Genomic DNA, 54,298 nt, shown 5'->3' with positions numbered 1-54,298 from the left:
AGCTGCGGCATTCGCTCCCAGAGGCGGGTATTTCTGCCACTATGCGTGGTTAATATCAGGATGACCCCGGCGTCCCTTTCGCCCTTCTGAAGCACCATGCCGAAGCCCCCCGCAGCTTCGACCGCGCGGATAAAGCCGGAAACCTCGACATGGGCGGGTAGGCGAGCGACCACGCGAATCAGGGATTTGCGCGATAGCCGGGCAGGCTCGACAAAGGGATGTGCGAGCGCATGAACGTGCCCGTGCCGCGACCGATCTCATCCCCCTCACCATCGACCAGTCGCGATTCGGCAACGAACACGCGCTTGCGCCCGCTCACCCAGCGGCCCTCGGCCACCACCTCGCCGACCCGCACGGGTTTGGTGAAATGAAGATTGAACGAGGTCGTCAGGAGAAAGCGGTCGGTTACGAAAGTGTTGGCGGCATAGAACCCGGCGTCGTCGAGCATCTTGAAGTAGATCGTGCCGTGCGCCGCGCCTGCCGCGTGGTAGACCTCTTCGGTCACGTCGAACGTGATACGCGCAGCGCCTTCGCCCGTGATTTCAAGCTTAGAGGAAAACAGCGCGTTGACCGGCGCCGATGCATAGAGGCTCTCGAGCGCCCGATAATGGCGCTCCGCCCCGCTGATTGCGGCACCGCTCATCGCTGCCTGGTCTCCTCAGCCCGGTTCGACCCAGCCGATCGACCCGTCATGGCGGCGATAGACCATATTATGGTCTCCGCTGCCCGCATTCTTGAACAACAGGCCGTTGGTATTCTGCAAATCGAGCAGCATGACCGCATCGGCCACGCTGCATTCGGGAATCATCGCCTTGGTCTCGGCAATCACCGGCGGGCTGTCCGAGGCGAGTTCCTCGTCATTGTCGGGCTCCGGCGCCGCCAGGATGGTGTAGGCTGCCTCTTCCTCGCGCACCGCATGCGCCGCCTGCTGGTGGCGATCCTGAATGCGCCGCTTGTAACGGCGCAACTGCTTTTCGATCTTCCCGGCAGCGGCATCGAAGGCCTGATGCACATCATGCGCCTCGGCATGACCTTTGAGGATCAGCCCCTGCATCACATGCGTTACGATATCCGACGTGAAGGAGCCTCCCGGCCCCTTGCCGAAGGTGACATGCGAAGAGATCGCGCGATTAAAGTACTTCTCGACGATGGAGTTCAAACGATCGCCGACATGCTCCTGCAGGGCTGCACCGGTGTCGATCTGGTGGCCGGAAACACGAATATCCATCTTCTCGTCTTCTCCTTTACCGTCCCCCCGACGATTCCAAAGCACCGGCGCCGCGGTCGGTTTCCGATAGTCCACACCCTAACTCCATAGCGGGTTCTCGATCCCGGCCATGAATTCCCTGTGCCGGGCCAGTTCTGCCTCGCTCGGACGATGCGCTCGCGGTTCGCGGCGAGGACCGACTGGCGGCTTGCGCACGGCGGATGTCTGGATTGCCGGCACGGTCTCCGTGGCGCTTGCTTCCGCCGCGAGTTCAAGCCCGATCTGGCGTCCGCCTCTGAGTTCGACATAGACCTGCGCGAGCAGCTCGGCGTCGAGCAGTGCGCCGTGTTTCACGCGGTGGCTGCGATCGATGCCGTAGCGCGAGCAGAGTGCATCGAGCGAGAGCTTCGCCCCCGGATGTCGCTTGCGCGCCAGTGCCACCGTGTCGACCATTCGGCTGGTGCAGACCGGCTCCTGGTCGATGAGCGTCAGTTCGGCATTGAGAAAGCCGAAATCGAAGCCCGCATTATGCGCGACCAGCGGCGAATCGCCCATGAAGGCAAGCAGCTCCGCCGCAAGGTCGCGGAACAGCGGCTTGTCCGAGAGAAACGCCGCGGAAAGCCCGTGTACGGCCTCGGCGCCTGCGGGCATATCGCGCTCGGGATTGAAATAGGCGTGGTAGCTCTCGCCCGTCGGCACGAGATTGACCATCTCTATGCAACCGATCTCGACCATCCGGTCCCCCGTCTTGGGATCGAGGCCGGTGGTTTCGGTGTCGAATACGATTTCGCGCATCGAGTCTCCTATCGGCCTCGCGCACGCAGATTACAAGGGGGTTACAACGCCTGTCGGGCGGCGCTCTCGGCGCGCAGCTCGGCGACGAGCGCGATGACCGCATCCTCGCTCTGTTCAAGCGTCGTTCCGGTATCGATCACATGATCGGCGCGGGCACGCTTCTGTGCGTCGGGTGTCTGTAACTCGAGAATATGCGCAAACTTCTCCTCGGTCATGCCTGGGCGGGCCAATACGCGCTCTCTCTGCGTTTCGGCCGGGGCGGAAACGACCACCACCCGATCGACAGATCCGGCACCTCCCTTTTCGAACAGCAATGGAATGTCGAAGACCACCACCGGTGCCCCGGCGTGTTCGATCAGGAACGCCTCGCGCTTGGCCGCGACGGCCGGGTGGACAATCGCCTCGAGGCGGGCAAGTTCTTCCGGGTCACCGAAAACCAGTGCCCCCAGCTTTTCGCGCGAAACCCCGCCTTCATCGGTACTGCCGGGAAAGGCCGCTTCGATCGCGGGCACAAGTTCGCCATCCGGCCCTTGCATCGCGCGCACTTCGGCGTCGGCATCGAACACCGGCACGCCCGCCGCCTCGAACATCGCCGCAACGGTCGATTTGCCCATGCCGATCGATCCGGTCAGGCCCACGATCAGGGGGCGGCTCATGCCAGAAGCCTTTCGCGCAATTCGCCGTCGTCCCCGCGCGGCGGTTCGACCCCGAAAAAATGGGTAAAGGCTGCGGCGGCCTGGCCAATCAGCATCGCAAGTCCATCAATGGTTTCGAAGCCGGCCGCACGCGCGGACTTCAGGAAGGCGGTGTCGACCGGGTCGGTGACGATATCGTAGGCGATGGAGCCGGGAGGGGCGTGGCTCCAGTGGAAGGTAAGGGGCTGCTGGCCCCGCATTCCGAGCGGCGAGGCGTTGACGACCAGGTCGCAGCAGCCCTCGCGATCGTCGAAGTCGAAATCGGTGGCAGAGGCAAAATGATCGAGCGGAGCCGCATGGTGCTCTCCCACGGGAGCAAGCTCTTCCAGCAGTGCGTGCGCCTTGTCGGGATTGCGCCCAGCCAGAACCAGCGTGAAGCCTTCCTTTACAAGACCGGCCACAATCGCGCGCGCCGCGCCCCCGGTTCCGAGCACGCGGCCCATGCGAAAGTAATGCTGTTCGCGTAGCCGCTCGGCCAGCGGTTCGAGGAACCCGGCGACATCGGTGTTACGCCCGACCAGCTTGCCATCGGGCGCCTTCACCACCGTGTTCACCGCGCCGATGCGTTTTGCGAGCGGCTCCAGCCGGTCGAGCAGCGGTATGATCGCCTGCTTGTGCGGCATGGTGACGTTGCACCCGCACCAGTCGTTATCGCCGCGGCGCGAGGCGAGGTATTCGCCGAGCCCGCCTTCGGGTACAAGGGCCGCGCGATATTCCGCGTCGAGGCCCAGTTTCTCAATCCAGAAGCCGTGGATCACGGGGGATTTGGACTGGCGAATGGGATCGCCGATCACTTCGGCATATTGCGTCACGACGGTAACGCACCTTCCTCGCGTAGCGCGTCGAGAACCTGCAGCAACGGCATTCCGAGTACGGTGAACTGGTCGCCCGCGATGCTCTCGAACAATTGCACGCCCGGACCCTCGATCCGAAACACGCCGACACAATAGGAAACTGCGGGCCATTCGGCATCGAGATAAGCTGCAATGAAATCATCGCTCAACTCGCGCACCCGCAGGCGGGCGAAATCGGAGCCGATCCAGACGATGCGCCCTCCCCGCGCAAGCGCCGCGGCACTGTGCAGGGTCATCACCTTGCCAGAAAATTGACCCAGATGCTCGGCGGCATTCTCGCGGCTGGCGGGTTTGTCGAATCGCTTGCCCTCGACCTCGACCAGCGAGTCCGAACCCAGCGCCAAGGCTTCGGGTCGTGCCTCCGAAACGGCCACTGCCTTGGCCGCGGCAAGTGCCTGTGCGATTTCGGCAGGCACCGCGCCATCCATTTCGGCCTCGAGTGCGCGTTCGTCCACATCCGCACTCTCGGCGGTGAAAGCGATTCCCGCTGCCTCCAGCATCGCCTTGCGCGAGGCGCTGTTCGAAGCAAGCACGATCCCGTTTCCCGAAATCCCGTTCATATCGGCTTGGCTCCCTGGCGCGTCCCGCGCGCTTCGCGCTCGTTGTACAGCCGTATCACGGCGGCAGCCGTTTCTTCGATCGAACGTCGCGTAACGTCGATCACCGCCCAGCCATTGTCGGCGAACATACGCCGGGCAAACTTGACCTCGTCCCTCACCCGATCGTTGTCGACATAATCCGTCTCGCGTTCCTCGTTGAGCGTCAGCAGGCGGTTTCGGCGGATCTGAACCAGGCGCTCGGGTGCCGTCGTTAGGCCGACGACCATCGGATGCTTAAGTTCGAACAGCTTGGGCGGAGGCGGGCTTTCGACCACCAGCGGGATATTGGCGACCTTGTAACCGCGATTGGCAAGGTAGATGCTGGTCGGCGTCTTGGAGCTGCGCGAAACGCCGGCAAGAACGATGTCCGCCTCCTCCCAGTTTTCCCAGCCGATCCCGTCGTCATGCGCGATGGTGAACTGAATCGCCTCGACCCGATTGAAATAGGCTTGATCCATCGCGTGCTGCCGGCCGGGTCGGCCATGCGCTTCCTGCCCGAGAGCCTTTTCAAGCGCCTCGGTCACCCGATCGAGAATCGGCACGGCGGGCAGGCCCAGCTGCGTACAGGCCTCTTCCAACCGGTCGCGGGTTTCCGGATTGACCAGCGTGAACAGGACGAGACCCGGATTGGTCTTGAGCTCGGGCAGGATCCTCTCGAGATGCTGACGGCTGCGCACCATCGGCCAGAAATGGCGCACGACATCGGCATCCTCGAACTGCGCGAGCGCGGCCTTGGCGAGCATTTCGAGCGTTTCGCCGGTGGAATCGGACAGCAGGTGAAGATGGACGCGGTTGGAAATTTCGATGCTCTGCGGCCTGTGGAGAACGCTGGCATAAACCACGGGAGAAAGCTGGCGACAAGTTCGGGATGGAAAACCCTTCCCGCTGCGAGTCCTTCGCGGGGCGATTCCCGCACACCAAATACGAGTTTTGCGCAGGGTGGGGACAATGGGCAAAAGTTCGACTCGACTCATGGCGGCTGGCGAGTCGCAATTCGGTCTCGGGCCTTTGCAGCGCGGGAGAAATCGGGCAGGAGCGGCTTATCCCTGAAATCCACAGGGCCAACAGACTCCTTCAACCCTATTATAAATATCATTATTTATTGGATTGGACTCCTCGATGCCCGGTCTCCTTCTCGATACGCTGAACGGCAAGCGTGCGGATCGCGTCCCACTCTGGCTCATGCGCCAGGCGGGTCGCTACCTGCCCGAATATCGCGCGCTGCGGGAGAAGAAGGGCGGGTTCCTCGCCATGGCCTACGACAGCGAGGCAGCCTGCGAGATTACCTTGCAGCCGATCGACCGTTTCGGCTTCGACGGAGCGATCCTCTTTTCCGACATTCTCATCGTGCCGCATGCGATGGGCCAGCATCTGGAGTTCCTGGCCGGCGAGGGGCCCAAGCTGTCGCCGCCGCTGGTCGATGCTGCGCTCGACGGGCTGACTCCCGACCAATCGCGCTACGATCCGATCTACGAGACCGTGCGACTTTGCCGCCAGCGCCTGCCCGAAGGCGTCACCATGCTTGGCTTTGCCGGCAGCCCCTGGACCGTCGCGACCTATATGGTCGCGGGCGAAGGCAGTCGCGACCAGCATGAGGCGCGCGCTCTGGCCTATCGCGATCCGACCAGGTTGGACGCCATTCTCGAGCGGATCGTCGCCGAGACCATCGAATATCTTTCTGGTCAGATCGAAGCAGGTGCCGAGGCAGTGCAACTGTTCGACAGTTGGGCAGGGAGCCTGGCGCCCGATGAATTCGAACGATTGGTGATAGCGCCCAATGCGCGGATCGTTGCGGCGCTCCGCGAGCGGCATCCCACGACGCCGATCATCGGTTTTCCGAAGGGTGCGGGTGAAAAACTACCTGGCTATGCCCGCGAGACGGGCGTTCAGGCGGTCGGTGTCGACGAGACTCTCGATCCGCAATGGGTGGCGCGCGAATTGCCGGAGAACATGCCGGTGCAGGGCAATTTCGATCCGCTGCTGCTGCTCGCCGGCGGCGACCGTCTGGAAGAGCGTGCGCGCCTCATTCTCGAAGCCTTTGCCGACCGGCCGCACGTCTTCAATCTCGGACACGGGATCGACCGCCGCACACCGATCGCCCATGTGGAGCGGCTGATTAGTGTGGTGCGCTCATTCGAAGGGTGACGTGAGCGTTAGCGGACCCTACATGGATCATCGATGCAGGATGTGCTTGGGATGACGTATTACTGGCTGAAGGCCGGCCACATCATTTTCATGGTGTTCTGGATGGCAGGATTGTTCATGCTGCCGCGCCAGATGATCTATCTCCACCCGGCGACGCCGGACTCGGAGGAATCGGCTCTGTGGGCGAAGCGGATGGGGCTGCTACGCAAGGTCATCCTGACTCCGAGTCTCATCGTCGTGTGGATCCTGGGCCTCCTGCTGTCCATGGCGATCGGTGCATGGGACCAGGGCTGGTTTCACGCCAAACTGCTCGTTGTCGTGCTTCTGACGGCGTTTCACGGCATCATTGTCGCCCGGTCCAAGAAAATGGTCGCGGGCGAACGACCGATGACCGAAAGACAGTTGAGGCTTTGGGGCGAGTTTCCGGGGATAGCGCTTGCCGTCATCGTCGTGCTGGCGGTGGTCAAACCTTTCTGATTGCGGGCCGCGGGCGCAGAGCTGTGCCCGAGGCTTTCCGGAAAACGACACGTCGCTTTGTGAATTGACGCCCATGCCGCGTGGGCGTAACTGCACCTTACCTACCGGCTACGGGCCTCGCATGCTGACGAGGCCGGGTCCGCTTTCTCCAAGCCCATACCGACCTGCCGGCCATCCAAACCGAGAATACCGAGTAAAAACACATGCATCTCAAGGATTTGAAAGAGAAAACCCCGGCAGATCTGGTCGCGATGGCCGAGGAGCTGGGCGTCGAAGGTGCCTCGACCATGCGCCGCCAGGACCTGATGTTCTGCATCCTGCGCGAACTGGCCGAGGATGAGGAATACGAAGAAAAGATCATGGGCATCGGCACCATCGAGGTGCTGCAGGATGGCTTCGGCTTCCTGCGTAGCCCCGAAGCCAACTATCTCGCCGGTCCCGACGATATCTACGTCTCGCCCAACCAGGTCCGCAAATGGGGCCTGCGCACCGGCGATACCGTCGAAGGCGAAATCCGCGCGCCCAAGGAAGGCGAACGCTATTTCGCGCTTACCACGCTCTACAAGGTCAATTTCGACGAGCCGGAAGCAGTCCGCCACCGGACCAATTTCGACAACCTCACCCCGCTCTATCCGGAAGAGAAGCTGTCGCTCGACACGCTCGACCCGACGGTGAAGGACAAGTCGGCGCGCGTGATCGACATCATCAGCCCGCAGGGCAAGGGCCAGCGTGCGCTGATCGTCGCGCCGCCGCGCACCGGTAAGACCGTACTGCTACAGAATATCGCCAAGGCGATCACCGACAACCACCCGGAAGTCTTCTTGCTGGTCCTGCTGGTGGACGAGCGTCCGGAAGAAGTCACGGACATGCAGCGCAGCGTGAAGGGCGAGGTCATCTCCTCGACCTTCGACGAGCCGGCCAACCGCCACGTCCAGGTCGCGGAAATGGTGATCGAGAAAGCCAAGCGTCTCGTGGAGCACAAGCAGGATGTCGTGATCCTGCTCGATTCGATTACGCGTCTGGGCCGTGCCTACAACACGGTCGTTCCGAGCTCGGGCAAGGTGCTGACCGGCGGTGTCGATGCGAACGCGCTGCAGCGCCCGAAACGCTTCTTCGGCGCTGCCCGCAACATCGAGGAAGGCGGTTCGCTCTCGATCATCGCCACCGCGCTGATCGATACCGGCAGCCGTATGGACGAGGTTATCTTCGAAGAATTCAAGGGCACGGGTAACTCGGAAATCGTGCTCGATCGCAAGGTTGCCGACAAGCGCATCTTCCCGGCGCTCGACGTCGGCAAATCCGGCACCCGCAAGGAAGAGCTGCTGGTCGAGAAGGACAAGCTGTCGAAGATGTGGGTCCTGCGCCGTATCCTCATGCAGATGGGCACGATCGACGCGATGGAATTCCTGCTCGACAAGATGAAGGATTCCAAGACCAACGAGGACTTCTTCGCGACGATGAACCAGTAGGTTCCCGGCCTCGCGGCCCGCGGACGACAATTTTCACCACCTGTTACAATTTCTTGTGATAGGGCGCAGTGGTGACATCGCTGCCCGTATTCGATCTTGGCCAGGTTGCATCCACGGTGGTGCTCGACCAGTTGCGCGAAGGCATCATCGTTACCGATGCGGCCGGGGCGATCCGATTTGTTAACGAGGCCGCACGGGCCATGCATGGCGTGGCCGAGCTCGATGTGGAGCCGAAAGACTATTCGGATCGCTATCACCTCTTCACACTGGAAGGTGAGCCGCACCCGTTCGAGGATTTGCCGCTCGCGCGCGCGGTGGGCGGGGAGACGGTAGTCGACGCCCCCTGGGTTATCCGGCGACCCGATGGGACCGAGGTCTATGCCGTTGGTTCGGCCAAGCCGTTGCTGGGCGCCGATGGTGAGCAAATCGGGGCGGTCCTGACGATTCGGGACGAGACCGAGAGTTTCAGGGCACGCAGCGAATTGCGTGAGAGCGAGGAGACGGTCCGCGCCTTCTTCGAGACGGCCGGCGTCTACGCCGCGGTGATCGACCTCATGGCAGAGGACTTCACGCTCGTCATGGGCAACAGCCGGATGGCGAAGGCGTTCGGGCTGGAGGTTCTGACGGGACAGTCAGGCCGGACGATCCTCGGCGATCGACGCGCACAAACCGTGATTGCGGATCTGCGGAGGGCGGCCGTTTCCGACGAGCCGATAATCGTCGAATACCCATGGAATACGGACGGCAACGATCGCTGGTTCGTCACGACTATCACCAAGATGAGCGGAACGCGCGAACGGCTGTTCCTCGCATCTCTCGATATTACCGATCGCAAGCGTGCCGAGCGCGATCTCGCCGCCGCGCTTAAGACGAAGGACGTGCTTCTCCACGAGGTCAATCACCGGGTGAAGAACAGCTTGCACATCATCACGTCGCTGCTGGAACTCCAGGAAAGCTCGGGCGACGATGACCTCACCGCCCATTTGCGCGAGGCAAGGGGGCGGGTGGAGACTGTCGCCAGAGTGCATGAGCGGTTGTACAAGACGAGCGCGCACGACCGGGTCGAGATCGTCGGCTATCTCGAGGATCTGCTTACCCATGTCGTGGCGAGCGTCGGACAGCGCGACGGCATCGATTTCGAGTTTTGCGAGAGGGGCGGCGAGGTCGAACTGGCCGTCGAGTACTCGGTCCCGCTCGGGTTGATTCTGGTCGAGATCGCGATGAATGCGGTCAAATACGGGTTCCCTTCCGGCAGCGGTGGAACCGTGTCGGTCGAAACGGAGATTGCCGACGGTCACTTGTCGCTGACGATCTACGACGATGGCGTGGGTGTGGATGCAGGACCCAAGGATCAGGGCACCGGCCTAGGACGCCAGATCGTTCGTGCGTTGGCCATGCAGCTCAATGCCGAGGTCGGCTATTTGAAACGACCCCGCGGAACGGCCTTCAGCTTGACCATGCCGCTTCCTGACGCAGATGCGAAAAGCTGATCAGGTTTTCATCTTCTCGAGCATGGCGGCCATCTGCTCCCACACCTTGTTAATTGCCTTCAACGGACGCACCATCACCTTGAAGTCGACGATCATGCCGTCTTCGTCGAAGCGGATGAGATCGATTCCGTTGACGTGGATGCCGTCCATCTCGGTGGTGAATTCTAGCATGGCATTCTCGCCGTCGATCAGCTCGCGGACATATTCGAAACTGTCGTTGCCGAGCGTGTTTCCGGCTGCCGCTAGATAGGCGACGACGATCGGACGGCCCTTTTGCGGAGTATGAACGACGGGCGAGTGGAAGACCGCTTCCTCGTGAATGATTGCGGCAAGGTCTTCGGGCGAGCTGCCATTGTCGATAACTCCGTGCCAGCGTTTCAGGCCGATCGTCGCACTCATTGGGTTCTCCGGAACGTGTCGGCCCGCGCGGCGTGCCAGTGCGGGGCATAGGGTGTCGCATCGGGATCTTCGAGCAGCTGGCCCGGCTCGAGGAAGGTGTAAATGCGATCGATGGCATCCGAACGCGCGCCGTTCAAGCGTTCGCGCATATCGTGCGGGGTGATCTCCCACGGGCTGGACAGGCCCATGGCGACGACGATTTCGCGTAGCGAGTGGACGGTCTGACGCTGGAAGCGGGCGACGCGCGGGGCCTTGTCTTCCACCACCAGCCCGCGCTGGCGCCAGGCCTTCTGCGTGGCAACGCCGGTAGGACAGGTGCCCCTGTGACAGTTCATCGACTGGACGCAGCCGAGCGCGAACATGAACGGACGTGCGGCATTGCACCAGTCTGCACCCAGTGCGAAGGCCTTGGCCAGTTGCGCGCCCGAATGCAGCTTACCCGACGCTGCTATCTTGACCTTCTCCTTCAGTGCCAAGCCGATCAACATATTGCGGACCATGATCTGCCCCTCGCGCAGCGGCATGCCCACCGAATTGGACAGTTCGAGCGGCGCGGCACCCGTCCCGCCTTCGGCACCATCCACGGTGATGAAGTCGGGATGCAGCCCCGTCTCCAGCATCGCCTTTCCGATCGCGAAGAGTTCGTGCGGCTGCCCGATGCACAGTTTTAGCCCGACCGGTTTGCCACCCGACAGCTCGCGCAATTCGACGAGCCATTCGAGCATCTCGATGGGTGTTGCAAAGGCGGGGTGGGCGGCCGGCGACGTGACCGTTTCACCCACCGGTACGCCGCGCGCTTCGGCGATTTCCCTGGTCACCTTGGCGCCGGGCAGGACCCCGCCATGGCCTGGCTTGGCGCCCTGGCTGAGCTTGATTTCGACCATCTTGACCTGCGCGTCGCGGGCATTGTCGCGGAACTGGTCGGGATCGAAGTTTCCGTCGGGCCTGCGCGCACCGAAATAGCCGCTGCCCAATTCCCAGATCAGGTCGCCTCCGGGCGAACGGTGATAGCGGCTGATCGCCCCTTCGCCGGTATTATGCGCAAAGCCGCCCAGCGCGGCCCCGGCGTTGAGCGCTTCGATCGCGCGGGCAGAGAGCGACCCGAAGCTCATTGCCGAGATATTGAGCAAGGCACTGGAATAGGGCTGGCTGCAGGTCCCTGCGCCGACAACCACTCGCCAATGCTCGGGAACATCCGGCTTTGGCACAATCGAGTGGCTGAGCCATTCGTACTCGTCCGAATAGACGTCGAGTTCGGTGCCCATGGGGTGCGAATCGAGATCGCCCTTGGCGCGGGCATAGACCAGTGCGCGGGCTTGGTGGCTGAATGGGCGTCCGTCGAGATCGTCCTCGACGATATAGGCCTGAGCAAAAGGGCGCAGATCTTCCATCAGCCAGCGGATGCGCCCAAGCAGTGGGTAATTGCGCCGCAGCGTGTGTTCGTGCTGGATGAAATCCCACAGCGCCAGTGCCGTTAGCGGAACGAGGGCCCACAGCGCCCAATGCGCTGGCTCCCACCACCATGCCAGCCCGATCAATGCCAGCAGTCCGGCGGGTACGATATAGCGGAAGGGGATGTGCTCCACGTGTCAGGCGAGGTGCTGCACGAAGAACTCCGAAGTGCGCTTGTCGGCCAGTTGCGCGGCTTCCTCCGAGCGCCGCTTGCCGAATTCGGTCGCAAATCCGTGGTCGAGGCCTTCATAATCGTGCAGCGTGACCTTGGGATGGTCGTCGAGCCCGTCATGCATGGCTTTCTGCGTATCCTTGTCGACGAAGCCATCCTCGGTCGGGATATGCAGCATCAGCGGATGCGCGATTGCGTGCTTTTCGCCGAGTAGGCCATCGATGCCGACGCCGTAATAGCCGACGCTCGCATTCACATCGGTGCGCGCGGCGGTCATGAAGGCGAGCCGTCCGCCGAGGCAGTAGCCGACGCAGCCGACCTTGGGCACGCTTTCCTCGCGGCGGATATGGTGGATCGTCGCTTCGATATCGCGGATGCCCTGATCCTGGTCGAACTTGCCCATCAGGTCGAGTGCGCGCTGGAACTCGGGTTCGACATCGGGATCGAGTTCGACGCCGGGTTCGAGCCGCCAGAACAGGTCGGGGGCTACCGCCAGATAGCCTTCTTCGGCCAGCTTGTCGCATTTGCGACGGATGCCCGCATTCACGCCGAATATCTCCTGGATGACGAGGATTGCGGCCTTTGGCGCATCTGCCGGTCGCGCGACATAGGCGGTAAAGGTCTCGCTGCCGGACAGGGTGGAAATCGTGACGGTCTCGCTCATGGGCTGGTCGCCTCCCTTGGTTGAATCGGTGTCTTATGCTTGCATGACGCGTGATGCGGACCCAAATAGGGCTTCGCAAGCCATAACGGAGAAAGCGCGATGAAGGTCCATATCGAAATCGACTGTACGCCCGAAGAGGCGCGGACCTTTATGGGCCTTCCCGATGTGGGCAAGGCCAATGCGGTCTATGTCGACATGATGTCGAAGGCGATGAAGGGTGTGAACAACACCGATCAGCTGCAGGAATATGCCAAGCAGCTCGCACCGATGGGGCAGGCGGGATTCAAACTGTTCCAGAGCTTCATGGAAGGTGCCAATGCGGCGCGCTCGGCGCAGCAGGGCAAGTCCACCGACAACGACTGAGGGCGCTGCGGCGCGATGGACGACACAATCTACGCCCTGTCCAGCGGCGCGCCCCCGGCTGGTATCGGAGTGATTCGGATCAGCGGGTTCGATGCAGGCAGGGCGCTGGAGACGCTTGCCGGCAGCCTGCCGCCGGCGCGATCGCCTCGATTGCGCACATTGCACGATGCAGACGGTGACGTGCTCGATGTCGCTCTCGTCCTGTGGTTCCCCGGACCGGCCACTGCCACCGGCGAGGATCTCGCGGAAATCCATTGCCACGGGGGCAGGGCAGTCGTGGCCGCCATTCTGGCCTCACTCGAATGCATCGACGGACTGCGCGAGGCTGAGCCCGGCGAGTTCACAAGGCGGGCGTTTACCAGCGGCCGGATAGATTTGGCTGAGGCTGAAGGTCTCGCCGATTTGCTTGCAGCTGAAACCGAATTGCAGCGCAGGGGCGCCTTGCTTGCTGCAGGTGGCGACGTGTCGCGGCGGATTGAGGATTGGCGGGACTCGATCCTGGGTCTGGCCGCCAGTGTCGAAGCGGTGATCGATTTCGCCGACGAGGACGATGTGGCGAGCCTTCCGCCATCGTTCGATGAGCAGCTCCGCGCCTTGGTGGCTGAAATTCGAAAAGTGGCCGAACGCCCGGCGGCTGAGCGGCTGCGCGATGGTGTCCGGGTGGTCCTCGCGGGGCCGCCGAATGCAGGAAAATCATCACTTTTCAATGCATTGCTGGCAGATGATGCGGCAATCGTGACCGCGGAGGCCGGTACGACGCGGGACGTGCTCGAACGACCTGTTTCGATCGCGGGCGTGCCTTTCGTGCTGATCGATACCGCCGGGGTGCGCGACCAAGGCGCGGGAGCGATCGAGGAAATCGGCATCGAACGGGCGCGCCGGGAGATCGCGGCGGGGCAGATCGTCCTCTGGCTCGGCGATGCACGCGACGCTCCAAAGGGTGCGTTGCTCGTGCAATCCAAATCGGACCTGTCGGACAAGACAGACAGCTCGGTGATAAATGTTTCGGCGGTAACCGGTTCAGGGCTGGAGGCGCTGCTGAAGCGCTTGGTGGAGTTGGGCAGGGCGGCGCTGCCTCCCGTCGATCGTGTGGCTTTCAATCGAAGGCAGAAAGGCCTCGCCCTCGCTGCGGCCGAGCATCTAGAAGCGGTCGATGTTGGGGGTGACCTGCTCGTAGCCGCGGAGAACCTTCGCAGCGCGCGCCAGTCGCTGGACGCACTTGTCGGGCGCGATTCGACTGAGGAAATGCTCGACGCGCTCTTCGGGCGCTTCTGTATCGGCAAGTGATGTTCCACGTGAAACATCGCCCTTTGACGCGAATCCGGGTGGAAGCTAAAGGGCGCGTCCAATGCGCGAATTCGATGTTCTTGTAGTCGGCGGCGGCCATGCCGGAGTCGAGGCGGCCTGCGCGGCCGCCCGCATGGGCGCGCGTACTGGCCTGGTGACCCTCGATCTCGAGACGATCGGCGCGATGAGCTGCAACCCGGCCATCGGCGGATTGGGCAAGGGCCACCTCGTCCGCGAGGTCGATGCGCTCGACGGCGTAATCGGCCGGGCGGCCGATGCTGCGGCGATCCACTACCGGATGCTCAACCGTTCGAAGGGGAGCGCTGTCTGGGGTCCGCGCGTTCAGGCCGATCGTCGCCTCTTTCATCGCGCGGTGCAACAGATGGTCCGCGATCAGGAGTCGCTTACTCTGATCGCGGGTGAAGTGGCCGGTTTGCGTCTTGCGGGCCAGCGTGTGACGGGGCTCGATCTCGCCGATGGAACTGCTCTGCATGCACAAGCCGTGATTCTGTGCACCGGGACATTCCTCGGCGGTGTTCTGTTCCGGGGCGAGGAGCGCTTCACCGGCGGGCGGATCGGTGAGGGCGCGGCACATCGCCTCGCTTCGCAGATGCGCGATGCCGACCTCCCGATGGGGCGGCTCAAGACGGGGACGCCCCCGCGGCTCGACGGGCGTACCATCGACTGGGGAGCGCTGGAAGAACAGCCCTCGGACGACGAACGGTGGACGATGAGTTCGCTGACCGGGTCTCGCGCGAACCCGCTAGTGTTCTGCGCGATCACGCGCACGAATGCGCGTGCCCACGATATCATCCGCGCCAATCTCGACCGTTCGCCGCTGTTCTCCGGTGCGATCGGAGCGGCGGGCCCACGCTACTGCCCCTCGATCGAAGACAAGATCCACCGTTTCGGCGACCGGCAGGGGCACCAGGTCTTCCTTGAGCCGGAAGGCCTCGACACCGAACTCGTTTATCCCAACGGTATTTCGACCTCGCTGCCGACCGACGTCCAGCTCGCAATGCTACGCGAGATGGACGGGCTCGCGCGCGTCGAGATGGTGGTTCCGGGCTATGCGGTCGAATACGATCATATCGATCCACGGGCGCTCGCATCGTCGCTTGAGCTGCATGCGCTTCCGAGCCTTTTCTGTGCCGGCCAGATCAATGGCACCACGGGCTACGAAGAGGCGGCCGCGCAGGGCCTGGTGGCGGGCATGCATGCCGCGGCGCAGGCTCTAGACAAGGAGACGGCTCAGCTCGACCGTGCCAATTCCTACATCGCGGTCATGCTCGACGACCTCACGCTTCAGGGCATCACCGAGCCCTATCGTATGCTGACCTCGCGCGCCGAATATCGCCTGCGGCTGCGCGCGAGCAATGCCGATACGCGCCTGACGCCGTTGGGCATAGAGTGCGGGATCGTCGGTGACGAGCGGGCTACGTGGTATAACCGGCGACAAGAACGGCGTCACGAATATACCCGACAGTTCGATGCGCCGATCCATTCAAAAACGCTGTCTGACGCAGGGTTTCACGTGAAACGCGATGCTGGACCCAAGCCCGCGTCTGAATGGATTGCCGGCGGACATGCGGACGTAACCGCGCTCGCGCCGTGGATGGAGGGTGTCGATCCGACCGACCCGCTGGCCGTGGAGATGGCGGAAGACGCATTTTATGCGCCGTATCTCGCCCGCCAACGCTCTGAACTCGCGGATCTGCGCACGAGCGAGGCGCAGCGCCTCTCGCCCGACTTCCCCTTTGCGCAGGTGCCGGGGCTGTCGAATGAGATGATCGAACGCCTCTCTCTGGCAAAACCTGAGACACTAGCCGCGGCGGGCCGAATCCGCGGGATCACACCCGCCGCGCTGGCGGCCTTGCTCGTCCACGCGCGCAAACTGGATCGCGCGGCGTGATTACATCGGACGCGGAAGCGCGCACCTATGTTGCTTCGCTGTGCGACGCAGCTGCGATGCAGCGGCTCGAACTATTGGCCGATGAACTGAAGCGCGAGAACCAGCTTCAGAACCTGGTCGCAGGGCCCACGCTCGACACGGTCTGGCAGCGACACATCGCCGATTCTGCCCAATTGCTCGAATTCTGCGGGGACGCGCAGGGTCCCTGGCTCGATCTCGGGAGCGGGGCCGGATTTCCAGGCCTCGTAATCGCGGCCATGCGACCTGAGATTGAGGTCGTACTGGTCGAATCGCGCAAGCGCAGGGTGGACTGGCTGACGAGGGCGACCGAGCTCATGGGCCTTGCGAAGTGCCGTATCGAAGGCCGGCGACTCGAATCTGTCGAACGGTTCGATACGGGCGTGATCTCCGCGCGCGCGTTTGCGCCGCTCGAACGTTTGCTCACCTTATCCGCACGCTTCTCCACAAGCACCACCTGCTGGGTGTTGCCGAAGGGGCGTTCGGCATCGCAAGAAGTAACCGGACTGCCGAAGAATCGCCGTTCCATGTTTCACGTGGAACAATCGCGGACGGATCCCGAGGCGGGAATCGTCGTCGGACGCGGCCAGTGGAGCGCACACAGATGATCACGATTGCCATTGCCAATCAGAAGGGTGGGGTGGGCAAGACCACCACCGCGATCAACATCGCCACCGCCATGGCCGCAACGGGCTGGAAGACGCTGCTGATCGATCTCGATCCGCAGGGAAACGCTTCGACTGGCCTCGGTGTCGCGGGGGCGGATCGCGAGAATACGAGCTACGACCTGTTGCTCGACCAAGCGTCGCTGGCGGAATGCGCACAGGCGACCGAAATCCCCGGCCTCGACATTGTCCCGGCGACGCAGGACCTCTCGGGCGCGGAAGTGGAGCTGGTTTCAGTCGATGACCGGACCGCCCGCTTGACCGATGCGCTATCCGAGAAGGCGCGGGGGAGCTTCGCAGGCTACGACGTCTGCTTTATCGACTGCCCGCCGTCGCTCGGCCTGCTCACGCTCAATGCGCTATGCGCGGCCGATACGCTGATGGTGCCGCTGCAATGCGAGTTCTTCGCACTGGAAGGTCTCAGCCAGCTCCTCCAGACAGTCGAACGCGTGCAACAAGGCTTCAACCAGGATCTCGGCATCGTCGGCGTGGTGCTGACCATGTTCGATCGCCGCAACCGCCTCACCGACCAGGTCGCCGACGACGTCCGCGATTGCCTCGGCAATCTGGTGTTCGAAAACGTCATCCCCCGTAACGTCCGCCTGTCCGAGGCGCCCAGCCACGGCATGCCGGCGCTGGTCTACGACCACAATTGCCCCGGTAGCCGCGCCTATATCGGGCTTGCGCGCGAGCTGATCGGCCGACTGCCCGAAAAGAGGAAAGCGGCATGAGCGACAATCCAGGAGCCAAGACGATCGACCGCAAGAAGAAGCTCGGCAAGGGGCTGGGTGCCCTTTTGGGAGAAACGCGTCGCGAAGAGCCGCTGGTGCGATCGGCAAGCGGCGGTGCCGCGCAGTCTGGGGCGGTCGCCCCTCTGCCGCAAGCATCTTCGTCGGAAGGCCTCGCATCGATCCCGGTCGCGGATATCGAACCGTTGCCGGGCCAGCCTCGTAGCCATTTCGACGAGGATTCGCTCGAATCGCTAGCCTCCTCGATCGCGGCGCGCGGTGTAATCCAGCCGATCATCGTGTCGCCACTTGGTCAGGGTCGCTATCGTCTCGTGGCCGGCGAGCGTCGCTGGCGAGCGGCACAGAAAGCGCGGCTGCACGAAATTCCAGCGCTCGTGCGCGATCTCGACCAGCGCGAAGTGGTGGCCCTAGCCCTAATCGAAAATCTCCAGCGCGAGGACCTCAATCCGGTCGAAGAAGCGCGCGCCTACCAGAAACTTGCCGAAGACGAGGGGATGACACAGGCCGAGATCGCCAAGCTGGTCGACAAGTCGCGCAGCCATGTGGCGAATTTCCAGCGCCTGCTGGCGCTCCCTGATACGGTGCTTGCCCTCCTCGCCGACGGCTCGCTTTCCATGGGCCACGCCCGCGCGCTTATCGGCCGGGAGGGTGCCGAAGAGCTTGCGCGTAAAGCGGTTTCCGAAGGGCTGTCGGTCCGCGAGATGGAGGCACTCACGCGCCAGAAGCGTAGCAGTTCACCGTCAGAAAGTGCGCCGCGCGGGCCGACGCCGCAGGAAGACAATGCCGATATCGCCGCGGTCCAAGGTCATCTTGAGGAATTTCTCGGCATGCCGGTAAAGATCACCACCGACACGACGCCGAACACGGGCAGCGTTACCATCCGCTACCGCACGCTCGACCAATTAGACCTTATTTGTCAAAGGCTTACGGGCGGCGATATCTAGGATGGGCTGGCCGCCCCGGCGGCCTATCCGATCATGACTGCCGCACTCGGCCGGGTCAGTTGGCGGGGGTCCCGTCGCGATAGACGGCGCGTTGGGGAACGGCCACCGTTACCGGTACCAGCATATATTGCCCGGGTTGGCTGTATTGTACCGTCCCGGCGCTGGCGGTCGCCTTTTGCATGTAGTCGTCGAGATAGGCCTGGCACTGGCTGTAGCTGTCGGTCCGACGACGGTTGCCGTCCTCGATCGCATCGCCCGCAGCCATCCCGGCCAGCGCGCCCGCGCCTGCGCCAATCAGAGTGCCGGCGGTCCGGTTGCCGCTGCCCGCGATCCGGTTGCCGAGCACGCCGCCCGCAACGCCGCCGATCAATGCCCCGATCACTTCGCCGCGGTCGCTGTCGCTCTCATATGTGTCGAGGCGCGCGCGGCATTCCTCGAGCCAGGCGTTTCGGTCGAAGGCAACGACCTGGGCCCCGGCGGGAAGATAGGCCGGAGCTCCGGCATATCCCGCCTGATAGCCATAGCCGTACTGCACGGGAGGTACCGGAGCCTGGGTCGGCGCATTGGGATAGATCACCCGCGCGGCGCCGGCGGGTGGCTGTGCATAGACCATCGGAGTCGGATAGGCGTAGATCACCTGGGGCGGCTGCCGGACGTAGACATAGGTCGGCTGTACCGGCTGCACCGGAGCCGTGGCGGCGCGGGCCGGGATGGTCCGCGTGGCGGGCGCCGGCTGGGCCGCCAGCGTTTCATAGCTGTAATAGACCGGATTCGAAGGATCGATCGGCTGTATCGTCGGACTGCTGACGAAGACCGGGGCTTGCGGGCGCGGCGGGATGGATCGTGCCGCGCTTACCGTGTCGGTCGTCGAAGTCGCATCGGTCGCCGTTTCGGTGACGACATCGTCGTCAAGTTCGGGGCTGGGCTGCGCGTATTCGTACTGCCCTGTTTCATAGGACATGGTTTCCTGTGCCACGGCAACGCCCGCCTGGAGGGCAAAGCTGGAAGCGGTCAGCGCGAGGGCGGTACGAAAGATCATGGCACGGGCTCCCTGCAAGCGACTCGGCAGAACGCCGGCGCGCAATTACCCGACCAGTGTAGGCATCTGTCGTGCCGAGCGCAAAAACGGTGCCCGCCATGTACCGCTATGGGGCAGGCACGCTTAGATCCGGTCGGACAGCATCCGGGCGAGCGCTTCGATCCCGTCCGCATCTTCGCGGTCGAAGCGTGCCTTGGCCGGGCTGTCGAGATCGATCACCGCAATCGGCTTGCCGCCGCCCAGGATGGGGACGACCAGTTCGGAATTGGTGACCGCGTCGCAGGCGATATGGCCGGGAAAGGCATGCACGTCCTCAACCAGCTGCGTGGTGCCCTCTTTCGCGGCCACGCCGCACACGCCCTGGCCCATCGGGATCCGGATACAGGCAGGCCGGCCCACGAACGGGCCGAGTACCAGCTCGCCCTCCATCACGCGGTAGAATCCCGACCAGTTGAGTTCGGGCAGGAAGTCCCACAGCAAGGCAGCGATGTTGGCCATGTTAGCCACTCCATCGGGTTCGCCCGCCGTCAGCGCTTCGGCCGCGTCGAGCAGCTGGCGATAGGCTTCGGGCTTGGGGGTACCGGGTTCGGGACGAAAATCGAACATGGCGCGCGATGTAGCGCGCGCAAGCCGCTCTTCAAGCCCCATTGCTCGCGGGGCCGGGCTCGCTTATCTCCGCTGCCCATGGGTATTCTCAAGAAGCTGGGCATCGCGCTCCTCGTCATACTGCTGGTGGTCCTCGTCGCCGGCTATTTCCTCACCCGCGGCGATACCGCCGATGTCGCCTTTGAGGAAACGGTCGGGACCGACCCGACGCTCGACGAACCCGCCGAGGAAAGCTTCCCGACGGTCGCGATCGCCGAACCGGTGGGCTGGGCCGAAGGCGAGGTGCCGGTTGCGGCAGAAGGGCTTACCGTGAATCGCTTCGCCGAGGGGCTCGACCATCCGCGTACGCTGCAGGCGCTGCCCAATGGCGATATCCTCGTCGCGCTGACCCAATCGCCCAATATCCAGACCGGCGAAAGCAACTGGCTGCGCGATCTCGTCGCCGGCTTCCTGTTCCGCAAGGCGGGCGCAGGCGGTGACAGCGCCAACCAGATAGTGCTGCTGCGCGATGCGGATGGCGACGGGATCGCGGAGGGCCGCTTCGTGCTGCGCGACGATCTCGACTCGCCCTCGGGCATCGCCTGGGGCGATGACACGCTTTACATCGCCAATCATGACGAAGTGCTGGCCTTCGATTACGAGCTCGGTTCCACCGAGCTGAGCGGCGAGGGGCGCAAGATCGCCGATCTCGCTCACGGCACAGGCCACTGGATGCGCAATCTGGCGCTGCATCCCGATGGCGACCGGCTCTACGCCGCCGTGGGTTCGAAATCGAACATCGGCGAAGACGGCATGGAGATCGAGGAGGGGCGGGCGCTCATCTGGGAGATCGATCTCGAAAGCGGTCGCCAGCGGGTTTTCGGCGCGGGTTTGCGCAATGCCAACGGCATGGATTTCAGCCCCTGGTCGGGCGAGTTGTGGACGACGGTGAACGAGCGCGACATGCTCGGCTCGGACCTCGTGCCCGATTACCTCACCAATGTCCCAGTCGGCGCGCATTACGGCTGGCCCTGGGTCTATTTCGGAGACAATTTCGACCGTCGGGTGGAGTATCCGATCCCGCAATTCATCAACTATGTCCGCACGCCCGAATATGCGCTCGGCCCGCATGTCGCCGCGCTCGGCCTGGTGTTCAGCCGCGAAGGTGCCCGGATGGGCGACCGCTTCTCAAGCGGCGCTTTCATCGCGCAGCACGGCTCGTGGAACCGCAAGCCGCCGTCGGGCTACGACGTGGTCTATGTCGCCTTCGACGAGCGCGGCAATCCGACTGGCAAGCCGCTGCCCGTACTGACCGGCTTCCTCAAGGACGACGGCACGACGCGCGGACGCCCTACCTGGGTCGAATGGGCGGGCGACGGGTCCTTGCTGGTCTCCGACGACACTGCCGGGATCATCTGGCGCGTGGTTGCGCCCGAAGCAGAGGCGCAGGCCGGGATCGACAGAGTGACCGGCAACCGGCTTCCCGCCCGGCGCGAGCTCCGCGGGCAGGAAGCGACTTTCGGCGAAGACGATTACGCGCGTCGCGTGACCGCCGAATAGCCTATCCGATCAGCTGGTCGACCGAGAGCGTGTAGAGCGGTTCGGCCCCGGCCGTGGCCGCAGCCTTCAGCCCAGAGGCTTCGGGAACGATCCGGTCGAGGAAGAAGCGCACGCTGGCCGACTTGCTTCCCGCAAGGCCGGGCGCGTCGCCCGCCTCGATCGCGCGCAATTGGCGCAGCAACTGCCATCCGGCGACCGCGGCAGCGAACATGGTGCAGAACGGCACCGATCCGGCGAGGCGATCGTCGAGGCTCGCCTCCTCGCGCATCCAGTTGGCTACTGCTTCGCAATCGGCGGCAAGTGCGGCGAGCGTGGGCTCGTCACCGGCGTCGCGCGCAATATCGGCGATCAGCGCGCTCAGCGCCTCGCCGCCATCTAGCCCGAGCTTGCGCGTGACGAGGTCGGCGGCCTGGATGCCGTTGGTACCTTCGTAGATTGGGGCGATGCGCGAATCGCGCCAGTGCTGCGCCGCGCCGGTTTCCTCGACGAAGCCCATGCCGCCATGGACCTGCACGCCCAGGCTGGCGACCTCGATCCCGATATCCGTGCCCCAGGCCTTGATCAGAGGGGTGAGCACTTCGCCGCGCGCGCGTGCCGCGGCATCGCCCAGGGTGCCGCGATCGACCTGGCCGGCGGTGTAGTAGAGCAGCGCCCGCGCACCTTCGGTGAGGGCACGCATGCGCAGCAGCATGCGGCGCACGTCGGGGTGCTCGAGGATCGCGACCGGCGCCTTGTCCGGCGAGCCCGCGCGTGCTGACTGGATGCGATCCCTGGCATAAAGCTGCGCCTGCTGCGTCGCGCGTTCGCCAATCTGGACGCCCTGATTGCCGACGTTGATGCGCGCATTGTTCATCATGGTGAACATTGCCATCAGGCCGCGGTTTTCCGCGCCGACCAGTTCGCCGATGCATTCGTCATTGTCGCCATAGCTCATCACGCAGGTCGGCGAGGCATTGATGCCGAGCTTGTGCTCGATGCTAACGCAACGCAGATCGTTGCGCGGGCCGGGAGAGCCATCTTTCTTCACGTGATACTTGGGTACGATGAAGAGCGAGATCCCGCGGCTGCCCTCGGGCGCGTCGGGGAGCCGCGCGAGAACGAGGTGGATGATGTTCTTCGACAGCTCGTGCTCGCCCCAGGTGATGTAGATCTTCTGACCCTTGATGCGGTACTTGCCCGCATGTTCGCCCTCGGCGATCGGCTCTGCCGTGGTGCGCAGCGCGCCGACGTCCGATCCGGCCTGCGGTTCGGTCAGGTTCATCGTCCCCGACCATTCGCCGCTGACCAGTTTGGGAAGGTATTTCTCCTGCAGCTCCTTCGAGCCGTGATGTTCGAGCGACTCGATCGCCCCGACACTCAGCATCGGCAACAGGTTGAAGGCCATGTTCGCGGTGCCGAGGTTTTCGAGCACATTGCACGAGAGCGTGAAGGGCAGGCCCTGGCCGCCGAATTCGACCGGGCCGGAGATCGCATTCCAGCCCTGCTCGACATAATGGGCGTAAGCTTCCGCAAATCCGTCCGGCAGACGCACCAAGCCATTTTTCAGCTTTGCTCCTTCGAGATCGCCGACGCGGTTGAGCGGTGCCCATTCACCTGCGGCGAATTCGCCGATTCCGCCAACGATCGCCTCGACCATGTCGGGTTCGGCGGCGGCGAATTTCTCGCTTCTCGCCAGTTCCTCGATCCCGGCGTTGACGCGGATGGCGAGCAGCTGGTCCTGAGTGGCGGGGGTGTAGGTCACGTCTATTCCTCTTGGCTTTGTGCGCCCCCAGATATAGCGCGCGGGCATGAGCGGCAAATACGCTACGGAAACGCTCGACGTCGATGAAGGTGGCATCGCCCGCGCCGCGCAGATCCTGCGCGACGGCGGCCTTGTGGCCGTGCCGACCGAAACGGTCTACGGCCTTGCCGCCCGCGCCGATAGCGATGCGGCGGTGGCGCGAATCTATCGGGCAAAGGGCCGCCCGAGCTTCAATCCGCTCATCGTGCATGTCGCCTCGCTCGAGCAGGCGCGTAGCCTGGCCGAGATCTCGCCCGAAGCCGAGCAACTGGCTGCCCGGTACTGGCCCGGTCCGCTGACGCTCGTGCTGCCGCGCCGGCGCGATGCCGGGTTGTCGGCTGCCGTGACCGCGGGGCTCGACACGCTGGCGCTGCGGATGCCATCGCACCCGGCGATGCGTTTGCTGCTCGAAAGCACCGGCCTGCCGATCGCCGCGCCTTCCGCTAATCGCAGCGGCTTTATCAGCCCGACCTCGCCCGCCCATGTGCTGGCTTCGCTCGACGGGCGGATCGATGCCGTGCTCGATGGCGGGGAGTGTGAACGGGGGCTCGAATCGACGATTGCTGCGGTGCGCGCCGATGGATCGGTAGAAGTGCTGCGGCCGGGGCCGATTGCGCTCGAAGCGGGTGGAAGCAGCGGCGAGCGGATCGAAGCGCCCGGCCAGCTGGCCAGCCATTACGCCCCGGGCAAGCCGGTGCGCCTCGACGCGACGCAAGTTGCGCCAGACGACTTCATGATCGGGTTCGGCTCAGTGCAGGGGGACTGCACGCTGTCGGCGCGCGGCGATCTCGCCGAAGCCGCGGCGCGCCTATACGCCTGCCTCCACGAAGGGGCGCGGTCGGACAAGCCGCGCATCGCGATTGCGCCGATTCCGGAACGGGGTATCGGCATCGCGATCAACGACCGCCTGCGTCGCGCCGCGACGCCTGCCGATTAGTCTTCGGGCTCTACCGGTATCGACGGAATGATCTGCTGCATCTCGGCATAGGTGTCGCGTGCCTCGTCGCAGGCGCGGCGATTGCCGTCCTCGCACCGGTCGAGCTGCTTTTCATAATCGCGCTCGAGCTTCGCCAGCCGCGCCTCGCGCCGTCGGATCTCGCGACCGCGCTTCTCGTCGGCTTCGGACTGGCTGGTAGTGGCGAGGTCCACGCCCTTGCCGACGACCTTTACGGGTGCCGTGGCGACGTCGACCACCGTCTTGGCAAGGCAGCCGGGCAACATCACGGCTGCGGGAAGGAGAACGAAAATGGCTAGGCGACGCATGCGGGATCCTTTCGCTGCGCCGCCTAGCCCAGATTGTGTGAAACGTCGATGAATTCAGGCTTCGGGAGCCTCGGGGGTCGCCGGTGTCGCCGCCCTGACTTCGCGGCAATTGAGCGTGCCCGATCCCATCGAATTGACGGTGCAGTTCGCGCGACCATTTACGGTGATCGTGCCCGAACCCATGATGCTGGCATCTACGCGGCCGTCGGAGGCGAACTCCGCATCGCCCGAACCGGCCACCGAGATATCGGCGTCACCGACGGCGAGGTCGGGCATTTCTGCCTTGCCAGATCCGGCGATGGTTAGGTCGAGCGTTTCGACCTTGCCGCCGGCCGAGAAATCGCCCGAACCGGCGATCGTGAGATCGAGCGATTCGGCATCGAAAGCGGATACTGCCGCCGTTCCCGACCCGGCAATGGTCACATCCGCCCGGCCGGTCATCGACGGCGCTTCGATATCGCCCGATCCGGCCAGCACCATCGCCCGCAGGCTGGGCATCGTCACGCGCACAGTTGCTTTGCCGCGATCCTTCCAACTGTTCTTTTCGCGGCTGATGCCAAGTGTCTCGTCGTCGAGCGAGAAGCGCAGCGCATCGACTGCGTCGTCATCGCCCGAGACGGCGATATCGAGATCGGAGCCTTCCGTGACGATGACCCTGTCTGGGCCGGCCAGGACCAGTTTCGTCGGCGCGGCGCCGGTCATGTCGAGCTCGGACAGAGGCACGCCTTCGCTGTCGCCGATCTGGATGTTCATTCCGTCGCACCCGGCAACGAGCGCGGCGCCGGCGAGGGCGGCAATGGGGGCGAGCCCCTTGAGAAGTCGGTGGATCATCGCGATGGTATTCCTCTAGCTGCGGCAGTCCGTGTTGCTGATATAATACAGCAGGCATAAATCATCAAGGCTATGCAGCAGGAGGCAGGCTTGCAGGACCCCCAGGGTCGACCCGCGACGGTCGCCGCCCAGACTCAGCGCGAACAGGTCAGGCGGCCGGACCCCATCCGCGTCTGGGTGCAATCGGTCGTGCCCGAAACCACGGCATCGCCACTCCCGACGATGCTCGCCGATACGCTGTCATCGGCGTTGAAGCGCGCATCGCCCGAACCGGCGATCGACACGGTGGCGCGCCCCATGCGCAGCTGCTGGCCGTCGATATCCCCGCTTCCGGCGATCGTGATGGCCCCATCCTCGGCGCGACCGGCAAGCCGTAGATTGCCCGTTCCGGCAACCGTCGCCGCCAGTTGCCTGGTTGCGATGCGACCGACATCGATCGTACCCGAACCGGCCAATGTGGCGCCCACTTCGCTGGCATCCATCCGGTCGATCGACAGATTGCCCGAACCGGCCAGCGTGACGCCGTCGACCGAGGGGGCCGTAACCTGGATGGTTGCGATGCCATTGACCGGGTCCTCGCGCCAGCGGCGGCCGATGACCAATTGCTCGTCCTTTATCTTGAAGCGCAGTTCTGAGAGCACGTCGGGACTGCCGCTGGCCCTCACGCGCCAGCGATCGCCGCGCGTGATCGCGACATTGTCGCGGCTGGCCAGCGTGACCTGGTCGAAGCGACCCGTTGCGGCCCAGGATGCGGAGATACGCTCGCCATCGTCGAGCGAGGACCGCCATTCCTTCTGCGGATGGGCGTGTATGGCGGGCATTGCGGTTGCGGCAGCAAGGCCGAGCGAGCAGGCGGCAAGGATACGAAACATAACGGTTCTCCCGATTGATGGACGCATGCTTCCCATCATGCCGAGCACAAGTCGAGCGCGTTCGTCGACAAGTGTAATCGTTTCATGGAATCGCCGGCACGCACAAAAAAGGGGGCGCCTTGCGGCACCCCCTCCCGTGTCTCGGGAAACGCGAAGCGCTTACGCGTCCTCGGTGTTCTCGTAATATTGCGGCGCGTGTTCGCGCAGCACATCGAGGATCTTTTCCAGCGCGGTCGGCTCGTCGGTCTTCTCCATCGCCGCAAGTTCGCGGGCGAGCCGGCTCGAAGCCGCTTCGAAGATCTGGCGCTCGGAATAGCTCTGTTCGGGCTGGTCGTCCGGGCGGAACAGGTCGCGGGTCACTTCCGCGATCAGGACGATTTCGCCCGAGTTGATCTTTGCCTCGTATTCCTGCGCGCGGCGGCTCCACATGGTCCGCTTGACCTTGGGCTTGCCCTTGAGGGTTTCCATCGCTTCCTTGAGCGTCTTGTCGCTCGACAGCTTGCGCATGCCGATCGATTCGACCTTGTTCACCGGAACGCGCAGCGTCATGCGTTCCTTTTCGAAGCGGAGGACATAGAGGTCGAGCTGCATGCCGGCGATTTCCTCGCTCTGCAGCTCGATGACACGGCCGACGCCGTGCTTGGGGTAAACAACGTAATCGCCAACGTCGAAGGCATCAGCCTTGCTTGCCATGCAATCTATCCTTTCGTCCGGGCCTGGCCGGGGTGGTCAGCAGCGTCACGGAAAGCCTCAGCCGCAATCCCCAACTGGGAGTGCGGTCTGGTACCGAATGTGACGTGTGCTGGTGGCCTGCCCTTTCAATTCTCACACCTGCCCGGGAGCAAACCGGTGCAGTTGTTGCATTATATAACACAGCTGTAAGAAAATTGCGAATCCGCGCGCTCGCGCAAGCAAGCCACTAGCTTGGGCTGTCGCGCAGCGCCGCAATCAATGCGCCGAACAGCAAGAGGAAACCGGTCGCCCAAAACCAGGTGATCAATGCGAGAACAGCGCCCAACGCACCGTAAGTCGCGTTATAGCTGCCGAAATTGGCGGCATAAAAAGCGAAAGCGCCGGTTGCCGCCAACCAGCATACCGCGAAGACGAAAGCCCCAGGCCAGATTGCCGCCCATGGCGGACGAGGTGCATTGGGCGCGAATCGGTACAGCAGGCCCGCGCCCAGAACGGCAATCGCAAAGAGGAAAGCGAGGCTCGCGATTCCCCCGATCGTTCCATCGAGGCTCGCCAGAGCAGCGCTTCCGATGCCTGCCGTGATCAAGCCTGCAAGACCCGCTCCGGTAATCGCCACCGCCACGAGATTTGCCTTGATGAAACCGCGGGGCTCGTCTGCATGAAATACGATGTTCAGCCCGGTCATCAGCGATCGAGCCCCGTTGCGCGCCCCGAAGAGGGCGATCCCCAGCGATGCCGCCAGGCCGAGCCCTTGCGCACCCGCTGCCCCGCTCGCAACGGACTTCAGCTGGCTGGCGATCAGCTCGGCAGCCGAAGGGGGTAGCTTCTCGGCCAGCACTGTCACATGCCCGGCAACGGTCGAAGGTTCTGCGATCAGCCCGTAGGACAGGACCAGCGCAGCGAGCGCGGGGACGAGGGCTAGCAGGGCATAATGCGCGATGCCTGCCGCAACGATGCCGATATTGTCTTCGGCGCCGCGCTGCCACGCTCTCTTGAGATCGGCGACCACCCAGGCGAGCGATCAGTCGCCTTCGCCGGGTTCGGGCGAGAAGAACTTCTCGAACTTGCCCTCTTCGTCCTTGTGCTCGTCCGCGTCTGCGGGCGGTTCCTTGGACTGGGTGATGTTGGGCCATTCGGCGCTGAACTTGGTGTTCAGCTCCAGCCATTTTTCCAGCCCATCCTCAGTATCGGGCAGAATCGCCTCGGCGGGGCATTCGGGTTCGCAAACGCCGCAGTCGATACACTCGCTGGGATTGATGACGAGCATGTTCTCGCCCTCGTAGAAACAGTCGACCGGACAGACCTCGACGCAGTCGGTGTACTTGCACTTGATGCAGGCGTCGGTGACGACATAGGTCATGGGTAGAGTAATCCTCGCGAAGTGTTTCCCTGATCCGCGCTGCTAGGGCGGATTATCCGTTGGGGTCAAGCTCCCGATAGCAGGCTTGTGCCTCGCGCGGCGGACCGCGGCGCTTGGGGAGACGCAGGATTTCGACCAGCTTGACCGAATTGCCGAGCGGCAGGGTGAGGATGTCGCCCTCGGCAATGCCGCGCGAGCAGCGTTTCACGCGCTCGCCATTGCGGCGGATATGGCCCTGTTCGACCAACCTATGGGCCGCGCTGCGGGTGCGCACGAAGCGCAGGTAGCACAGCAGCCGGTCGATCCTCACGCGGGCAACGCCATCAGCGGACCAGGTCGGCGAGGGCCGCAAAGGCGTTGCCCTCGCGCGGGGGAGCGGGTTTGCTGCGTTCCTGCTTGCGGCGCGAAGGGCGCCATTCCCAGCGATCCGGGCGCGGCGGGCCGAACCGGCCCTCTGTTAGCGGCTTTGCCTTCTGCACGCGGAAACCCGCATTACCGAGCAGCCGCGCAATATTGCCTTCCTCGAGCCCGATCGAGATCGGTAGCGAGTAGTCGAGCACAAACTTGCGCTTGCGGTTCTTGGCCTGCGCCTTGGCGCGTGTTTCGTGCGCGGCGCGCAGGATCTTCTCTGCCAGGTCGATGCGGATCGCCTGGCTGCCGGCATGGCGATAGCCCGAGGGCAGTTTCCTTGCATCGGGGATCACCGGTAGCATCGCTTCCTGCAACGGCCGCCGGTCGAGCCCGAGCGCATGCAGCAGCTGGCGCGGTGCGGGTTTGAGCAGCGCGGGCGCGAAAATGTCGAGCGCGCCGAAGGTCACGCCGATCTTGCGCAGGAATGGGCGCATTTCCTTGGGCAAGTGTTCGATGCCCGCTTTTTCCCGCGTCACATAGCCATGTCCCGCAATCAGATTGAGCAGCAGGGCGCGCGCCTGTGACCCGGCATCGGGATTGCTCACGGCGTGATGCATCTTTTCGAGCGGCGCGAGCGGCTCCAGCTTCGTCGCGAGCCATGCTTCCAGCGCTGCCATCAGCTTTGCGCGCGCAGCTTCGGGCAGCGTGGTCACTTCGCGCGTGGGCCTCAAGAGCGGCGTTACGGCGCCATCGCGATGCTCGAGCTTGGCGAGTTCCTGCCCGTTCCAGCGGATGGCGCCGCGCTCAAGCTCGATCTCTTCCATATCCGAGGCTGCCAGTGCCTCCGCCTTTTCACCGAGCAGTTTCGGCAACGCTTTCTCGGCAGCAGCAAGCAGCATACGCCGGTCCTCGTGCCGGGCGGAGGGATCGACCGCAAAGCGGAGCCCTTCGACATGGCCGAGAACTTCGCCCTCCACGCTCACCTCGCCTGAATCGCTCAATTCGATCGGCAACATGCCTGCATCCTGTCCTAGCGACTTCATCAGGATCGCCGTCCTCCGGTTTACGAATCTCTCGGTCAGTCGCGCGTGAAGCGCATCCGACAATTTGGCCTCGACCGCCCGTGCGCGCGATGCCATTTCATCACGCGCCAACACCCAATCGGGGCGCTGGCAGATATAAGCCCAGCTGCGAATCGCCGCGATCCGCCCCTGCAGCGTATCGATGTCTCCGGACATGTTGTCGAGTTCGCTGATCCGCGCCGCGACATAATCCGCGCCGATATAGCCTTCGGCGAGATCCTGCCACAGCCGCGCGACGAAGCGCGCATGCACGTCGGGACCGCGCTGGCGGAAGTCGGGCAGCGAGCAGGCCTCCCAGAACCGGCGCACCGCACCATGCCCCCGGACATCGCCCGCGACGGGTTCCCCGGCGAGGCGCTTGAGCGTCGCCAGGTCGATGGCTTCGGGCGCGAGGCGCAGCGCCGGATCGTCGGGCGGCGCTTCGAGATCGGAGATCAGGACGGGCAGCGAATCGAAGCGCGGCTCGGGCTCGCGCCAGTACAGATGGGTTAGCGGAGCGAAGCGGTGTTCTTCGATTGCATAGACCTCCTCCTCGGTGAGTTCGGGAGGAGTGCCGTGCTTATTCGTCCCGGCCAACGTTCCGAAGGTTCCGTCGTGCTGATGGCGGCCCGCGCGTCCCGCGATCTGCGCCATTTCCGCAGGCAACAGTCGGCGCATCCGCATGCCGTCGAATTTGGTCAGGCCGGCAAAGGCGACATGATTGACGTCAAGGTTCAGCCCCATGCCGATCGCGTCGGTCGCGACGATGTAGTCGACCTCTCCGCTCTGAAACAGCGCGACCTGCTTGTTGCGCGTCTCCGGGCTGAGCGCGCCCATGACCACCGCCGCGCCGCCCCGGAAGCGCCGCAGCATTTCCGCCACCGCATAGACCTGCTCCGCGCTGAAGGCGACGATTGCGCTGCGCGGGGGCAGGCGCGAGAGCTTGCGCGGGCCGATGTAAGTGAGGGTCGAAAAGCGCGGGCGGTCGGAGATCTCGGCTTCGAGCACCAGCTCGCGCACCAGCGGTTCAAGCGTCGCGGAGCCCAGCAGCATGGTTTCCTCGCGGCCGCGCGTGTTCAGCAGGCGGTCGGTGAAGATGTGGCCCCGCTCGCGATCGGCGGCGAGCTGCGCCTCGTCGAGAGCCACGAAGGCAGCGCCCGCCCCGTCGCGCGGCATCGCTTCGACCGTGCAGCACATATAGCGTGCGTTCTTCGGCTCGATGCGTTCTTCGCCGGTGATCAGCGCGACCGCGTCGTCGCCCTTAATCGCACGCACCCGGTCGTAGACCTCGCGCGCCAGCAGGCGCAGCGGGAAGCCCATGCAGCCGCTCGAATGCGCCGCCATGCGCTCGATCGCCAGATGCGTCTTGCCGGTATTGGTGGGTCCGAGGACCGCCTTGATCGCGCTACCCTGCACACTCCTTAATTGGCAGTGCGCGGGCGCCAGGGCAACCGCCCGACCCTATGGCGACTCGATTCACCGCAATCCGGACTCGCATGGCCGCAGATTAAGGCGGCCTTTACTTTGTTTTGGCAGGCAATGCGGGCAGAGGACCCGATACGAGGGTCGAGCCGCATCCATTCGCGCCGGAGCGGCCAATGGGAAGGGACACAGCGTGTATACGTCCCACGCGGACACACAGGATACGGCACAGCCCACGGCGACCGGCGGTTACGGTCAGTCCGCGGCGGCCCTGGCGCATGACCAGATCGTTCCGAATCCGTACGGACCCTCTTTTTCCTGGACCACCTTGCGGGAACAGCTTTCGGGCCGGATCGCCGCACTCGACCTTGCGCCCGACCTCGGCAGCGAGATCGGCAGCAAGCGTTGGCTGCGCGGGGTGGGCACATTCGTCGGCCTGACTGCCACTGCCCTGGCCTTCTGGCCGAGTTTCGCCCCTCTCGAGGCGGCGGCGTCCGCGCATATCGACGATGCGGTGCGCGATGAATACCGCAGCCAGATGATTCTCCCGCTCGCGCTCGGGGCCGACAGTGGCAGGCACATGGGTGCGACCACGCTGGTCGAACCGCTCGCCGCCGCGCCGGAACGGCCGCGGCTCGAAATGGTCGCGACGCTGGCAAGAGGCGACAGCTTCGAACGCATGCTACGCCGCGCCGGCGTAGGGCGTGACGACAGCCAGCGCGTGGCCGAACTGGTCGGCGCGGCGCTGCCGCTGAGCGAAATCGAATCGGGCACAACGTTCGACATTACCCTCGGTCGCCGCCCCGCACCGGGCGCGCCGCGCCCGCTCGAGACGATCGGTTTTCGCGCGCGCTTCGATCTCGAACTCGAGATCGGGCGGTTCGCAGAAGGCTCCGATCTTTCGCTGACAAAGAATGTTATCCGTGTCGATGAAACGCCGCTGCGCATCCGCGGCACCGTCGGTGACAGCCTCTATCGCTCTGCGCGTGCCGCGGGCGCACCGGCCAGTGCGGTCCAGTCCTATCTCAAGACGCTGGGCCAGTATGTGAACCTCGATCGCGACGTTCGTGCGGGTGATACGTTCGATTTCATCCTGGCCCATCGCCGCGCCGCCACGGGCGAACGGCAGGCGGGCCAATTGCTCTATGCCGGGCTCGAGCGGGGAGAAACGCCGCGCGTGCAACTGATGCGCTGGGGCGAGGATGGCGAATTCTACGAGGCCTCGGGAGTGGGCGAACAGCGCGGTGGGCTGATGGCGCCCGTGCCAGGGCGAACGACTTCGGGCTTCGGCATGCGCCGCCACCCGATCCTGGGCTATCGCAGGATGCATTCCGGCCTCGACTTCAAGGCGCGTCACGGGACCCCTATCGTTGCCGTGACCGATGGCCGCGTCACCGGGGCGGGGCGCATGGGCGGCTGCGGCAATGCGGTGCGGTTGCGCCACGATGGCGGGCTCGACACGCGTTACTGCCACATGAGCCGCATTGCGGTGAATCGCGGGCAGAGCGTGCGGCGCGGACAGGTAATCGGCTATGTCGGCTCAACCGGCCTGTCGACCGGCCCGCACCTTCACTACGAAATGTATCGCCACGGCAGGGCGATCAACCCGGCCTCGGTGAAATATGTCACCCGCGCACAGCTGACCGGGGCGGAGCTGCGACGTTTCAAGGAAGCGCTCACCCGGATCAAGACGGTCGAGCCTGGCGCAGCACTGGCCGAATTGCAGCGCACCTCTACCGAGGTTGCCGCGCAGGAACCGATCCGCGAAATCGACAAGCTTTCGCCGCCCGTGAAGGGCTGAGATTGCACCAAGCGCGTGCTTGCGGCACAGCGTCGCCATGACCAATGCAAGCTATCCCGCTACCCGCCTGCGCCGCACCCGCGCGAGCGCGTGGAGCCGCACCATGCATCGCGAGACCGTGCTCACCGCGGCAGACCTCATCTGGCCGCTGTTCGTCACCGATGGATCGGGCGTCGAGGAGCCGGTGGCGAGCCTCCCTGGCGTCTCGCGCTGGTCGGTCGATGGGATCGCGTCTCGCGCCAAAGAGGCCGTCGAACTCGGCATTCCGTGCATCGCCCTGTTTCCCAATACCCAGCCGGAAAAGCGCAGCGACGACGGGGCCGAAGCGCTCAATCCCGACAATCTCATGTGCCGGGCGATCAAGGCGGTTCGCGATGCCTGTGGTAGCGATCTCGGCATCCTCACCGATGTCGCGCTCGATCCCTATACCAGCCACGGCCAAGACGGGCTGCTCGACGAGGCGGGCTATGTCGTCAACGACGATACGGTCGCCGTGCTGGTCGACCAGGCGGTCAACCAAGCAAATGCTGGCGCAGATATTATCGCGCCGTCGGACATGATGGACGGCCGCGTGAAGGCGATCCGCATGGCGCTGGAAATGAACCATCATCCCAATGTCCAGATCATGGCCTATTCGGCGAAATACGCCTCCGCCTTCTACGGCCCGTTCCGCGATGCAGTGGGCTCGGGCGGCCTGCTCAGGGGCGACAAGAAGAGCTATCAGATGGACCCGGCTAATGGCGACGAGGCGCTGCGAGAGATCGCCCTCGATATCGCCGAAGGGGCGGACAGCGTGATGGTCAAGCCGGGGCTTGCTTATCTCGACGTGATCTGGCGCGTGAAACAGGAGTTCTCCGTTCCCGTCTTCGCCTACCAGGTGAGCGGCGAATATGCGCTGATCGAGGCGGGCGCGGCAGCGGGCGTGGGCGACCGCGACGCGTTGCTGATGGAAAAGCTGATGGCCTTCAAGCGCGCCGGGTGCAGCGGCGTGCTGACCTATCACGCACCCCGCGCCGCGCAGCTACTGAATGGCTGATATCATTGCCGAAACCGACCGGCTGATCCTGCGGACCATCGAGGAGGGCGATGCTGCCGAACAGGATCGGCTGCTCAATACGCTAGCGGTGATGGCGCGGCTGGGCGGGGTCAAGGAACTGCACGAGATCGAGGCCAAGCATGCCAAGTCGATGGCGCTCTATGCGCGCGAGGGCTTCAGCTTCCTCTTCATGATCGAAAAGGCGAGCGGCGAGATGGTCGGCCATTGTGGGATAAAGCGCGTCGACAATCCGCTTGCGCCCAATGTCGGCGATCACGAGGTGGGCTGGCTGGTGCGGGAGGATCGCTGGCGGCGCGGATATGCCGAAGAGGCAATGCGCGCCGTGCTCGAATGGGCCTTCACCCGCGTCGGCGCGCCGCATGTCGTCGCGCTGACCAGCGAGGCCAATGCCGGAAGCTGGAAACTGATGGAAAAGCTCGGCATGGTCCGCCGCGAAGACCTTGATTTTTCCGACCCGGCCTATCCGGCCGAGGACAATCCGACGATCCAGTATTCGCTCACGAGAGAGCAATGGGAGAACACCCGATGACCGCGAGCCGCCCCGGCGTCACCATCGTTCCGATCCACGGCCACACGCCGAAAATTCACGATAGCGCCTTCGTCGCGCCGGGCTGCACGATCATCGGCAATGTCGAGATCGGGGCCGACAGCTCGGTCTGGTACAATTGCGTGTTGCGCGCCGATGTCAGCCGCATTGTCATCGGCGAGCGCAGCAATATCCAGGATGGCAGCGTCTGCCATTGCGACCCCGAAAGACCGGGCGATCCCGACGGTTCGCCGTTGATCATTGGCGACGACGTGCTGATCGGCCACATGGCGACGGTCCATGGCTGCACGATCGAGGATCGCGGATTCGTCGGTCTCGGCGCGATCGCGATGAACAAGGCGGTGATCGGCTCGGATGCGATGCTCGCCGCCGGTGCCATGCTGACCGAAGGCAAGGTGATGGGCGCGCGTGAGCTGTGGGGCGGTCGCCCCGCGCGCAAGATGCGCGATCTGGATGACGCGGCAATTGCCGGCATGCGCATCGGCGTCGCGCATTATGCAGAGAATGCCAAGCATCACGGCGAGGCGGTGGCCAAGGCGTTTGGGGACTGACGTCACGCTGTCGCAATGTGCGCGGCGCGACTTTGCTCAATCGCGGATTAGCGCCCTTAGTGCCGCGATCCGGTCCGCCTCGTGCGCCGGCTTGTCCCAGCGTATGCGGTGGATACGCGGAAAGCGCATGGCGAGGCCCGATTTGTGGCGTTTGCTTTCGTGCACGCTGTCGAAGGCGACTTCGAACACCAGTGTCTTCTCGGTCTCGCGCACGGGGCCGAAGCGGTTGATCGTGTTCTGGCGCACGTGACGGTCGATCTTCTTCAGTTCCTCGTCGGTGAAACCCGAATAGGCTTTACCGACCGGTAGCAGGTCCGCGCCCTTGTCCGGATCGCCATTCCAGCAGCCGAAGGTGTAGTCGGAAAAGAAGCTGGAGCGTTTGCCCGAGCCGCGCTGCGCATACATCAGCACGCAGTCGATCAGCAGCGGGTCGCGCTTCCACTTGTACCAGTACCCGACGCGTCGCCCGGCGATATAGGGGCTGTCCTTGCGCTTGAGCATCAGCCCTTCGATCGCGTCTTCGCGGCTTCCTTCGCGAATTTCGGCGAGATGTCCGAAGTCGCGTGCTTCGACAACGGAACTGATGTCGAAATGGCTGTCGGGCAGCCGGGCCATCAACGCCTCGAGCCGCGAGCGGCGCGCGGTCCACGGCTGTTCGCGCACATCTTCGCCTTCGATCAGAAGTGCATCATAGAGCCGGACGAAGGCTGGGAACTCGGTGAGCATTTTCTTGCTCACGGTTTTGCGCCCGAGCCGCTGCTGCAGCGCGTTGAAGCTGGCTGCTCCTCCTTCCTCGCCCCCCTGCGTCGAGCCGCGCACCAGCAATTCCCCATCGAGCACTGCGGGGAAGGGCAGGACATCGAGCAGCTCCGGGAAAGTCGCCGAAATGTCGTCGCCCGAGCGGCTGTAGACTCGAGTCTCCTCTCCTGCGCGTACCAGTTGGACGCGGATTCCGTCCCATTTCCATTCGGCCGCATAGTCGGCGAGGTCGACGACCGTGTCCTCGAGCGGATGCGCGAGCATGAAGGGCCGGAAGGTGGGAAGGTTCTCGATATCGGGCGGAGCCTGGCCATGTGCGGCCCAGGCGAAGAGCGGATCGTAAGGCGGCTCGAGGCCGTGCCAATACTCCTCCACCTGGTCGACCGACACCGCGAAAGCTTGCGCGAAGGCGGTTTTGGCCAGGCGGCTCGACACGCCGATGCGCATCCCGCCCGTCGCGAGCTTGAGCAATGCATAGCGACCCGATGCGTCGAGCCGGTCCAGAAGCTTCGGCAACCCGGTCAGAACGCTCTTGCGGGTCAACGCCGACAGCAGTTCCACGGTTTCGCTCACGCCCGGCGGATCGGGTTCGTTGGCGGGCGCAGGCCACAGTAGGCTCGCGGTTTCCGCCGTGTCGCCGACGAAATCGCGGCTCAGCGTCCACAGTACCGGGTCCACGCGGTCTTTCAGGAGATTGCGGATGGTGGAGCTCTTTACCGCCGGAAAATCGAGCCCTTCGGCGAGCGCCGCCAGCGCCCATCCTCGGTCCGGGTCGGGTGTCGCGCACAGATATTCCGCGATCAGGCGCAGCTTTTCGTTGCGGCTGCGGGTGTAGACCAGAGCATCGATCAGGGCGGCAAACTCGTCCACCCTCAGTCGTCCTCGTCTTCGTAGCCGACAAGAGCCAACGCGCGGGCGCGGCGCTGATGGAGCTGGCACCAGCGTAGCAGCGCGTCCTCCCGCCCGTGGGTGATCCAGTTTTCGCTCGCGTCGACCTCCTCGATCGTACGGGTCAGTTCGCCCCAATCGGCATGGTCGGAGATTACCAGCGGCAATTCGACATTCCGCTGCCGAGCGCGCTGGCGAATGCGCATCCAGCCGCTCGCCATGGCGGTGATCGGATCGGGCAGTCGTCGGCTCCATCGGTCGTTGAGTGCGCTTGGCGGGCAGACAACGATGTGGCCGCGCATTGCGTCCTTGTCGGCATCCGCCACGAGCCGCAGTTCGCCCAGATTCACGCCGAGCTCCTCATAGAGGCGGCACATCTTCTCCATCGCGCCGTGTAAGTAGATCGGATCCGTGTGTCCCGCGCGACGCAGTTCGGCGATCACGCGCTGCGCCTTGCCGAGAGCATAGGCGCCGACCAGCACGCAACGGTCAGGATGCGCAGCGAGCCGGTCGAGCAGTTTCTGCATCTCCTCCTCGATCGGCGGATGGCAGAATACCGGCAGGCCGAAGGTCGCCTCGGTGATGAAGATATCGCAGGGCGTGACTTCGAAGGGCGGGCAGGTGGGGTCGTGACGTCGCTTGTAGTCGCCGGTGACGATCACGCGCTCGCCCGCGTGTTCGAGCAGGATCTGCGCGCTGCCAAGGACATGGCCCGCCGGGATGTAGGTCGCATCGACCCCGCCGGGCAGGCGGATCGTCTCGCCATACTCGACCGGCGTCGCCCCGTCGCGTGTTGCGTAGCGCAACTCCATGATCGCGAGCGTTTCGGGTGTGGCAACGGTCTGGCCGTGCCCCCCGCGCGCATGGTCGGCATGGCCATGCGTGACCAGTGCCTTGTCGACCGGACGGCTGGGATCGACCCAGCAATCGGCGGGGGCGATATGGATACCATGCGGCTCGGGGTTGATCCAGGAGAAGGGGGCAGCAGCCATCGTCGATTCAAACGAAAAGGGCGCCGACCGTTCCCGGTGGCCCCCCCATCGCTGCCGATTCGCAGATCAGCTCTTGGTTTCGTCCTTGCCCTTTTCGGCACCCGCTTCGGGTTTCTTGGGCGTTGGCTTCTTCTTCGCCGCGGGTTTCTTCTTCGGCGCTGCCTTGCGCCTGGTCTTGGGCGGGGCGGGGGTGAGTTCGAAGGCGGGCTTGCCATCCTTCATCGTCACCGACACTTCGCCGCCATCGGCGAGCTTGCCGAAGAGCAATTCTTCAGCCAGCGGCTGCTTGATCCGTTCCTGGATCAGACGGCCCATCGGACGGGCGCCGTAGAGGCGGTCATAGCCCTTGTCGGCCAGCCAGGCGCGCGCATCCTTGTCGAACTGGATGTCGACATTCTGTTCGGCCAGCTGCAGTTCGAGCTGGAGGATGAACTTGTCGACCACGCGGGCGACGGTTTCCTTGCCGAGGTAGCCGAAGGGCACGATCGCATCGAGGCGGTTGCGGAACTCGGGGGTGAACATGCGCTTCACCGCTTCTTCGCTCGCATCTTCCTTGCTCACATCGCCGAAACCGATGCCCTGGCGCGCCATGTCGGCGGCGCCGGCATTGGTCGTCATGATCAGCACGACGTTGCGGAAATCGACCGTCTTGCCGTGGTGGTCGGTCAGGCGGCCATTATCCATCACCTGCAGCAGGATGTTGAACAGGTCGGGATGCGCCTTCTCGATCTCGTCGAGCAGCAGCACGCAATGCGGGTTCTGGTCGACGGCGTCGGTCAGCAAGCCGCCCTGGTCGTAGCCGACATAGCCCGGAGGAGCACCGATCAGGCGCGAGACGCTGTGGCGCTCCATATATTCGGACATATCGAAGCGTTTGAGCTCGATACCCATGATCGAGGCGAGCTGGCGTGCGACCTCGGTCTTGCCGACGCCGGTCGGCCCGGAGAACAGGAACGAGCCGATCGGCTTGTCCGGATCGCGCAGGCCCGCACGGCTTAGCTTCATCGCGGTCGACAGCTTGCGCACCGCCGGGTCCTGGCCGAAGACGACGTGCTTGAGATCGCGTTCGAGGTTCTCGAGCGCCTTCTTGTCGTCCTTCGAGACCGACTTGGGCGGGATGCGCGCCATGGTCGCGATCACGGCTTCGATTTCCTTGGCAGTGATCTTCTTCTTGCGGCGGCTGGGCGGCACCAGCATCTGCATCGCGCCGACTTCGTCGATCACGTCGATCGCCTTGTCGGGCAGTTTGCGGTCGTTGATATAGCGCGCCGAAAGCTCGACCGCCGTCTTGAGCGCATCGATGGTATAGGTCACCTTGTGGTGATCCTGGAACGCGGTCTTCAGACCTTTCAGGATTTTGACCGTATCCTCGATCGTCGGCTCGTTCACGTCGATCTTCTGGAAGCGACGCAGCAGCGCGCGGTCCTTCTCGAAGTGATTGCGGAATTCCTTGTAGGTCGTCGAACCGATGCAGCGGATCGCTCCGCTGGAAAGCGCGGGCTTCAGCAGGTTCGAAGCGTCCATCGCCCCGCCGCTCGTCGCCCCGGCACCAATTACTGTGTGGATCTCGTCGATGAACAGGATTGCATCCGGCATGCCCTCGAGCTCATTGACGACCTGCTTCAGGCGCTCTTCGAAATCGCCGCGATAGCGTGTGCCCGCGAGCAACGCGCCCATATCGAGCGAATAGATGACCGCGTCCTGCAGGACCTCCGGCACCTCGCCCTCGACGATCTTGCGCGCGAGCCCCTCGGCGATGGCGGTCTTCCCGACTCCCGGGTCGCCGACATAGAGCGGATTGTTCTTGCTGCGGCGGCACAGGATCTGGACCGTGCGGTCGACTTCGGGGCCGCGGCCGATCAGGGGATCGATCCGCCCGTCCTCGGCCTTCCGGTTGAGGTTGACCGTGAACTGGTCGAGCGCCGTCTCCTTCTTGCCCTTCTCGCCGGGCTTTTCCTCACCTTGCGCCTCGGCACCTTCGGCACCCTCGGGCGGGCGGCTTTCGATCTGTTTGCCGCCCTTGCCGATGCCGTGGCTGATGAAGCTGACCGCATCCAGTCGGCTCATGTCCTGCTGCTGTAGGAAATAGACCGCATAGCTATCGCGTTCGGAAAACAGCGCAACCAGCACGTTGGCGCCTGTCACGGTATCCTTGCCCGAAGACTGGACATGCAGGATTGCGCGCTGGATCACGCGCTGGAACCCCGCGGTCGGTTGCGGATCGGCGCTCTCGTCCGCCTGGAGCGACTGGTACTCCTGCTCGAGATATTGCTTCACCACCGCAGTCAGCTCGGTCAGGTCGACCCCGCAGGCGGTCATCACCTGCGCCGCATCCTCATCGTCGATCAGGGCGAGGAGCAGGTGCTCCAGCGTCGCATATTCGTGACGCCGTTCGCCCGCATCGGTGAGCGCTGCGTGGAGGGTCTTTTCGAGGTTTGCGGCAAAGCTGGGCATTCAAAGGTCTTTCTCACAGGGACTCGCGCGGGGCGAATACGAAACAGCCTATCGGCCGAAGGTTAGCCAATGCTGTATAGGCGTCGCATATGGTAACAGGGGCGGGATATTTCAGCCCCCGCATCGCCAACTATTCCTTTCGCCCGAACAAAGCCTCGGCCGCGTCACGGTGTGCGGCGGCGGACCGGCGATGCTTTTCGACGCGTAAAATCTCGGCTTCGAGCAGCGCGATCCGCGCAGTCAGTTCGTCTTGCGAATAGGGGCCGAGGTCCTCGCTCGCCAGCATGCTCGCGGCATCGCCTCTCGGGCGTGGACTCTCGTCGTCGTTCATCTTCTCCAATCTCGCAAGTCTGCCCGGTTGCTGTCAACGGGGTCGCGCGGTATTGCCTCGCGGCGTGGCCACGGCGCCACGCAGAACTGGCTTGATACGGGGGTGTGAGTGGCAGCCGAGTTACCCGAGACGATGACCGCGATGGGTTTCGACGACCCGGGCGGTCCCGAAGTCTTGCGGCCGGAGACGCTGCCCGTGCCGAGGCCGGGCGAGAATCAAGTGCTGATCAGGGTTTCTCATGCGGGCATCAACCGCCCCGATGTGATCCAGCGGCAGGGCTTCTACCCACCGCCGCCGGGAGCCTCGCCGATTCCGGGGCTCGAGGTCGCTGGAACCGTCGCCGCCGTTGGCGAGGGGGTCCTGCCCGAGATGGCGGGGCAGCGCGTCTGCGCGCTCGTGTCGGGTGGGGGTTATGCCGAATATTGCCTCGCCGATGCGAAGCATTGCCTTTCCGTTCCCGAAGCCATGAAGATGGATGCGGCCGCGGCGATTCCCGAAACGCTGTTCACTGTATGGCACAATGTGTTCCAGCGCGGCTGGGCGAGCGATGGCGACACGCTGCTGGTCCATGGCGGCACAAGTGGCATCGGTACGATGGCGATCCAGCTTGCCAAGGCATTCGACATCGCGGTGATCGCCACTGCCGGGAGCGAAGAGAAGTGCCAGGCGATCCGCGATCTGGGCGCGGATCTGGCGATCAACTACAAGACGCAGGATTTCGTCGAGGAAGTGAAGGCGTTCACCGGCGGCACCGGCGTCGATATCGTGCTCGACATGGTCTCGGGCGAATACGTCGCACGTAATATCGAATGCCTTGCGGACGATGGGCGTCATGTCACGATCGCGGTACTCGGCGGGCTAAAGGCCGAGATCAACCTGGCCACGGTCATGCGCAAACGCCTGGTGCTGACAGGTTCGACGCTGCGTCCGAGATCGGACGAATTCAAGGCGCTCCTCGCCGATGATATCAACGAACAGGCCTGGCACCTGTTCGAAGACGCGACCATAGCGCCGGTGATGGATCGGATATTCCCCCTCGTCGAGGCCGGTGCCGCGCATGCGCGGATGGAGGCGGGCGACCATATCGGCAAGCTCGTCCTCGAGGTTGCGCCACGCTGACTCGCAACCGTCGCAATTTCGCCGATTCGTAACGACACTGTGAATCGCACGTAACAATCTTGCTTCAAGTCAGGGCTCGATACCTAAATCGGGGGTCAGGCCCATGAACGATCTGCCCAACCACTTCGATGCGGCGCACAAGGTCGCGAATTTTCCTTCGCTCAAGCCCGCCGTGCCCGAGCGTACCAAGGGAAGGCGGCGCAAGTACCGGACCATCTGGATCAGCGACGTCCATCTCGGCACCAAGGGGTGCAATCACGAGCTGCTGATCGATTTTCTCGACCATACCGACAGCGAGACGATGTATCTGGTCGGCGATATCATCGATGGCTGGCGACTGAAGAAGAAGCTCTACTGGCCCGCCGAACATAACGACATCGTCTGGCGCATCCTCAAGCGCGCCAAGCGCGGCACGCGGATCATCTACATCCCCGGCAATCACGACGAGATGATCCGCCCCTTCAGCGGCATGAACTTCGGCGGCGTCGAAATCATGCGCGCTGCGTTCCACGATACCGCCGACGGCCGTCGCCTGATGGTGTTGCATGGCGATGAATTCGACACGATCATGCTCGCGCATCGCTGGCTCGCCTATGTCGGCGACGCGCTCTATCACGTCATGATGAAGCTCAACAATTGGGTGGCCTCCGTGCGCGCGCGGCTCGGCCTACCCTATTGGTCGCTCTCCAAGGCCGCCAAGCACAAGGTCAAGAACGCGGTCGAGTTCATTTCCCGATACGAGGAAGTGGTTGCCCGGGCCGCTGCCGAGCGCGGCGTCGACGGAGTCGTGTGCGGGCACATCCACACTGCCGAATGCCGCAGTTTCGTCCACGAGGGGCGGGAAGTCGAATACTGGAACGACGGCGATTGGGTCGAGGGCTGCAACGCGCTGGTCGAGCATTTCGACGGAACCATGGAAATCCTCAACTGGCCCGAGGAAGTTGCGCGGCGCGAGAATACCGCGACCGACGTCAAGACGTCCGTGCCGGAGGCTGCGTGAGTTCGCTACTCGGGGTGGAGGGACCGATCACCGAATCGCCACCCCATTGGCCACAGCGCATCGCCATCGTCACCGACGCCTGGCTGCCGCAGATGAACGGGGTCGTGCGCACGCTGACGACGACCTGCGACCAGCTGCGCGAACAGGGGCACGAAGTTCTGGTCGTCTCGCCCGATCAGTTCGCTTCGCTGCCCTGTCCGACATATCCCGAGATCCGGCTGGCTCTTGCCAGGCCCGGCGCGGTAGCGAGCCGGCTGCGCGATTTTTCGCCCGAGGCGATCCATATCGCCACGGAGGGCCCGCTCGGAATGACGGCACGGCGGTATTGCGCAAGGCACGGTATCGAGTTCACTACCGCCTATCATACGCAGTTTCCCGATTACCTCGCCAAGCGCACGCATCTGCCCGCCGAGTGGTTCTGGCGCTATATCCATTGGTTCCACCGCCCGGCCCAGCGCGTGTTGGTGGCCACCGAAAGTATAAGCCAGGAACTGCGCGCGCATGGGTTGACCCGGTTGCACCGCTGGAGCCGCGGCGTCGATCTGGCCTGTTTCACGCCCGATGCTCCGCCGCCGCCCGAGTTTTCCGACCTGCCGCGCCCGATCCAGCTCTATGTGGGGCGCGTGGCGGTAGAGAAGAATATCGAAGCGTTTCTCGAAGGCGACTACCCCGGCAGCAAGGTGATCGTCGGTGACGGGCCGTCGCTGGCAGCGCTGGAGGCGAAGTTTCCCGAAGCCCGTTTCCTCGGTCGCCGGTCGGGTCGGGAGCTTGCGGGCTGCTACGCTGGCGCGGACGTCTTCGCCTTCCCGAGCAGGACAGACACTTTCGGTCTGGTCATGATCGAAGCGCTGGCCTGCGGCACGCCAGTTGCCGCCTATCCGGTGCCTGGCCCACGCGATATCGTCACCGAGCCGGTCGGCGCGTTGCACGAGGATCTCGACCGGGCAATCGGCGCGGCGCTGTTCTGCGATCGCAATGCCTGCGCCGAATATGGCGCGAGTTTTAGCTGGGCCGCAGCCACCGGGCAGTTCCTGAGCGGTCTCGCCGCTTTCGAGGCCGAAGAGCTACCCGCCGCCTGAGGCTTTTGCTTGCCGAATCCGGTGTGCTCGCCTACATCGGGACCACAACGGCCGTCCCGCGAGGGGCGGCCTTCTATTTTCGTAAGGCGAGAAAAGGCACTTTCATGGCCGACCAACCCAAACCGCTGATGCCGCATGCGACCGCCACTTGGCTGGTCGACAACACCGGCCTGTCGTTCGAACAGATCGCCGAATTCTGCGGCCTCCACATTCTCGAAGTGCAGGCCATGGCCGACGATCTGGCGGGCAGCAAATATACCGGCCGTGACCCCGTGCATTCGGGCGAACTGACGCTGGCCGAGATCGAAAAAGGTCAGTCCGACAGCGAATACCGGTTGAAGATGCAGCGCGCCCCGGTTGCGGTAAGCCGTACCAAGGGGCCGCGCTACACGCCGGTTTCGAAGCGCCAGGACAAGCCCGACGGCATCGCCTGGATCCTGCGCAACCATCCGGAAATTTCCGATGCCCAGATCGGCAAGCTCATCGGCACCACGCGCAACACGATCACCGCCATCCGCGAGCGCAGCCACTGGAACATTCAGAACATTCAGCCCAAGGACCCGGTCACGCTCGGCTTGTGTTCGCAGCGCGAGCTCGATGCGGTGGTGGCCAAGGCTGCCAAGAACCTGCCCGCCGAGGAGGAGGCCGCACCGGTCGAGACCAGTGGCACCAGCGATCGCGAAAAGCTGATCGAAGAACTGCGCGCCGAGCGTGAGGCCAATGAGAAGGCCGCTGCCGAAGCCGCGCAGGAAGCCGAAGCCGCCGCCTGGCTCGAGGCCAAGCGTGCTGCGGAGGAAGCGGGCGAGACGGAAGAACCCGGCGAAGCCTGATCGTTTCGAAGAAGTCAAAATTCAAAGGCGGGGGAGGCGGGTGCTTCTCCCGCCTTTTTGCTTGCGTTTGAGGCGCAATTCTCCATGCTACTGACATGGATGTAAGCAAGCTGCCGAACCATCACCCGGTGCCGTGGGACACGCGTTTCGAAGCGATGGCGCTGCCCGCGATGTTCGCGCGCACGACCAAGGAATTGCCCGAAGCGCCGCTGCTGCACTTTCTCGGCCGCACCTATACCTATTCCGAACTGTACCGCGACGCGCAGGCGTTCGCGCGAGGGCTCGTGGCGCGCGGGATCGCGGAAGGGGATCGTGTCGGCCTCTTCCTGCCCAATGTGCCGAGCTATGTCGTCGCCTATTACGGGGCGATGATGGCGGGCGCTGTGGTCGTCAATTTCTCGCCGCTCTATTCGGTCGAGGAACTCGAACAGCAGGTCGCCGATTCGGGCACGCGCCTTCTGGTTACGGTCGACGTGCCCGAGCTTTATGCGACCGCGGAAAAGGTGCTGCGCGGCTCGGCGCTCGAAACGCTGGTGGTCAGCTCGCTGTCGCAGATGCTGCCGAGGCTGAAGGGTTTGGCGCTGAAGATCTTCGCTCGCAGCAAGATCGCTAAAGTCGCTTTCGGCTCGGACATCCTGCGTTGGGACGAGTTGCTCGAAGAGAGTGTGCAGGAGGGCGGCGACCTGCCGACCGTCGATCCGCAATCGCTCGCGCTGCTCCAATACACCGGCGGCACCACCGGCACACCCAAGGGGGCGATGCTCACCCATGCGAACCTGTCGATCAACGCGCAGCAAACCGCTGGCCTCAACCCCTTCGGCGATCCGTCGGGCGAGGTTTTCATGGGCGCGCTGCCCTTCTTCCACGTCTTCGCCAATACTGCGCTGCTCAACCATGCGGTCCTGACCGGCGCCTCGATCGCCATGGTCCCGCGTTTCGAAACCGGTCAGGTGCTGCAGACGATCGAGAAATACGGTGCCACGGGCTTTCCCGGCGTACCGACCATGTATCAGGCGCTGCTCGATCACCCCGATCTCGCCAAGACCGACCTATCGACGCTCAAGGTCTGCATTTCGGGCGGTGCACCGCTACCCGGCCCCCTGCGCGAAAAATTCGAGGCGGCGACCGGCGTTCGTCTGGTCGAAGGATATGGCCTTACCGAGAGCTCGGGCGTGGTCTCGGCCAACCCCTACGAAGGCGCGCGCAAACCCGGCACGATCGGGCAGGTCGTAATGCAGACCGAGGTGATGCTGCTCGACAAGGAAGACCCGACGAAATCGGCGGGCGATGGCGAGCCGGGCGAACTTGCGCTTCACGGTCCGCAGGTCATGCAGGGCTATTGGAACCGCCCCGAGGAGGCGAAAGCCGTCTTCGTCGAGCACGACGGCAAGACGTGGTTGCGCACTGGCGATGTCGCGACTTTGGACGAAGATGGCTTTCTGGAGATCGTCGACCGGATCAAGGACATGATCGCGGTTGGCGGGTTCAAGGTCTTTCCGAGCCAGGTCGAGTACGTGCTGCTGGAGCACGAGGCGGTCAAGGAGGCACTGGTGATCGGCCGGTCCGACACCTATCGCGGCGAAGTGCCTGTCGCCTATGTCACGCTCAATGCGGGCCACGAGATCACGGGCGCTCAGCTGAAGGAATGGCTCAACGCCCGCGTGGGCAAGCACGAACGCGCCGACGATGTCGTCATCCGCGACGAATTGCCCAAGACGATGATCGGCAAGCTCGACCGCAAGGCATTGCGCGCGGAAGTCCTCGACTAGGACGCACCGCTCCACCAGATCACCTGGCGTTTCGCGGGATCGCGCGCAAAAGAGAAGGCCGCCTGCGTCATTGCGCGGGCGGCCTCCATCCCCTCCAAATCGTTGCGTCTCAGCCGGCTACGGCGAGTTCGGGCTTGGTCGCCGGTTGCGTCGCGGCTGGCGCCTTGGCCTTGGCGTCGCGGTGGGCGAACCGGCCTTCGACCTGCGCGCCCTGTTCGATCGTCAGCGCATCGTAGAACACGTCGCCAGTGATCTTGGCGCTCTTGAGAATGACGAGTTCGCGCGCGGTGATCGATCCGTCCACCGTGCCCGCCAGGCGGGCGCTTTCGGCCTTGATCGCTCCCTTGACGGCGCTGGTCTCGCCCTGGACGAGCGATGAACACGAAATGTCACCCTCGACCGAGCCGTCGATATGCAGGTCGGCCGACGCCTTGATGTCGCCGGTTATCGCAATGTCCGAACCGAACACGGAAAACGTGGAATTGCTCTTGCTGGCCATGCGTTCGCGTCCCGGATTACTTGGCTGAGGCGAGTTGGGGGACTCGCCGGATTTCTTCGAGAACATTGGGAGCGGTCTCCAGGAAGGTGCGCGGGTTCACTGCGCGATTGTTGATACGCACTTCGAAATGAAGGTGCGGGCCGGTCGAACGGCCCGTATTGCCGATCGCCCCGATCGTCTCGCCCGCGGCAACGCGCTGGCCCAACTTAGCATCGAAACGCGACATATGGGCATAGCGCGTCATCAGACCGTTACCATGCGTGATCTCGACCGTCTTGCCATAGCCGCCCTTCCAGCCGACGAAGCTCACGCGTCCGGCGGAAGCGGCGCGGATCGGGGTGCCGATGGCGCCCTTGAAATCGAGACCCTTGTGCATGGCTCCGCGCCCAGTGAAGGGATCGCGGCGGTAGCCGAAGCCACTCGAAATCATGTCCTTGCGCGCCGGAGTGACCTGCGGGACGCCAGCCAGGCCGCGTTCGAGCGCAGCCATGCGCGCGATCGACAGGCCGAGCCGTTCGAAGCGCGGGTCGATATTGCCCTGAGCGTCGGTTGCCAGCTTTTCGAGCGGGCCACCCATCGCGCTGCGGTCGGCATTGCGGATCATGCGATCGGGATTGAGACCGAGCGATTTGAGCGCGGCTGCCGCCTTCTGCGAGCGCCAGTCGGCATAGCGGGTCAGCCCTTCGACGAAAGCAAGCTGGCGCGCTTCGATCTTCGCCAACGCGCTGGCCTCCGGGATCGAGGCGCTGACCTTGTCGACCGTCGCCGAGGCTTCGCCGGCCGAATCGCTGACATTGGTCACCGACTTCACGTCCTCGGGCAGCGAGGCCACCATGTCCTCGATGAATTCCTGCCGCTTGACGAGGTCGGTGGCGACCGCGTCGATATCTTGGCGATAGGCATTCACGCGCTCGGTCGCGGTTGCCACCTTCGCTTCGCGGTCGAGCAGCGAAAGGCGATCTGCGGTGGCGCGATATTGCGTCCAGCCCGCGCCCGCCATCGACACCGCCCAGACGACGAGCGCCGCCAGAGCGATCGTAGCGGCGGTCATCTGGACCTTCGACGAGATGGTGATGAAGCGAACTTGGCCTTCCGATCGCATGAAAAATTCGCGATCGGGGAACCAGCTCTTCACGCGGCTCCCCCAGCCACTGGTGGCAATCTTATTGCTCAAAACGACCCGTCCCTTATGGTCTTTTACGTCCCAGGTAGAGCGCTAACAAAGGTTGCTTGTGAAATCGAATCGCGGTTCCCGAAGAATCCACGAGTCGAAGCATCGATGGGACGAGTCGTTTCCTCGCTGCGGAATTTTCGAATCGTCGTGGGAACCGAAAATTAAGTCGTTGTTTACCAACAGCTTGCGATTCTCGATGCGTGCCGTGAGCAAACCATTGTATAAATTCGACAAATTTGCGGGGGCTGAGCCGAAGTGAGCAAGGGGCGGCGAATCGGCTTGCTCGGCGGCAGTTTCAATCCGGCGCACGGTGCCCACCGGCGGGTTTCGCTGTTCGTTCTGCATGCGCTTGCGCTCGACGAGGTTTGGTGGCTGGTCTCGCCCGGCAATCCGCTGAAGCCGAAGATCGGCATGGCACCGCTCGCGGCTCGCGTCCGTTCCGCGATGGATCAGGCAAAACGCGCACCTATCCGCGTCACGGCGATCGAACGCGAGCTGGGCACGCGCTATACGATCGACACGCTCGGCGCACTCGAGCGGCGCTATCCCAAGAAGGATTTCGTGTGGCTGATGGGCTCCGACAATCTCGCGCAATTTCATCGCTGGCGCGACTGGCGGGGGATCGCGCGCAGGATGCCGATTGCGGTCATCGCCAGGCCCGGCTATGATGCGGATGCTGTCGCGAGCCCCGCGATGGCCTGGCTGAGGCGCTTTTCCGTGCCGCTGTCCAGCTTCGTGAACAGGGGCGAATGGAGCGCACCGGCACTGGTGACATTGCGTTTCGATCCCGACGAAAGATCGGCCACGGCCATCCGCCGCGCCGATCCCGACTGGGCCTTACGCTATGCCGGACCGCCTCCGAGGGACCAGCTGACGCATCACTTGATACTGTCGGGGGAGGAAACCACCGCGCCATGATGCGGGTTGTCCCTTCCATGGCCCAAGCCTCTCATTTTAGGAGTACCGCAATCGCCTATGACACAGGCGCAGACAGGCCCGGCTGCATCCGGGACCGCTTCGGCACAGGTGATCGACTTGGCTGACGCGACAACCGATCCGCTGCTCAAGCTGGTATTGCAACAGCTCGACGACGATCAGGCGCAGGAGGTCGTGACGATCGATCTCGAGGGAAAGAGCTCGATTGCCGATCACATGGTGATCGCTTCGGGCCGCTCGACTCGCCAGGTCGCCGCAATGGCGCAGAAACTGGCCGAGAAGGTCAAACAGGCGGGCTTCGGCCCGGTGAAGCTCGAAGGGCTTCCGGCAGCCGACTGGGTCCTGCTCGATGCGGGCGACGTCGTGGTCCACTTGTTCCGTCCCGAGGTGCGTAGCTTCTACAACCTCGAGCGAATGTGGGCGTTCGGCGACGCACCGCCGGTGGCCGGCACGGCCTAGCGGGGCTTCGCGGACGCGTCCGCGGCTGCATACGCGCGGTCGACCGTGGTCTGCGCTTCGGCCTGTCGGAGAGCGGTGATCCTTGCCGATCCGCCGCCGTGATGGGTCAGGCGCTATTCCCGGAGCACTTCCTATCCTTCTTCACATTATCGCTCGTGGGAAGATCGCACGCTCGCCCGAAGCGGATCTTGTCGCGCGCTATGAAAAGCGACTGACGTGGCCGGTGAAGATTACCGAATTGCCTGAAACCGGCGGTCGTACCGCCGATCCGTTGACGCCTTGCAAAACCGTGCTGCTGGATGAGCGCGGAAAGGACCTCTCCTCCGAGAAACTGGCGGAAATCCTCGAGCGCTGGCGAGACGACGGCATGCGCGAATGCCGCTTCGTGCTTGGCGCGGCCGACGGCCATGCGCCGGAGGAGCGGCGCGAAGCGGACTTGCTGCTCGCTTTCGGTAAGGCCACCTGGCCGCACCTGTTGGCGCGTGCCATGCTCGCCGAGCAGCTCTATCGCGCAACGACGATTATCGCCGGGCACCCCTATCATCGCAGCGGCTGATCGGGCAGGAATGCCCCCAATGAGCCGCCGCCTTCCCTTCCTTGCCGCACTCGTTGCCGTCGGGCTTCTGGGACTTCCTGCGACCGCACAGGCTCCGACGCGGTTCGAAACGGCGGAACAGGCCCGCGCGGCGCTCGATGCGGCGCGGCTCCAGCAGCGCAATGCGCGGGCGCGGGGGGAACGGCTCGAGCGGCAGGCGGCGCGTGGGCGCGAGGCTTCGGAAAAGGCGCGTGCAGAATCGGCGGCGATGGCGGCACGTGTCCAGCAGGCCGAGGCAGGCATCGACGCGGCCGAGGCCCGTCTCGCGCTTGCCAATCGCCAACGCCTTGCGCTGGACCGCGCGCTTGCCCAGCGCCGCACGCCCCTCGTCCGCCTGACCGGCGCTCTCCAGTCCATGTCACGCCGTCCGCTGGCGCTTTCGGCGCTACAGTCGGGTTCTCTGCGCGATCTGGTCTATACGCGCGCCGTTCTCGACAGCACGATCCCGCTCGTGCGCGAACGGACGGCGGCGTTGCGCACCGATCTCGATCGCGCAAAGAGGCTCGAGTCCGAAGCGCGCCAGGCGCTCGCTGATCGCCGCGACAGCGAAGCCGCCTTGCGCGAGCGGCGAAAGCAACTTGCGGCCCTGGCCGAGCAGGAGCGGCTCAAGGCTCGGCAAGCCGCCGGCGGGGCCGACCGCGAAGCGCAGCGCGCGCTTGTTCTGGCCGAACAGGCGATCGATCTGGACCAGCTCGTCGGGCGTCTCGAAGCTGCCGGATCGCTACGCGAACGGCTTGCCGCCCTGCCGGGGCCGTTGCCGCGCCCCGCCGATCCGACCAGCGCCAGCGTTTCGGCGCCGCCAAGCCCGCTGGCCAGCGCTACCGAGCCACCGGCGCGCTACCAGCTCCCGGTCGCAGGTGAGATTACCGCGGGTTTCGGCGAAGCGGGAACGAGCGGACAACGGCAGGCGGGACTTGCGCTTGCCGCCCGACCGCGCGCGCAGGTCGTTGCGCCGGGCGCCGGTCGGGTGGTCTTTGCCGGGCCCTATCGCGGCTATGGGCGGATTGTCATTGTCGAGCATGTCAGCGGCTGGACCAGTCTCGTGACCGGGCTCGATACGCTCGATGTGGCGGTCGGGCAGGACGTGACCGCCGGTTCACCGCTCGGGCTCGCTCCCGCACGGCGCGGCGAAGTGACGCTGGAACTGAGGCACGGCGGCGAGCCGGTAAATCCGCTCGACCACCTGCGATAGGACGCCGGTCGAAAATCGCTTTGCTGCAATGCATTGGCCGCTCATCTGGCATTCAGCGCGCTCCAGCGATAGAATGGTGGCGCGCAAAGGAGAATTCTTGCCGATGAAATTCGCCGCCCTGGCCCGTTCGGCCGCTCTCGTCACCGCCGTCGCGCTGATCCCCGCGACCACCGCCAGCCTCGCGCAGGTGGAAGGCCGCGCCGGTCCGGAATTCGCCAAGGTGCTCGCGGTCTACCAGCGGATCAAGGCTAGCTATGTCGAGCCGGTCGAGGACGACAAGCTGATGCGCGGTATGATCGACGGCATGCTGGCCGCCCTCGATCCGCATTCGGGCTATCTCGACGGTAGCGACCTCCAGCGGCTCGAGACGATGATCGACGGCAATTATTCCGGTCTCGGTCTGTCGGTCGTGGCCGAAGACGGTGCAGTCAAGGTCATCTCGCCGTTTCGTGGCAGCCCCGCCGACAAGATGGGCATCAAGGCGGGCGACTTCATCACCCATCTCGACGGGCGCCTGATCGTCGGCCAGACGCTCGACGAGTCCGTGGCACAGATGCGCGGTCGCGAGGGCACCTCGATCCAGTTGACGATTTTCCGTCCGGGGCGCGAGGAGCCCTTCGACGTGGATGTCACACGCGGCGTGATAGAACTCGAGCCGGTCACCTGGGAACTGCATGACGGCAATATCGGCCACATCATGATCAACGAGTTCTCGCGCGATGTCGGCAGCGACGTGTTCACCGCTTGGGAAGATCTGCGCAAGACCGCAACGGGCCGCCTCAACGGGCTGGTGCTCGATATGCGCTCGAATCCGGGGGGCTCGCTCGACGAAGCCGTTGCGCTGTCCGATTTGTTCCTGAGCGACGGGCGGATCGTCTCGCAGCGCGGCCGCGCCCGGGGCGAGAACATCGCCTACGATGCCGAAACCGTATTCCGCGGCGACATCGCGGAGGGACTTCCGATCGTCGTGCTGATCGATGCGGGTTCCGCCTCGGCCTCGGAAATCGTGGCGGGCGCCTTGCAGGATCATCGCCGTGCAGTGGTCATGGGCGAGCGCAGCTTCGGCAAGGGCAGTGTCCAGTCGTTGCTCCCTCTGGGCCGTGACGCTGCGCTCAAGCTGACTACCGCTCGCTACTACACTCCTGCCGGACATTCGGTGCAGGAAGGCGGGATAAAACCCGACATCACCGTGCCCCAGCTCTCCGATCCCGACCTTGCGCAGCGCGCGCGGTTCCAGATGCGCGAATCGGATCTGCGCGGCCATCTGATCAACGAAATCGGCCTCGCGGACGATGCGGTCGAGAAGGATTCGCGCGAGGATCCGCGCTTCCAGCAAACTGCGGAAGAACTTGAGGAACAGGGTATCGAGGATTTCCAGCTGCATTACGCGCTCGAAACGCTGCGCCGGACCAGCCCCAAGAGCATTGCCGTACGAGCGAAATAGGCTAATCGCGGCCTCATGAGCCTTTCGCAGCACGCCCGCCTCGCCCGCGTCCTGGCGATTGCCGTTCCCGCTTTGCTGCTGGGCGGCGCCTATGTGTCCGAATACGGCTTCGGCCTCTATCCGTGCGAGATGTGCTGGTGGCAACGTTGGCCCCATTTCGCCGCGTTCGGATTCGCGCTCCTGGCATACGTCGTCCCGCCGCAGCGCTTGTGGATCGGCGCCGCAGCCCTCGCCATCCTCGTCTCCGGCGCGATCGGCCTGTTCCATGCTGGCGTCGAATACGGGTGGTGGCCCGGCATCACATCCTGCGCGGTCGTTGGTGGAGGCGGTAGCGGCAATGCGCTCGAGGACATCATGAATACGCCGCTGGTGCGTTGCGATGCTCCGGCCTGGACGCTTTTCGGCATAAGCCTGGCGGGCTACAACTTCCTGATTTCGACGGCCGCAGGGGTGGCTATCGTTTCGCTGTTGATGAAGGATCGCAGGGCATGACCAAGGTTCCCGACCATATCGCGCGGATGATTCGCGTCGATCAGGCGGGCGAGTTCGGCGCAACGCGGATCTACGCGGGCCAGCTTGCCGTGATGGGCGACCGCGGACCCGATTCGGCGGCGATCGCCGGCATGGCCGAGCAGGAAGCCGGTCACCGCGCACAATTCGATGCGCTGATGGCGCGGCGCGGGGTGCGCCCCACTGCGCTGCAGCCCTTCTGGGATCGAGCCGGTTTCGCGCTGGGGGCGGTAACCGCGCTGATCGGACCCGAAGCGGCAATGGCCTGCACGGCCGCGGTCGAAACCGAGATCGACGATCATTATTCCAAGCAGCTCGACCGCCTGCACGAGACCGGCGAGGATCCGGAGCTGGCCGCCATGATCGAGGAATTCCGCGAGGACGAGCGCGAGCACCGCGATGCCGCACTTGCCGCCGGGGCCGAGCGTGCGCCCGCCTATCCGCTGCTGTCGGGCATCATCCGCCTGGGCTGTCGCGCCGCGATCCGCATTTCGGAGCGTGTCTGACGGGAACCGGCGGACCCGCACCTGCGCTTCATAGAGAGTTCACCCCGCCGGGCGCTAATTGCAAGTTGACAGAATTTCGCCGAGAGGACCGACATGTCGAAACCGTTGATTGCCATCGCTAGCCTCGCGCTTGCCTTTCCCGCGGGAGCGCAGGCCCAGGACAGCGTCGAGACCGATGACGACAGCTACAATATGGTGATCGTCTATGGGGACGACGAATGCCCGCAAAGCACGGCAGACCAGATCGTCGTCTGCGCCCGCAAGGCCGAGGATGAGCGCTATCGCATTCCGCAGACCCTGCGCTTTTCCGACAGCCCCGAAAACGAGTCCTGGGCCGCGCGGGTCGAAAGCTTCGAGATGGCAGGCGATTTCGGCATCATGTCGTGTTCGCCCACCGGCGCGGGCGGCTTCACCGGTTGCACGCAGGAAATGATCAACGCTGCCTATGCCGACAAGGCCAACGATGCGGGTGTACGCTTCGGCGAGATTATCGCCGCCGAGCGCGCCAAGCGCCTGGCGACCATCGACGAGGAGGCCGCCGCCGAGCAGGAGCGCGTGGAGATGATCGAGCGCGAATATATGGAGCGGCTCGAGCGGGAACGCGCCGCCGAGGTGCCCGGCGAAGAAGCACTC

57 protein-coding genes (2 of these 57 cut by a window edge) are annotated in these 54,298 nt (G+C 64.2%); 29 read left to right on the top strand and 28 right to left on the bottom strand.

Going from position 1 to position 54,298, the window contains the following annotated elements:
- The 8 genes from ACQY4G_RS05235 to ACQY4G_RS05200 all read right to left on the bottom strand — a co-directional run.
- Window positions 1–173 carry the 5' portion of a DUF1491 family protein gene (locus tag ACQY4G_RS05235; RefSeq protein ID WP_421993502.1) on the bottom strand. It extends 163 nt beyond the left edge of the window, so only the first 173 of its 336 coding nucleotides appear in the window; the start codon lies at window positions 171–173; its stop codon lies off the left edge, out of view.
- A 5-nt stretch (window positions 174–178) separates the two neighbouring features.
- Window positions 179–643, bottom strand: a complete 465-nt coding sequence (locus tag ACQY4G_RS05230) for a PaaI family thioesterase (RefSeq protein ID WP_421993500.1) — start codon at window positions 641–643, stop codon at window positions 179–181.
- A gap of 15 nt (window positions 644–658) precedes the next feature.
- On the bottom strand, window positions 659–1,228 hold the full coding sequence (gene hpf, locus ACQY4G_RS05225) for a ribosome hibernation-promoting factor, HPF/YfiA family (RefSeq protein ID WP_067692131.1): 570 nt from the start codon (window positions 1,226–1,228) through the stop codon (window positions 659–661).
- 78 nt (window positions 1,229–1,306) lie between these two features.
- A complete protein-coding gene (gene dnaQ / locus ACQY4G_RS05220) occupies window positions 1,307–2,002 on the bottom strand; it encodes a DNA polymerase III subunit epsilon (RefSeq protein ID WP_421993498.1) in 696 nt (231 codons plus the stop codon).
- A gap of 41 nt (window positions 2,003–2,043) precedes the next feature.
- Entirely contained in the window at window positions 2,044–2,658 is a 615-nt protein-coding gene (coaE, locus tag ACQY4G_RS05215; RefSeq protein ID WP_421993496.1) for a dephospho-CoA kinase, read from the bottom strand.
- Window positions 2,655–3,509: a shikimate dehydrogenase family protein gene (locus ACQY4G_RS05210; RefSeq protein WP_421993494.1), complete on the bottom strand. Its 855-nt coding sequence runs from the start codon at window positions 3,507–3,509 to the stop codon at window positions 2,655–2,657. The genes coaE and ACQY4G_RS05210 overlap by 4 nt, the downstream gene beginning before the upstream one ends.
- Window positions 3,506–4,111, bottom strand: a complete 606-nt coding sequence (locus ACQY4G_RS05205; protein ID WP_421993492.1) for a Maf family protein — start codon at window positions 4,109–4,111, stop codon at window positions 3,506–3,508. Before ACQY4G_RS05205 ends, ACQY4G_RS05210 begins: the two co-directional genes overlap by 4 nt.
- Entirely contained in the window at window positions 4,108–4,893 is a 786-nt protein-coding gene (locus tag ACQY4G_RS05200) for a pyruvate, water dikinase regulatory protein (RefSeq protein ID WP_291168709.1), read from the bottom strand. Before ACQY4G_RS05200 ends, ACQY4G_RS05205 begins: the two co-directional genes overlap by 4 nt.
- Before the next feature lie 376 nt (window positions 4,894–5,269).
- Between ACQY4G_RS05200 and hemE the strand changes: the two genes are divergently transcribed.
- The 4 genes from hemE (at window position 5,270) to ACQY4G_RS05180 (ending at window position 9,731) form a co-directional block, all read left to right on the top strand.
- Window positions 5,270–6,295 (top strand): uroporphyrinogen decarboxylase, encoded by a 1,026-nt coding sequence (gene hemE / locus ACQY4G_RS05195; RefSeq protein ID WP_421993490.1) that lies wholly within the window; start codon window positions 5,270–5,272, stop codon window positions 6,293–6,295.
- A gap of 33 nt (window positions 6,296–6,328) precedes the next feature.
- Window positions 6,329–6,772, top strand: coding sequence for a CopD family protein (locus ACQY4G_RS05190; RefSeq protein WP_421993488.1), 444 nt, complete (start codon window positions 6,329–6,331; stop codon window positions 6,770–6,772).
- Window positions 6,773–6,975: 203 nt separating this feature from the next.
- Window positions 6,976–8,241 (top strand): transcription termination factor Rho, encoded by a 1,266-nt coding sequence (gene rho, locus ACQY4G_RS05185; protein ID WP_421993486.1) that lies wholly within the window; start codon window positions 6,976–6,978, stop codon window positions 8,239–8,241.
- A 71-nt stretch (window positions 8,242–8,312) separates the two neighbouring features.
- Entirely contained in the window at window positions 8,313–9,731 is a 1,419-nt protein-coding gene (locus tag ACQY4G_RS05180) for a sensor histidine kinase (protein WP_421993484.1), read from the top strand.
- On the opposite strand, the gene ACQY4G_RS05175 is transcribed toward ACQY4G_RS05180, so the two are convergent.
- From ACQY4G_RS05175 to ACQY4G_RS05165, 3 genes are read right to left on the bottom strand one after another with little or no spacing between them, the layout of a single operon-like run.
- Window positions 9,732–10,130: a nuclear transport factor 2 family protein gene (locus ACQY4G_RS05175; protein ID WP_421993482.1), complete on the bottom strand. Its 399-nt coding sequence runs from the start codon at window positions 10,128–10,130 to the stop codon at window positions 9,732–9,734.
- Window positions 10,127–11,716: an FMN-binding glutamate synthase family protein gene (locus ACQY4G_RS05170; protein ID WP_421993480.1), complete on the bottom strand. Its 1,590-nt coding sequence runs from the start codon at window positions 11,714–11,716 to the stop codon at window positions 10,127–10,129. Before ACQY4G_RS05170 ends, ACQY4G_RS05175 begins: the two co-directional genes overlap by 4 nt.
- A 3-nt stretch (window positions 11,717–11,719) precedes the next feature.
- On the bottom strand, window positions 11,720–12,418 hold the full coding sequence (locus ACQY4G_RS05165) for a dienelactone hydrolase family protein (RefSeq protein ID WP_421993478.1): 699 nt from the start codon (window positions 12,416–12,418) through the stop codon (window positions 11,720–11,722).
- Between the two features lie 99 nt (window positions 12,419–12,517).
- On the opposite strand from ACQY4G_RS05165, the gene ACQY4G_RS05160 reads away from it, so the two are divergent.
- The 6 genes from ACQY4G_RS05160 (at window position 12,518) to ACQY4G_RS05135 (ending at window position 18,356) form a co-directional block, all read left to right on the top strand.
- Window positions 12,518–12,781: a DUF6489 family protein gene (locus tag ACQY4G_RS05160; RefSeq protein WP_067692095.1), complete on the top strand. Its 264-nt coding sequence runs from the start codon at window positions 12,518–12,520 to the stop codon at window positions 12,779–12,781.
- A gap of 15 nt (window positions 12,782–12,796) precedes the next feature.
- Complete coding sequence (mnmE, locus tag ACQY4G_RS05155) at window positions 12,797–14,068, top strand: tRNA uridine-5-carboxymethylaminomethyl(34) synthesis GTPase MnmE (protein ID WP_421993476.1); 1,272 nt, start codon at window positions 12,797–12,799, stop codon at window positions 14,066–14,068.
- 61 nt (window positions 14,069–14,129) lie between these two features.
- The gene (mnmG, locus tag ACQY4G_RS05150) at window positions 14,130–15,980 is read left to right on the top strand and encodes a tRNA uridine-5-carboxymethylaminomethyl(34) synthesis enzyme MnmG (protein ID WP_421993474.1); all 1,851 of its coding nucleotides are present in this window, start codon (window positions 14,130–14,132) and stop codon (window positions 15,978–15,980) included.
- Window positions 15,977–16,606, top strand: a complete 630-nt coding sequence (gene rsmG, locus ACQY4G_RS05145) for a 16S rRNA (guanine(527)-N(7))-methyltransferase RsmG (protein WP_421993472.1) — start codon at window positions 15,977–15,979, stop codon at window positions 16,604–16,606. The genes mnmG and rsmG overlap by 4 nt, the downstream gene beginning before the upstream one ends.
- Window positions 16,603–17,394: a ParA family protein gene (locus ACQY4G_RS05140; RefSeq protein WP_067692083.1), complete on the top strand. Its 792-nt coding sequence runs from the start codon at window positions 16,603–16,605 to the stop codon at window positions 17,392–17,394. Before rsmG ends, ACQY4G_RS05140 begins: the two co-directional genes overlap by 4 nt.
- Window positions 17,391–18,356, top strand: a complete 966-nt coding sequence (locus ACQY4G_RS05135; protein WP_421993470.1) for a ParB/RepB/Spo0J family partition protein — start codon at window positions 17,391–17,393, stop codon at window positions 18,354–18,356. The genes ACQY4G_RS05140 and ACQY4G_RS05135 overlap by 4 nt, the downstream gene beginning before the upstream one ends.
- Window positions 18,357–18,411: 55 nt before the next feature.
- Here the strand turns inward: ACQY4G_RS05135 and ACQY4G_RS05130 are convergent, their stop codons facing one another.
- Both ACQY4G_RS05130 and ACQY4G_RS05125 read right to left on the bottom strand, forming a co-directional pair.
- On the bottom strand, window positions 18,412–19,395 hold the full coding sequence (locus tag ACQY4G_RS05130) for a glycine zipper 2TM domain-containing protein (protein ID WP_421993468.1): 984 nt from the start codon (window positions 19,393–19,395) through the stop codon (window positions 18,412–18,414).
- Between the two features lie 123 nt (window positions 19,396–19,518).
- Window positions 19,519–20,001: a GAF domain-containing protein gene (locus ACQY4G_RS05125; RefSeq protein WP_421993466.1), complete on the bottom strand. Its 483-nt coding sequence runs from the start codon at window positions 19,999–20,001 to the stop codon at window positions 19,519–19,521.
- Between the two features lie 78 nt (window positions 20,002–20,079).
- Here ACQY4G_RS05125 and ACQY4G_RS05120 point away from each other — a divergent pair, with 78 nt between their 5' ends.
- On the top strand, window positions 20,080–21,540 hold the full coding sequence (locus tag ACQY4G_RS05120; RefSeq protein WP_421993464.1) for a PQQ-dependent sugar dehydrogenase: 1,461 nt from the start codon (window positions 20,080–20,082) through the stop codon (window positions 21,538–21,540).
- Between the two features lies 1 nt (window position 21,541).
- On the opposite strand, the gene ACQY4G_RS05115 is transcribed toward ACQY4G_RS05120, so the two are convergent.
- Window positions 21,542–23,281 (bottom strand): acyl-CoA dehydrogenase, encoded by a 1,740-nt coding sequence (locus ACQY4G_RS05115; protein WP_421993462.1) that lies wholly within the window; start codon window positions 23,279–23,281, stop codon window positions 21,542–21,544.
- A 46-nt stretch (window positions 23,282–23,327) separates the two neighbouring features.
- Here ACQY4G_RS05115 and ACQY4G_RS05110 point away from each other — a divergent pair, with 46 nt between their 5' ends.
- On the top strand, window positions 23,328–24,257 hold the full coding sequence (locus tag ACQY4G_RS05110; RefSeq protein ID WP_421993460.1) for an L-threonylcarbamoyladenylate synthase: 930 nt from the start codon (window positions 23,328–23,330) through the stop codon (window positions 24,255–24,257).
- Here the strand turns inward: ACQY4G_RS05110 and ACQY4G_RS05105 are convergent.
- The 8 genes from ACQY4G_RS05105 to ACQY4G_RS05070 form a co-directional block, all read right to left on the bottom strand.
- Complete coding sequence (locus tag ACQY4G_RS05105; protein WP_067692062.1) at window positions 24,254–24,583, bottom strand: hypothetical protein; 330 nt, start codon at window positions 24,581–24,583, stop codon at window positions 24,254–24,256. The genes ACQY4G_RS05110 and ACQY4G_RS05105 overlap by 4 nt on opposite strands.
- Window positions 24,584–24,637: 54 nt before the next feature.
- Window positions 24,638–25,414 (bottom strand): head GIN domain-containing protein, encoded by a 777-nt coding sequence (locus ACQY4G_RS05100; protein ID WP_421993458.1) that lies wholly within the window; start codon window positions 25,412–25,414, stop codon window positions 24,638–24,640.
- 134 nt (window positions 25,415–25,548) lie between these two features.
- Window positions 25,549–26,286 (bottom strand): head GIN domain-containing protein, encoded by a 738-nt coding sequence (locus tag ACQY4G_RS05095; protein WP_421993456.1) that lies wholly within the window; start codon window positions 26,284–26,286, stop codon window positions 25,549–25,551.
- A gap of 159 nt (window positions 26,287–26,445) precedes the next feature.
- Complete coding sequence (locus ACQY4G_RS05090) at window positions 26,446–26,979, bottom strand: CarD family transcriptional regulator (RefSeq protein WP_050601467.1); 534 nt, start codon at window positions 26,977–26,979, stop codon at window positions 26,446–26,448.
- A 226-nt stretch (window positions 26,980–27,205) separates the two neighbouring features.
- Window positions 27,206–27,988, bottom strand: coding sequence for a YihY/virulence factor BrkB family protein (locus ACQY4G_RS05085; RefSeq protein ID WP_421993452.1), 783 nt, complete (start codon window positions 27,986–27,988; stop codon window positions 27,206–27,208).
- A gap of 12 nt (window positions 27,989–28,000) precedes the next feature.
- Window positions 28,001–28,339 (bottom strand): ferredoxin FdxA, encoded by a 339-nt coding sequence (fdxA, locus tag ACQY4G_RS05080; protein ID WP_067692049.1) that lies wholly within the window; start codon window positions 28,337–28,339, stop codon window positions 28,001–28,003.
- 52 nt (window positions 28,340–28,391) lie between these two features.
- Window positions 28,392–28,649 carry an RNA-binding S4 domain-containing protein gene (locus ACQY4G_RS05075; protein ID WP_291179256.1) on the bottom strand — a complete coding sequence of 86 codons (258 nt, stop codon included), beginning with the start codon at window positions 28,647–28,649 and terminating at the stop codon, window positions 28,392–28,394.
- A gap of 13 nt (window positions 28,650–28,662) precedes the next feature.
- Window positions 28,663–31,167 carry a helicase-related protein gene (locus ACQY4G_RS05070; RefSeq protein ID WP_421993450.1) on the bottom strand — a complete coding sequence of 835 codons (2,505 nt, stop codon included), beginning with the start codon at window positions 31,165–31,167 and terminating at the stop codon, window positions 28,663–28,665.
- A 334-nt stretch (window positions 31,168–31,501) separates the two neighbouring features.
- On the opposite strand from ACQY4G_RS05070, the gene ACQY4G_RS05065 reads away from it, so the two are divergent.
- From ACQY4G_RS05065 to ACQY4G_RS05050, 4 genes are read left to right on the top strand one after another with little or no spacing between them, the layout of a single operon-like run.
- Window positions 31,502–32,974, top strand: a complete 1,473-nt coding sequence (locus ACQY4G_RS05065) for a M23 family metallopeptidase (protein WP_428483096.1) — start codon at window positions 31,502–31,504, stop codon at window positions 32,972–32,974.
- A 37-nt stretch (window positions 32,975–33,011) separates the two neighbouring features.
- Window positions 33,012–34,010: a porphobilinogen synthase gene (gene hemB / locus ACQY4G_RS05060; RefSeq protein WP_421993446.1), complete on the top strand. Its 999-nt coding sequence runs from the start codon at window positions 33,012–33,014 to the stop codon at window positions 34,008–34,010.
- A complete protein-coding gene (locus ACQY4G_RS05055; protein ID WP_421993445.1) occupies window positions 34,003–34,560 on the top strand; it encodes a GNAT family N-acetyltransferase in 558 nt (185 codons plus the stop codon). Before hemB ends, ACQY4G_RS05055 begins: the two co-directional genes overlap by 8 nt.
- Window positions 34,557–35,129, top strand: a complete 573-nt coding sequence (locus tag ACQY4G_RS05050; protein ID WP_421993444.1) for a gamma carbonic anhydrase family protein — start codon at window positions 34,557–34,559, stop codon at window positions 35,127–35,129. The genes ACQY4G_RS05055 and ACQY4G_RS05050 overlap by 4 nt, the downstream gene beginning before the upstream one ends.
- 36 nt (window positions 35,130–35,165) lie before the next feature.
- On the opposite strand, the gene ACQY4G_RS05045 is transcribed toward ACQY4G_RS05050, so the two are convergent.
- From ACQY4G_RS05045 to ACQY4G_RS05030, 4 genes are all read right to left on the bottom strand, one after another.
- Entirely contained in the window at window positions 35,166–36,758 is a 1,593-nt protein-coding gene (locus ACQY4G_RS05045) for a cisplatin damage response ATP-dependent DNA ligase (protein WP_421993442.1), read from the bottom strand.
- A gap of 2 nt (window positions 36,759–36,760) precedes the next feature.
- A complete protein-coding gene (locus tag ACQY4G_RS05040) occupies window positions 36,761–37,768 on the bottom strand; it encodes a ligase-associated DNA damage response exonuclease (protein ID WP_421993440.1) in 1,008 nt (335 codons plus the stop codon).
- A 66-nt stretch (window positions 37,769–37,834) separates the two neighbouring features.
- On the bottom strand, window positions 37,835–40,222 hold the full coding sequence (clpA, locus tag ACQY4G_RS05035; RefSeq protein ID WP_421993438.1) for an ATP-dependent Clp protease ATP-binding subunit ClpA: 2,388 nt from the start codon (window positions 40,220–40,222) through the stop codon (window positions 37,835–37,837).
- Between the two features lie 130 nt (window positions 40,223–40,352).
- On the bottom strand, window positions 40,353–40,553 hold the full coding sequence (locus tag ACQY4G_RS05030; RefSeq protein WP_421993436.1) for a DUF1192 family protein: 201 nt from the start codon (window positions 40,551–40,553) through the stop codon (window positions 40,353–40,355).
- Between the two features lie 141 nt (window positions 40,554–40,694).
- Between ACQY4G_RS05030 and ACQY4G_RS05025 the strand changes: the two genes are divergently transcribed.
- The 5 genes from ACQY4G_RS05025 (at window position 40,695) to ACQY4G_RS05005 (ending at window position 46,350) form a co-directional block, all read left to right on the top strand.
- On the top strand, window positions 40,695–41,672 hold the full coding sequence (locus ACQY4G_RS05025) for an NAD(P)H-quinone oxidoreductase (protein WP_421993568.1): 978 nt from the start codon (window positions 40,695–40,697) through the stop codon (window positions 41,670–41,672).
- A gap of 103 nt (window positions 41,673–41,775) precedes the next feature.
- On the top strand, window positions 41,776–42,672 hold the full coding sequence (locus ACQY4G_RS05020; protein WP_421993434.1) for a UDP-2,3-diacylglucosamine diphosphatase: 897 nt from the start codon (window positions 41,776–41,778) through the stop codon (window positions 42,670–42,672).
- 92 nt (window positions 42,673–42,764) lie between these two features.
- On the top strand, window positions 42,765–43,751 hold the full coding sequence (locus tag ACQY4G_RS05015) for a glycosyltransferase family 4 protein (protein ID WP_421993566.1): 987 nt from the start codon (window positions 42,765–42,767) through the stop codon (window positions 43,749–43,751).
- A gap of 104 nt (window positions 43,752–43,855) precedes the next feature.
- Complete coding sequence (locus tag ACQY4G_RS05010; protein WP_421993432.1) at window positions 43,856–44,581, top strand: DUF1013 domain-containing protein; 726 nt, start codon at window positions 43,856–43,858, stop codon at window positions 44,579–44,581.
- Between the two features lie 95 nt (window positions 44,582–44,676).
- Window positions 44,677–46,350, top strand: coding sequence for a long-chain-fatty-acid--CoA ligase (locus tag ACQY4G_RS05005; RefSeq protein WP_421993430.1), 1,674 nt, complete (start codon window positions 44,677–44,679; stop codon window positions 46,348–46,350).
- Window positions 46,351–46,459: 109 nt separating this feature from the next.
- On the opposite strand, the gene ACQY4G_RS05000 is transcribed toward ACQY4G_RS05005, so the two are convergent.
- Window positions 46,460–46,849: a bactofilin family protein gene (locus ACQY4G_RS05000; RefSeq protein WP_067692011.1), complete on the bottom strand. Its 390-nt coding sequence runs from the start codon at window positions 46,847–46,849 to the stop codon at window positions 46,460–46,462.
- Window positions 46,850–46,865: 16 nt separating this feature from the next.
- A complete protein-coding gene (locus ACQY4G_RS04995) occupies window positions 46,866–47,951 on the bottom strand; it encodes a M23 family metallopeptidase (protein WP_421993564.1) in 1,086 nt (361 codons plus the stop codon).
- Between the two features lie 327 nt (window positions 47,952–48,278).
- Between ACQY4G_RS04995 and ACQY4G_RS04990 the strand changes: the two genes are divergently transcribed.
- The 8 genes from ACQY4G_RS04990 to ACQY4G_RS04955 all read left to right on the top strand — a co-directional run.
- On the top strand, window positions 48,279–48,941 hold the full coding sequence (locus tag ACQY4G_RS04990; protein ID WP_067692005.1) for a nicotinate-nucleotide adenylyltransferase: 663 nt from the start codon (window positions 48,279–48,281) through the stop codon (window positions 48,939–48,941).
- Between the two features lie 57 nt (window positions 48,942–48,998).
- Window positions 48,999–49,418 (top strand): ribosome silencing factor, encoded by a 420-nt coding sequence (rsfS, locus tag ACQY4G_RS04985; RefSeq protein WP_067692003.1) that lies wholly within the window; start codon window positions 48,999–49,001, stop codon window positions 49,416–49,418.
- Between the two features lie 133 nt (window positions 49,419–49,551).
- Window positions 49,552–49,974, top strand: a complete 423-nt coding sequence (locus ACQY4G_RS04980) for a 23S rRNA (pseudouridine(1915)-N(3))-methyltransferase RlmH (RefSeq protein ID WP_067693051.1) — start codon at window positions 49,552–49,554, stop codon at window positions 49,972–49,974.
- A gap of 19 nt (window positions 49,975–49,993) precedes the next feature.
- Complete coding sequence (locus tag ACQY4G_RS04975; RefSeq protein WP_421993428.1) at window positions 49,994–51,205, top strand: murein hydrolase activator EnvC family protein; 1,212 nt, start codon at window positions 49,994–49,996, stop codon at window positions 51,203–51,205.
- Window positions 51,206–51,308: 103 nt separating this feature from the next.
- Window positions 51,309–52,649: a S41 family peptidase gene (locus ACQY4G_RS04970; RefSeq protein WP_067693048.1), complete on the top strand. Its 1,341-nt coding sequence runs from the start codon at window positions 51,309–51,311 to the stop codon at window positions 52,647–52,649.
- A 15-nt stretch (window positions 52,650–52,664) separates the two neighbouring features.
- Window positions 52,665–53,141, top strand: a complete 477-nt coding sequence (locus ACQY4G_RS04965; protein WP_421993426.1) for a disulfide bond formation protein B — start codon at window positions 52,665–52,667, stop codon at window positions 53,139–53,141.
- Window positions 53,138–53,665, top strand: coding sequence for a demethoxyubiquinone hydroxylase family protein (locus ACQY4G_RS04960; protein WP_421993424.1), 528 nt, complete (start codon window positions 53,138–53,140; stop codon window positions 53,663–53,665). Before ACQY4G_RS04965 ends, ACQY4G_RS04960 begins: the two co-directional genes overlap by 4 nt.
- Window positions 53,666–53,758: 93 nt before the next feature.
- Window positions 53,759–54,298, top strand: the 5' portion of a protein-coding gene (locus ACQY4G_RS04955; protein WP_421993422.1) for a hypothetical protein. The gene runs 33 nt beyond the window's last position; only the first 540 of its 573 coding nucleotides appear in the window; its start codon is at window positions 53,759–53,761; its stop codon lies beyond the right edge, outside the window.

The organism is Qipengyuania sp. (assembly GCF_965277845.1).
Taxonomy (GTDB): Bacteria; Pseudomonadota; Alphaproteobacteria; order Sphingomonadales; family Sphingomonadaceae; genus Qipengyuania.
Note: the sequence above shows the minus strand (reverse complement) of the source record. Positions and strands in the feature narration are given on the sequence as shown.

What these genes read in the sequence shown, in the direction of transcription:
- coaE (WP_421993496.1), bottom strand. Translation starts at nt 2,658, where the DNA reads ATGAGCCGCCCCCTGATCGTGGGCCTGACCGGATCGATCGGCATGGGC.
- ACQY4G_RS05190 (WP_421993488.1), top strand. Translation starts at nt 6,329, where the DNA reads ATGCAGGATGTGCTTGGGATGACGTATTACTGGCTGAAGGCCGGCCAC.
- ACQY4G_RS04970 (WP_067693048.1), top strand. Translation starts at nt 51,309, where the DNA reads ATGAAATTCGCCGCCCTGGCCCGTTCGGCCGCTCTCGTCACCGCCGTC.
- ACQY4G_RS05000 (WP_067692011.1), bottom strand. Translation starts at nt 46,849, where the DNA reads ATGGCCAGCAAGAGCAATTCCACGTTTTCCGTGTTCGGTTCGGACATT.
- ACQY4G_RS05130 (WP_421993468.1), bottom strand. Translation starts at nt 19,395, where the DNA reads ATGATCTTTCGTACCGCCCTCGCGCTGACCGCTTCCAGCTTTGCCCTC.
- ACQY4G_RS04995 (WP_421993564.1), bottom strand. Translation starts at nt 47,951, where the DNA reads ATGCGATCGGAAGGCCAAGTTCGCTTCATCACCATCTCGTCGAAGGTC.
- ACQY4G_RS05005 (WP_421993430.1), top strand. Translation starts at nt 44,677, where the DNA reads ATGGATGTAAGCAAGCTGCCGAACCATCACCCGGTGCCGTGGGACACG.
- rho (WP_421993486.1), top strand. Translation starts at nt 6,976, where the DNA reads ATGCATCTCAAGGATTTGAAAGAGAAAACCCCGGCAGATCTGGTCGCG.
- mnmG (WP_421993474.1), top strand. Translation starts at nt 14,130, where the DNA reads ATGCGCGAATTCGATGTTCTTGTAGTCGGCGGCGGCCATGCCGGAGTC.
- ACQY4G_RS05030 (WP_421993436.1), bottom strand. Translation starts at nt 40,553, where the DNA reads ATGAACGACGACGAGAGTCCACGCCCGAGAGGCGATGCCGCGAGCATG.
- ACQY4G_RS05020 (WP_421993434.1), top strand. Translation starts at nt 41,776, where the DNA reads ATGAACGATCTGCCCAACCACTTCGATGCGGCGCACAAGGTCGCGAAT.
- ACQY4G_RS05205 (WP_421993492.1), bottom strand. Translation starts at nt 4,111, where the DNA reads ATGAACGGGATTTCGGGAAACGGGATCGTGCTTGCTTCGAACAGCGCC.
- ACQY4G_RS05100 (WP_421993458.1), bottom strand. Translation starts at nt 25,414, where the DNA reads ATGATCCACCGACTTCTCAAGGGGCTCGCCCCCATTGCCGCCCTCGCC.
- ACQY4G_RS05095 (WP_421993456.1), bottom strand. Translation starts at nt 26,286, where the DNA reads ATGTTTCGTATCCTTGCCGCCTGCTCGCTCGGCCTTGCTGCCGCAACC.
- hemB (WP_421993446.1), top strand. Translation starts at nt 33,012, where the DNA reads ATGACCAATGCAAGCTATCCCGCTACCCGCCTGCGCCGCACCCGCGCG.
- ACQY4G_RS05165 (WP_421993478.1), bottom strand. Translation starts at nt 12,418, where the DNA reads ATGAGCGAGACCGTCACGATTTCCACCCTGTCCGGCAGCGAGACCTTT.
- ACQY4G_RS05105 (WP_067692062.1), bottom strand. Translation starts at nt 24,583, where the DNA reads ATGCGTCGCCTAGCCATTTTCGTTCTCCTTCCCGCAGCCGTGATGTTG.
- ACQY4G_RS05125 (WP_421993466.1), bottom strand. Translation starts at nt 20,001, where the DNA reads ATGTTCGATTTTCGTCCCGAACCCGGTACCCCCAAGCCCGAAGCCTAT.
- dnaQ (WP_421993498.1), bottom strand. Translation starts at nt 2,002, where the DNA reads ATGCGCGAAATCGTATTCGACACCGAAACCACCGGCCTCGATCCCAAG.
- fdxA (WP_067692049.1), bottom strand. Translation starts at nt 28,339, where the DNA reads ATGACCTATGTCGTCACCGACGCCTGCATCAAGTGCAAGTACACCGAC.
- ACQY4G_RS05175 (WP_421993482.1), bottom strand. Translation starts at nt 10,130, where the DNA reads ATGAGTGCGACGATCGGCCTGAAACGCTGGCACGGAGTTATCGACAAT.
- ACQY4G_RS05160 (WP_067692095.1), top strand. Translation starts at nt 12,518, where the DNA reads ATGAAGGTCCATATCGAAATCGACTGTACGCCCGAAGAGGCGCGGACC.
- ACQY4G_RS05120 (WP_421993464.1), top strand. Translation starts at nt 20,080, where the DNA reads ATGGGTATTCTCAAGAAGCTGGGCATCGCGCTCCTCGTCATACTGCTG.
- ACQY4G_RS05200 (WP_291168709.1), bottom strand. Translation starts at nt 4,893, where the DNA reads ATGCTCGCCAAGGCCGCGCTCGCGCAGTTCGAGGATGCCGATGTCGTG.
- ACQY4G_RS05140 (WP_067692083.1), top strand. Translation starts at nt 16,603, where the DNA reads ATGATCACGATTGCCATTGCCAATCAGAAGGGTGGGGTGGGCAAGACC.
- ACQY4G_RS05015 (WP_421993566.1), top strand. Translation starts at nt 42,765, where the DNA reads ATGAACGGGGTCGTGCGCACGCTGACGACGACCTGCGACCAGCTGCGC.
- ACQY4G_RS05090 (WP_050601467.1), bottom strand. Translation starts at nt 26,979, where the DNA reads ATGGCAAGCAAGGCTGATGCCTTCGACGTTGGCGATTACGTTGTTTAC.
- ACQY4G_RS05025 (WP_421993568.1), top strand. Translation starts at nt 40,695, where the DNA reads ATGGGTTTCGACGACCCGGGCGGTCCCGAAGTCTTGCGGCCGGAGACG.
- ACQY4G_RS05010 (WP_421993432.1), top strand. Translation starts at nt 43,856, where the DNA reads ATGGCCGACCAACCCAAACCGCTGATGCCGCATGCGACCGCCACTTGG.
- mnmE (WP_421993476.1), top strand. Translation starts at nt 12,797, where the DNA reads ATGGACGACACAATCTACGCCCTGTCCAGCGGCGCGCCCCCGGCTGGT.
- ACQY4G_RS05050 (WP_421993444.1), top strand. Translation starts at nt 34,557, where the DNA reads ATGACCGCGAGCCGCCCCGGCGTCACCATCGTTCCGATCCACGGCCAC.
- rsfS (WP_067692003.1), top strand. Translation starts at nt 48,999, where the DNA reads ATGACACAGGCGCAGACAGGCCCGGCTGCATCCGGGACCGCTTCGGCA.
- ACQY4G_RS05135 (WP_421993470.1), top strand. Translation starts at nt 17,391, where the DNA reads ATGAGCGACAATCCAGGAGCCAAGACGATCGACCGCAAGAAGAAGCTC.
- hpf (WP_067692131.1), bottom strand. Translation starts at nt 1,228, where the DNA reads ATGGATATTCGTGTTTCCGGCCACCAGATCGACACCGGTGCAGCCCTG.
- ACQY4G_RS04975 (WP_421993428.1), top strand. Translation starts at nt 49,994, where the DNA reads ATGAGCCGCCGCCTTCCCTTCCTTGCCGCACTCGTTGCCGTCGGGCTT.
- ACQY4G_RS04960 (WP_421993424.1), top strand. Translation starts at nt 53,138, where the DNA reads ATGACCAAGGTTCCCGACCATATCGCGCGGATGATTCGCGTCGATCAG.
- ACQY4G_RS05110 (WP_421993460.1), top strand. Translation starts at nt 23,328, where the DNA reads ATGAGCGGCAAATACGCTACGGAAACGCTCGACGTCGATGAAGGTGGC.
- ACQY4G_RS05055 (WP_421993445.1), top strand. Translation starts at nt 34,003, where the DNA reads ATGGCTGATATCATTGCCGAAACCGACCGGCTGATCCTGCGGACCATC.
- clpA (WP_421993438.1), bottom strand. Translation starts at nt 40,222, where the DNA reads ATGCCCAGCTTTGCCGCAAACCTCGAAAAGACCCTCCACGCAGCGCTC.
- ACQY4G_RS05230 (WP_421993500.1), bottom strand. Translation starts at nt 643, where the DNA reads ATGAGCGGTGCCGCAATCAGCGGGGCGGAGCGCCATTATCGGGCGCTC.
- ACQY4G_RS05040 (WP_421993440.1), bottom strand. Translation starts at nt 37,768, where the DNA reads ATGGCTGCTGCCCCCTTCTCCTGGATCAACCCCGAGCCGCATGGTATC.
- ACQY4G_RS04965 (WP_421993426.1), top strand. Translation starts at nt 52,665, where the DNA reads ATGAGCCTTTCGCAGCACGCCCGCCTCGCCCGCGTCCTGGCGATTGCC.
- hemE (WP_421993490.1), top strand. Translation starts at nt 5,270, where the DNA reads ATGCCCGGTCTCCTTCTCGATACGCTGAACGGCAAGCGTGCGGATCGC.